At 68.8% G+C, this 55,087-nt stretch carries 48 protein-coding genes; 31 read left to right on the forward strand and 17 right to left on the reverse strand.

The genetic code is table 11. The features are described from left to right. Positions 1 to 312 precede the first annotated feature (312 nt). Complete coding sequence (locus HXX10_RS24420) at positions 313 to 1,068, forward strand: 16S rRNA (uracil(1498)-N(3))-methyltransferase (protein WP_296525880.1); 756 nt, start codon at positions 313 to 315, stop codon at positions 1,066 to 1,068. 7 nt (positions 1,069 to 1,075) lie between these two features. On the opposite strand, the gene HXX10_RS24425 is transcribed toward HXX10_RS24420, so the two are convergent. Continuing rightward, positions 1,076 to 1,366: a helix-turn-helix transcriptional regulator gene (locus HXX10_RS24425; protein ID WP_296525881.1), complete on the reverse strand. Its 291-nt coding sequence runs from the start codon at positions 1,364 to 1,366 to the stop codon at positions 1,076 to 1,078. Then, positions 1,366 to 1,638, reverse strand: a complete 273-nt coding sequence (locus HXX10_RS24430; RefSeq protein WP_367142023.1) for a type II toxin-antitoxin system RelE/ParE family toxin — start codon at positions 1,636 to 1,638, stop codon at positions 1,366 to 1,368. Before HXX10_RS24430 ends, HXX10_RS24425 begins: the two co-directional genes overlap by 1 nt. Positions 1,639 to 1,920: 282 nt before the next feature. On the opposite strand from HXX10_RS24430, the gene HXX10_RS24435 reads away from it, so the two are divergent. Beyond that, complete coding sequence (locus HXX10_RS24435; protein ID WP_296525882.1) at positions 1,921 to 2,361, forward strand: hypothetical protein; 441 nt, start codon at positions 1,921 to 1,923, stop codon at positions 2,359 to 2,361. A gap of 87 nt (positions 2,362 to 2,448) precedes the next feature. Here HXX10_RS24435 and HXX10_RS24440 read toward each other — a convergent pair whose 3' ends face one another. Continuing rightward, entirely contained in the window at positions 2,449 to 3,405 is a 957-nt protein-coding gene (locus tag HXX10_RS24440; RefSeq protein ID WP_296525883.1) for a uracil-DNA glycosylase, read from the reverse strand. A gap of 341 nt (positions 3,406 to 3,746) precedes the next feature. On the opposite strand from HXX10_RS24440, the gene HXX10_RS24445 reads away from it, so the two are divergent. The 3 genes from HXX10_RS24445 (at position 3,747) to HXX10_RS24455 (ending at position 8,660) form a co-directional block, all read left to right on the forward strand. Further along, entirely contained in the window at positions 3,747 to 5,411 is a 1,665-nt protein-coding gene (locus HXX10_RS24445; protein WP_296525927.1) for an electron transfer flavoprotein-ubiquinone oxidoreductase, read from the forward strand. Between the two features lie 339 nt (positions 5,412 to 5,750). Further along, positions 5,751 to 7,556: a tetratricopeptide repeat protein gene (locus HXX10_RS24450; RefSeq protein WP_296525884.1), complete on the forward strand. Its 1,806-nt coding sequence runs from the start codon at positions 5,751 to 5,753 to the stop codon at positions 7,554 to 7,556. Positions 7,557 to 7,769: 213 nt separating this feature from the next. Beyond that, the gene (locus HXX10_RS24455) at positions 7,770 to 8,660 is read left to right on the forward strand and encodes a 4-(cytidine 5'-diphospho)-2-C-methyl-D-erythritol kinase (protein WP_296525885.1); all 891 of its coding nucleotides are present in this window, start codon (positions 7,770 to 7,772) and stop codon (positions 8,658 to 8,660) included. A 15-nt stretch (positions 8,661 to 8,675) separates the two neighbouring features. On the opposite strand, the gene HXX10_RS24460 is transcribed toward HXX10_RS24455, so the two are convergent. Together HXX10_RS24460 and HXX10_RS24465 are read right to left on the reverse strand one after the other, a co-directional pair. Beyond that, positions 8,676 to 9,266 (reverse strand): Uma2 family endonuclease, encoded by a 591-nt coding sequence (locus HXX10_RS24460; protein ID WP_296525886.1) that lies wholly within the window; start codon positions 9,264 to 9,266, stop codon positions 8,676 to 8,678. A 172-nt stretch (positions 9,267 to 9,438) separates the two neighbouring features. After that, positions 9,439 to 10,449 carry a polyprenyl synthetase family protein gene (locus HXX10_RS24465; protein WP_296525887.1) on the reverse strand — a complete coding sequence of 337 codons (1,011 nt, stop codon included), beginning with the start codon at positions 10,447 to 10,449 and terminating at the stop codon, positions 9,439 to 9,441. Positions 10,450 to 10,582: 133 nt separating this feature from the next. Here HXX10_RS24465 and HXX10_RS24470 point away from each other — a divergent pair, with 133 nt between their 5' ends. From HXX10_RS24470 to HXX10_RS24495, 6 genes are all read left to right on the forward strand, one after another. Beyond that, on the forward strand, positions 10,583 to 11,566 hold the full coding sequence (locus tag HXX10_RS24470) for a glycosyltransferase family 2 protein (RefSeq protein WP_296525928.1): 984 nt from the start codon (positions 10,583 to 10,585) through the stop codon (positions 11,564 to 11,566). Next, the gene (locus HXX10_RS24475) at positions 11,563 to 11,793 is read left to right on the forward strand and encodes a DUF2007 domain-containing protein (RefSeq protein WP_296525888.1); all 231 of its coding nucleotides are present in this window, start codon (positions 11,563 to 11,565) and stop codon (positions 11,791 to 11,793) included. The genes HXX10_RS24470 and HXX10_RS24475 overlap by 4 nt, the downstream gene beginning before the upstream one ends. Further along, positions 11,783 to 12,610 carry a methyltransferase gene (locus tag HXX10_RS24480; RefSeq protein ID WP_296525889.1) on the forward strand — a complete coding sequence of 276 codons (828 nt, stop codon included), beginning with the start codon at positions 11,783 to 11,785 and terminating at the stop codon, positions 12,608 to 12,610. The genes HXX10_RS24475 and HXX10_RS24480 overlap by 11 nt, the downstream gene beginning before the upstream one ends. Positions 12,611 to 13,192: 582 nt before the next feature. Beyond that, complete coding sequence (locus HXX10_RS24485; protein ID WP_296525891.1) at positions 13,193 to 14,074, forward strand: S49 family peptidase; 882 nt, start codon at positions 13,193 to 13,195, stop codon at positions 14,072 to 14,074. A gap of 123 nt (positions 14,075 to 14,197) precedes the next feature. Next, positions 14,198 to 14,395 carry a hypothetical protein gene (locus tag HXX10_RS24490; RefSeq protein WP_296525892.1) on the forward strand — a complete coding sequence of 66 codons (198 nt, stop codon included), beginning with the start codon at positions 14,198 to 14,200 and terminating at the stop codon, positions 14,393 to 14,395. Positions 14,396 to 14,524: 129 nt separating this feature from the next. Then, positions 14,525 to 14,746 carry a hypothetical protein gene (locus HXX10_RS24495; protein ID WP_296525893.1) on the forward strand — a complete coding sequence of 74 codons (222 nt, stop codon included), beginning with the start codon at positions 14,525 to 14,527 and terminating at the stop codon, positions 14,744 to 14,746. Here HXX10_RS24495 and HXX10_RS24500 read toward each other — a convergent pair. Continuing rightward, positions 14,735 to 15,154, reverse strand: coding sequence for a hypothetical protein (locus HXX10_RS24500; protein WP_296525894.1), 420 nt, complete (start codon positions 15,152 to 15,154; stop codon positions 14,735 to 14,737). The genes HXX10_RS24495 and HXX10_RS24500 overlap by 12 nt on opposite strands. A 159-nt stretch (positions 15,155 to 15,313) precedes the next feature. Between HXX10_RS24500 and HXX10_RS24505 the strand changes: the two genes are divergently transcribed. The 13 genes from HXX10_RS24505 (at position 15,314) to HXX10_RS24565 (ending at position 31,779) form a co-directional block, all read left to right on the forward strand. Further along, the gene (locus tag HXX10_RS24505) at positions 15,314 to 16,264 is read left to right on the forward strand and encodes a glycine--tRNA ligase subunit alpha (RefSeq protein WP_296525895.1); all 951 of its coding nucleotides are present in this window, start codon (positions 15,314 to 15,316) and stop codon (positions 16,262 to 16,264) included. Between the two features lie 118 nt (positions 16,265 to 16,382). Further along, on the forward strand, positions 16,383 to 16,829 hold the full coding sequence (locus HXX10_RS24510) for an endonuclease domain-containing protein (protein WP_296525896.1): 447 nt from the start codon (positions 16,383 to 16,385) through the stop codon (positions 16,827 to 16,829). A 6-nt stretch (positions 16,830 to 16,835) separates the two neighbouring features. Next, positions 16,836 to 19,004 carry a glycine--tRNA ligase subunit beta gene (gene glyS / locus HXX10_RS24515; RefSeq protein WP_296525897.1) on the forward strand — a complete coding sequence of 723 codons (2,169 nt, stop codon included), beginning with the start codon at positions 16,836 to 16,838 and terminating at the stop codon, positions 19,002 to 19,004. A 173-nt stretch (positions 19,005 to 19,177) separates the two neighbouring features. After that, positions 19,178 to 22,195, forward strand: a complete 3,018-nt coding sequence (gene ppdK / locus HXX10_RS24520; protein ID WP_296525898.1) for a pyruvate, phosphate dikinase — start codon at positions 19,178 to 19,180, stop codon at positions 22,193 to 22,195. 106 nt (positions 22,196 to 22,301) lie between these two features. Then, positions 22,302 to 22,766, forward strand: a complete 465-nt coding sequence (locus tag HXX10_RS24525) for an endonuclease domain-containing protein (RefSeq protein ID WP_296525899.1) — start codon at positions 22,302 to 22,304, stop codon at positions 22,764 to 22,766. A gap of 48 nt (positions 22,767 to 22,814) precedes the next feature. Next, positions 22,815 to 23,507 carry a 2-phosphosulfolactate phosphatase gene (locus tag HXX10_RS24530; protein ID WP_296525900.1) on the forward strand — a complete coding sequence of 231 codons (693 nt, stop codon included), beginning with the start codon at positions 22,815 to 22,817 and terminating at the stop codon, positions 23,505 to 23,507. Positions 23,508 to 24,173: 666 nt separating this feature from the next. After that, a complete protein-coding gene (locus tag HXX10_RS24535; protein WP_296525901.1) occupies positions 24,174 to 26,180 on the forward strand; it encodes a TRAP transporter fused permease subunit in 2,007 nt (668 codons plus the stop codon). A 62-nt stretch (positions 26,181 to 26,242) separates the two neighbouring features. Continuing rightward, a complete protein-coding gene (locus tag HXX10_RS24540) occupies positions 26,243 to 27,211 on the forward strand; it encodes a TAXI family TRAP transporter solute-binding subunit (protein WP_296525902.1) in 969 nt (322 codons plus the stop codon). A gap of 86 nt (positions 27,212 to 27,297) precedes the next feature. Next, positions 27,298 to 28,266, forward strand: a complete 969-nt coding sequence (locus HXX10_RS24545; protein ID WP_296525903.1) for a tripartite tricarboxylate transporter substrate binding protein — start codon at positions 27,298 to 27,300, stop codon at positions 28,264 to 28,266. 6 nt (positions 28,267 to 28,272) lie between these two features. Next, positions 28,273 to 28,668 (forward strand): SDR family oxidoreductase, encoded by a 396-nt coding sequence (locus tag HXX10_RS24550; protein WP_296525904.1) that lies wholly within the window; start codon positions 28,273 to 28,275, stop codon positions 28,666 to 28,668. A gap of 17 nt (positions 28,669 to 28,685) precedes the next feature. Further along, on the forward strand, positions 28,686 to 29,588 hold the full coding sequence (locus tag HXX10_RS24555; protein WP_296525905.1) for an amidohydrolase family protein: 903 nt from the start codon (positions 28,686 to 28,688) through the stop codon (positions 29,586 to 29,588). Positions 29,589 to 29,673: 85 nt separating this feature from the next. After that, positions 29,674 to 31,326 (forward strand): carboxylesterase family protein, encoded by a 1,653-nt coding sequence (locus HXX10_RS24560; protein WP_296525906.1) that lies wholly within the window; start codon positions 29,674 to 29,676, stop codon positions 31,324 to 31,326. Between the two features lie 60 nt (positions 31,327 to 31,386). After that, entirely contained in the window at positions 31,387 to 31,779 is a 393-nt protein-coding gene (locus tag HXX10_RS24565; RefSeq protein ID WP_296525907.1) for a RidA family protein, read from the forward strand. Between the two features lie 213 nt (positions 31,780 to 31,992). Here the strand turns inward: HXX10_RS24565 and HXX10_RS24570 are convergent, their stop codons facing one another. The 4 genes from HXX10_RS24570 to ccrA all read right to left on the reverse strand — a co-directional run bounded on the left by HXX10_RS24570 (position 31,993) and on the right by ccrA (position 37,421). Further along, positions 31,993 to 34,722 (reverse strand): phosphoenolpyruvate carboxylase, encoded by a 2,730-nt coding sequence (locus HXX10_RS24570; protein ID WP_296525908.1) that lies wholly within the window; start codon positions 34,720 to 34,722, stop codon positions 31,993 to 31,995. Between the two features lie 136 nt (positions 34,723 to 34,858). Then, complete coding sequence (locus HXX10_RS24575; protein WP_296525909.1) at positions 34,859 to 35,296, reverse strand: hypothetical protein; 438 nt, start codon at positions 35,294 to 35,296, stop codon at positions 34,859 to 34,861. Continuing rightward, positions 35,274 to 35,891, reverse strand: coding sequence for a nucleotidyltransferase domain-containing protein (locus HXX10_RS24580; RefSeq protein WP_296525910.1), 618 nt, complete (start codon positions 35,889 to 35,891; stop codon positions 35,274 to 35,276). Before HXX10_RS24580 ends, HXX10_RS24575 begins: the two co-directional genes overlap by 23 nt. A 252-nt stretch (positions 35,892 to 36,143) precedes the next feature. Beyond that, positions 36,144 to 37,421 (reverse strand): crotonyl-CoA carboxylase/reductase, encoded by a 1,278-nt coding sequence (gene ccrA, locus HXX10_RS24585; protein ID WP_296525911.1) that lies wholly within the window; start codon positions 37,419 to 37,421, stop codon positions 36,144 to 36,146. 186 nt (positions 37,422 to 37,607) lie between these two features. Here ccrA and HXX10_RS24590 point away from each other — a divergent pair, with 186 nt between their 5' ends. The 3 genes from HXX10_RS24590 (at position 37,608) to HXX10_RS24600 (ending at position 41,380) form a co-directional block, all read left to right on the forward strand. Beyond that, the gene (locus HXX10_RS24590) at positions 37,608 to 38,846 is read left to right on the forward strand and encodes a glycosyltransferase family 87 protein (RefSeq protein WP_296525912.1); all 1,239 of its coding nucleotides are present in this window, start codon (positions 37,608 to 37,610) and stop codon (positions 38,844 to 38,846) included. Between the two features lie 159 nt (positions 38,847 to 39,005). After that, positions 39,006 to 39,254, forward strand: a complete 249-nt coding sequence (locus tag HXX10_RS24595) for a GlsB/YeaQ/YmgE family stress response membrane protein (RefSeq protein ID WP_296525913.1) — start codon at positions 39,006 to 39,008, stop codon at positions 39,252 to 39,254. Between the two features lie 161 nt (positions 39,255 to 39,415). Beyond that, positions 39,416 to 41,380, forward strand: coding sequence for a protein meaA (locus HXX10_RS24600; RefSeq protein ID WP_296525914.1), 1,965 nt, complete (start codon positions 39,416 to 39,418; stop codon positions 41,378 to 41,380). Positions 41,381 to 41,539: 159 nt separating this feature from the next. Here the strand turns inward: HXX10_RS24600 and HXX10_RS24605 are convergent, their stop codons facing one another. The 6 genes from HXX10_RS24605 to pstS (HXX10_RS24630) all read right to left on the reverse strand — a co-directional run bounded on the left by HXX10_RS24605 (position 41,540) and on the right by pstS (HXX10_RS24630) (position 47,195). Further along, complete coding sequence (locus HXX10_RS24605; RefSeq protein ID WP_296525915.1) at positions 41,540 to 42,241, reverse strand: hypothetical protein; 702 nt, start codon at positions 42,239 to 42,241, stop codon at positions 41,540 to 41,542. A 28-nt stretch (positions 42,242 to 42,269) separates the two neighbouring features. Further along, positions 42,270 to 43,328 carry a phosphate ABC transporter substrate-binding protein PstS gene (pstS, locus tag HXX10_RS24610; protein WP_296525916.1) on the reverse strand — a complete coding sequence of 353 codons (1,059 nt, stop codon included), beginning with the start codon at positions 43,326 to 43,328 and terminating at the stop codon, positions 42,270 to 42,272. A 19-nt stretch (positions 43,329 to 43,347) separates the two neighbouring features. After that, positions 43,348 to 44,196 carry a phosphate ABC transporter ATP-binding protein PstB gene (gene pstB / locus HXX10_RS24615; RefSeq protein WP_296525917.1) on the reverse strand — a complete coding sequence of 283 codons (849 nt, stop codon included), beginning with the start codon at positions 44,194 to 44,196 and terminating at the stop codon, positions 43,348 to 43,350. A gap of 10 nt (positions 44,197 to 44,206) precedes the next feature. Continuing rightward, positions 44,207 to 45,103 (reverse strand): phosphate ABC transporter permease PstA, encoded by an 897-nt coding sequence (gene pstA, locus HXX10_RS24620; protein ID WP_296525918.1) that lies wholly within the window; start codon positions 45,101 to 45,103, stop codon positions 44,207 to 44,209. Continuing rightward, positions 45,100 to 46,077 carry a phosphate ABC transporter permease subunit PstC gene (pstC, locus tag HXX10_RS24625; RefSeq protein ID WP_296525919.1) on the reverse strand — a complete coding sequence of 326 codons (978 nt, stop codon included), beginning with the start codon at positions 46,075 to 46,077 and terminating at the stop codon, positions 45,100 to 45,102. Before pstC ends, pstA begins: the two co-directional genes overlap by 4 nt. A 77-nt stretch (positions 46,078 to 46,154) precedes the next feature. Beyond that, entirely contained in the window at positions 46,155 to 47,195 is a 1,041-nt protein-coding gene (gene pstS / locus HXX10_RS24630) for a phosphate ABC transporter substrate-binding protein PstS (RefSeq protein ID WP_296525920.1), read from the reverse strand. A 341-nt stretch (positions 47,196 to 47,536) separates the two neighbouring features. Here pstS (HXX10_RS24630) and HXX10_RS24635 point away from each other — a divergent pair, with 341 nt between their 5' ends. Beyond that, the gene (locus HXX10_RS24635; RefSeq protein ID WP_296525921.1) at positions 47,537 to 48,796 is read left to right on the forward strand and encodes a glycosyltransferase family 87 protein; all 1,260 of its coding nucleotides are present in this window, start codon (positions 47,537 to 47,539) and stop codon (positions 48,794 to 48,796) included. Here the strand turns inward: HXX10_RS24635 and HXX10_RS24640 are convergent. Next, the gene (locus HXX10_RS24640; RefSeq protein WP_296525922.1) at positions 48,727 to 49,902 is read right to left on the reverse strand and encodes an ATP-binding protein; all 1,176 of its coding nucleotides are present in this window, start codon (positions 49,900 to 49,902) and stop codon (positions 48,727 to 48,729) included. The two genes, HXX10_RS24635 and HXX10_RS24640, sit on opposite strands and share 70 nt — an antisense overlap. A gap of 275 nt (positions 49,903 to 50,177) precedes the next feature. Between HXX10_RS24640 and HXX10_RS24645 the strand changes: the two genes are divergently transcribed. The 3 genes from HXX10_RS24645 to HXX10_RS24655 form a co-directional block, all read left to right on the forward strand. Next, positions 50,178 to 50,849: a Crp/Fnr family transcriptional regulator gene (locus tag HXX10_RS24645; RefSeq protein WP_296525923.1), complete on the forward strand. Its 672-nt coding sequence runs from the start codon at positions 50,178 to 50,180 to the stop codon at positions 50,847 to 50,849. 133 nt (positions 50,850 to 50,982) lie between these two features. Next, positions 50,983 to 51,939: an efflux RND transporter periplasmic adaptor subunit gene (locus HXX10_RS24650; protein WP_296525924.1), complete on the forward strand. Its 957-nt coding sequence runs from the start codon at positions 50,983 to 50,985 to the stop codon at positions 51,937 to 51,939. Position 51,940: 1 nt separating this feature from the next. Beyond that, positions 51,941 to 55,087 (forward strand): efflux RND transporter permease subunit (locus tag HXX10_RS24655; RefSeq protein ID WP_296525925.1); only part of this gene is annotated, 3,147 nt, incomplete at its 3' end.

Consider the following 55,087-nt stretch of genomic DNA (forward strand, 5'->3'; position numbering starts at 1 on the left):
CTGCGGCTGGTCGCCCGGCCACGCCGAGCCGCCGCCGCTCGCGGCGGGCGGGCTCGCGGGCCACGGCGACGTCTGGGCCATGGCCGCGGTGGACAGCAGGCCGGCTGCGAGGCCGACGGCCACCAGGGCCGCGCAGCGCGGCGCTCGGTGTCCGGGTCGCGTCGTCCGCATGCCGTTTCCCCCTGTCGCGGTTTTGGTTCCGAACTACAAAAGACTTTGAACTTGGCGAGAAGGGGGCGATTCGCGGCCCTTTCTCCCGTCCCGTCAAGCCGCGGCCGCCATCGCCCGCGGCCATTCGCCCCGGAGGAGCGCATGGCGCGCTACGATTTCCGCAGCCCCCGCCTGTTCGTCGAGGCGCCGCTGGCGGCAGGCGCCCGCGTCGCCCTGACGGCGCCGCATCTGCATTATCTCAGGGACGTGCTTCGCCTCAAGCCCGGCGATCCGGTGCTGGTCTTCAACGGCGCCGACGGCGAGTGGCGCGCCGCGCTCGCCGAGGAGGGCCGCCGCAGCGCCTCGCTCCTGGTCGAGGACCAGATCCGGCCGCAGACGGCCGCGCGCGACCTCCATTACCTGTTCGCCCCGCTGAAACGGGCCCGGCTCGACTATCTGGTGCAGAAGGCGGTCGAGATGGGGGCTTCGCGGCTGCAGCCGGTGGTCACCCGCCACACCCAGGCCGAGCGCGTCAACACGTCGCGGCTGCGCGCCAATGCCATCGAGGCGGCCGAGCAGTGCGGCATTCTTGCGCTGCCCGAGGTCGCCGAGCCGCTGCCGCTCTTTCGCGCGTTGTCGGCGCTGGAACCCGGCCGTTGCCTGGTCTTCTGCGACGAGGACGCCCCGGTCGCCGATCCGTTGGCCGCGCTCGCCGCCGTCCGCGGGGCCGACGGGACGGCGCCGCCGCTCGCCGTGCTGATCGGCCCGGAGGGCGGATTTTCGGAGGATGAGCGGGCGATGCTGCTGGAGCGCGACGGGGTGATCCGGCTGGCACTCGGCCCGAGAATCCTGCGCGCCGACACGGCCGCGGTCGCCGCCCTGGCGCTGGTCCAGGCCGTGCTGGGTGACTGGGGGTGAGGCGCGGTTAGACCAGTTCCACCCTCAGCGTGCGGCCGACCGCCGTGGCGGCGCGGCGCAGGGTGTCGAGCGTCACCGACGGGACGGTCGGATTGAGCAGGCGATCGAGCTGGCGGCGGCTCGTTTTCATCCGCGAGGCCATCTCGGTCTTGGTGAGTCCCTGCTCCTTCATGGCCGCCGCAAGCTGGTCGGCGATCATTTCCTTGAGGGCGTGATCCTCGCAGCTCTCCAACAGGCCTTGGCCGGCCAGGAACTCGTCGAACGTCTCGCTGCTGATCCCGGCTTTTCGCTGCGTCATCACGTGATCTCTCGTCTTCTTTTCAGTGCCAGCTCGATTTCTCGCTGTGGAATCTGCTCCGTCTTCTTGATGAAGCCGTGCAGGAGAATCATCTGGTCGTCGTGCATGCTGAAGATCACCCGCGCGATTCGATTGCGTTCGAGCGTGCTCCGGACGTCCCACAAGCCGGACCCGAGGGGCGCGCAATAGGGCCGGCCCAGCGGCCAGCCGAACTCAACCTTCTGGATGTCCTTGCCGACCGTGTGCCGGTCGGCCGTGGACAGCTCCAGAATCCTGTCCCGTACCGGACTTCGCCCCCGTCGCGCCCACGTAGAACCGCGCCGGCAGCTTCTTTGACCGACTGATCATCCCGTTTCGAATAAATGTGCCATTTCTGACACGTCGGTGCAAGTGTCGCGGGAGTGCCTCCGTCCCCCTGTGCAGCCGGGCCACACCTTCCCGCCTTCGTGCGGGCAGGGGCGGCGCGGCTCTTGACCCCTGCGGGAGGTCGCTGCACGGTCCGGCCTGGGGAAGGCAGGGGGCTGGCCATGTGCGCCACACGGAAATCTGTCCGGATGCTGGCGACGGCTGCGGCCGCGGCGCTGATCTGTGGCGTCGCGGCCGAAAGCCGGGCGGCAAACCCGCTCGAGCTCAATTTCTGGCTGTCGGGTCCGCGCTACGAGGCCGTCGTGCCGCTGTGCGACGAGACCGCGCCGCTGTTGAAGATCCAGGATCGTTTCGGCGAGAAGGAATCGCGGTTCTGGAACTCGGCCCTGAAGATCGTCGGCTTTGACAAGCTGCACGAGGTGGCGTTCATGCCGTGGGCCTCGGGCACCATTCCGCGCCGCTTCTGCAGCGGTCGCGTGCTCACCAATGACGGCCAGTACCGGACGATCCACTACTCGATCGCCGAGGACACCGGCATGATCGGCTCGACCTTCGGGGTCGAGTGGTGCGTGGTCGGGCTCGACCGCAACTGGGCCTACAATCCGGCCTGCCGGATGGCGCGGCCCTGAGGCCTGCGGCGTCGCCGGCGGTCTCGCCGGCCTGTCTCGCTCGTCAGTGAATTTCAGACAACCGGGTGGGCCGGGGCTCGCGCCGGATCAGCGCGTGCGCTCGGCCAGCGCCGCCTTCACGGCCAGAAAATCCCGCCAGGCGAGGCGCTTGGCCAGCGGCTGGCGGAGCAGATAGGCCGGATGCAGGGTGGCGATGGCGCGGATCTCGCGCTTGCCGGTGTGGATCGTGAACCACCGGCCGCGGGTCCGCATGATGCCCTCCTTGGTGCCGATCAGGGTCTGGGCGGCGGGAGCGCCGAGGCAGACCAGAATGTCGGGATCGGCGAGCTCGATCTGGCGCAGCACGAAGGGCAGGCAGGTCTGGGTTTCCAGCGGCGTCGGGGTACGGTTGCCGGGCGGCCGCCACGGCACGACGTTGGCGATGTAGGCGCCGTTGTCGCCGGGGGCGTGCCGGTCGAGGCCGATCGCCGCCATCATGCGGTCGAGCAGCTTTCCCGAGCGGCCGACGAAGGGCAGGCCCTCGATGTCCTCGTCGCGGCCCGGCGCCTCGCCGACGAACATCACGGGCGCGCCGGGCGTGCCGTCGGCGAAGCACAGCCTGGTCGCCGTCGCCTTCAGGGCACAGCCCTCGAACCGCGCCAGGATGGCGGCGAGCTCGTCGAGCGTCGCGGCGCTGCGGGCGGCCTCGCGGGCCGCCATCACGGCCTCCTCGGGCGCGGCAGGCGCACCGGCAGGCGAGCCTGCGGGCGCACCGGGGCCGTGGGCCGTGCTCATGCCCGGGAGATTGCCGCCACGGTCGAGAGCCGGCCGCACCGCCGGCGTGCGCAGCGTGGGCGGGGCCGCCTCGCGCGCCGGTGCGGGGGCTCGAGCCTGGGCGAAAACCTGCTCCGGCACCTCCTCGGGCCGCAGCCGGTCGACCGGCTCCTCGGCCAGAAGCGCGTCGACGCCCGCCTCCAGATAGAAGGCGAGCAAATCTCGCGCGGCGGCGCGTCCGGTCGCGGTCGCGAGGCCGGCGGGATCGGAGCCTGGGGGATCGGCACTCATGGCGCGTCCTGAATACAGCAATTCGCACCCGGCTGCGCGCACCTCTGTGCGGTCCGTCCCGCGCCGCTGCGCCGGCCGGTCCGGAATGGCGGTTCGATCTTGCGGAAGATCAACGAGACGGGCTTTTCGCGGCGCTTCGTTGGTGGGATACCGAGAGCCGACGTGGCGCGACAGCGTTGCCGGCGCGCGATCGTCCGTGTCGGGCGGGCGGGGGCGCGGCGGCCGTGCGGCCGTGTCGCGTCACAGCTTCCAATTGTCGCAGGGTGCGTTCGCGCGCGTTCTGCCTTTGTGGGCCGCAGCCGCGAACGGCGCGGCCCGTGCCGATCGAACCGGGGGACGAGATGGACGGAGAGCTGCCTGATCGCGAGGCGATGGATTTCGACGTGGTGATCGTCGGCGGCGGGCCCGCCGGTCTGTGCGCGGCGATCCGTCTCAAGCAGCTCGCGCCGGATGCGTCGATCGTGGTGGTCGAGAAGGGCGCCGAGGTCGGCGCCCACATCCTGTCCGGCGCCTGCATCGATCCGATCGCGCTCGACCGGCTGCTGCCGGAGTGGCGCAGCGAGGACACGCCGATCAAGACCCCGGTGACCGAGGACCGGTTCTACATGCTGTTCGGCCAGCGCGCCGTCAGGTTGCCGAGCCGGCTGATGCCGCCGCTGCTGAGCAATCACGGCGCCTTCATCGTCTCGCTCGGCGACGTCTGCAAATGGCTGGCGACCAAGGCGGAGGCGCTCGGCGTCGAGATCTACCCGGGCTTCGCCGCATCCGAGGTGCTGTTCGGCGAGGCCGGCGAGGTGCTGGGCGTCGCCACCGGCGACATGGGCGTCGGCAAGGACGGCGCGCCGAAAGATTCGTTCACGCGCGGCATGGAGCTGCGGGCCAAGTACACGTTGTTCGCCGAGGGCGCGCGCGGCCATCTCGGCAAGCGCCTGATCGCCCGCTACGGCCTCGATCAGAACCGCGAGCCGCCGAAATTCGGACTCGGCATCAAGGAGCTATGGCAGGTCGCGCCGGACAAGCATCAGCCCGGGCTGGTGCAGCACTCGTTCGGCTGGCCGCTCGACAACAAGACCGGCGGCGGCTCGTTCCTGTATCACTACGGCGACAACCTCGTCGCGGTCGGCTTCGTGCTGCATCTCAACTACGAGAATCCGTACCTCTCGCCGTTCGAGGAGTTCCAGCGCTTCAAGACGCATCCGCTGGTGCGCGACACCTTCGCGGGGGGCAAGCGCATCGGCTACGGCGCCCGCGCGATCGCCGAGGGCGGCTGGCAGTCGGTGCCCAAGGTGGCATTCCCGGGCGGCGCGCTGATCGGCGACGACGCCGGCTTCCTCAACGTGCCGCGCATCAAGGGCACCCACAATGCGATGCTGTCCGGCATGCTGGCGGCCGAGCATGTCGCCACCGCGCTCGCGGCCGGCCGCGCCCATGACGAGCTGACCGAGTACGAGGCCGGCTGGCGCGGCTCCGACATCGGCAAGGATCTGTGGAGGGTGCGCAACGCCAAGCCGCTGTGGTCGCAGTTCGGCACCGCCATCGGCATCGGGCTCGGCGGCCTCGACATGTGGACCAACACGCTCGGCTTCTCGCTGTTCGGCACGCGCCGCCACGGCAAGTCGGACGCCGCCAGCCTGAAGCCGGCGGCGAGCTGCCGGCCGATCGCCTATCCCCGGCCCGACGGCGTGCTCACCTTCGACCGGCTGTCCTCGGTCTATCTCTCCAACACCAATCACGAGGAGGACCAGCCGGTGCATCTGCAGCTCGTCGATCCCGGCCTGCAGAAAGCGTCCGAGCACGACGTCTTCGCCGGCCCGTCGGGGCGCTACTGCCCGGCCGGCGTCTACGAATGGGTGCGGGACGACGACGGCCCGCAGTCGCGGGTGCGCTTCGTGATCAACGCGCAGAACTGCGTGCACTGCAAGACCTGCGACATCAAGGACCCCAACGGCAACATCACCTGGACGGCGCCGGAGGGCGGCGGCGGCCCGGTCTATCCGAGCATGTGAGTCGGCCGGCGCCGGCGCGTGGCGGACGGTCGGCGGGGTCCAGACATGACCCGGATGCCGCCGTCACGGCGGCGCCACCGGGGCGCCGCCAAACAGCCGTGATCGCACGGTCTTTCCAGTCCGGACAGGCTGCCGCGGTGCCGCGTCCCTTGCGAGGGGCCGGCAAAACGGTCATTGTCGGCCCGCTGCCCGATGGTTCGAACGCCCGCATGGTTCGAACCCACGTGCGGCCGGCGCAGTGCCGGTTGCAAGGCGGCCGGTCTCGAGACGATCGGTTGCGGGGCGCCGGCATGCCCCCGCGATGAGACGGGATCCCGTCCATAAGGAGATGATCCAGCCGTGAGACGTGCGTCGTCATTCCGAGCCGTGGCTTTCGCCGCCGCAGCCGTCCTCGTCACGGGCTTGCTCGTCACGAGCCTGCCGAGCGCGGTCGCAGCGCAGTCCTCCACGGCCGTCGCGGCGCGCGAGCCGATGCGCGAGCCGCCGCGTAACGGCCTCGCCGGCGACTATCTGGCGGCGCGTGCCGCCAGCGTCGGGCGCGATTCCTCGTCGGCCTCGGCCTATTACCGTGCCGCCCTGAAGGCGGACCCGAAGAATCCCGAGCTGCTCGAATACGCCTTCTATGCGGTGCTCGCCGACGGCGACATCGACGAGGCCGTCAAGCTCGGCGAGCGGCTGCTGCAGACCGACCGCAACGCCCGCAATCCGAACGTGCGGCTGGTGCTCGGCGTGCGCACCCTCAAGCAGAAGCAGTACGCCCAGGCCCGGACCCAGTTCGGCCAGGCGGTGCGCGGACCGGTGAGCGACCTGATCGCCACTCTGCTCGGCGCCTGGGCCTATCAGGGGTCCGGCGACACCAAGGGTGCGGTCGACATGATCGACCGCCTGACCGGTCCCGACTGGTACGGCATCTTCAAGGACCTCCATGCCGGGCTGGTCTACGACCTCGCCGGCAACAAGAAAGAGGCCGGCAAGCGTTTCGAGCGCGCCTACAAGCTCGACTCCTCGGCGCTGCGCGTCGTGCAGGCCTGGGGCGGCTGGCTGTCGCGCAACGGCCAGCGCGACGAGGCCCTGAAGGTCTTCCAGACATTCGACGCCGCGCTGCCGCGTCATCCGCTGATCCGTGGCGCGATCGCCTCGCTCGAGAAGGGCGAGGCGCTGCCGCGCCTGGTCGACAATCCGCAGGTTGGTGCTGCCGAGGCGCTGTACGGCCTCGGCGCCGCTCTGGCGCGCCGCGAGGAGGAACTGAGCCTCGCCAATCGCGGCCTCGCCTATCTGCAGCTCGCGCTCTACCTCGAGCCCAATCACGCGCTGGCGCTCTTGTCGCTCGCCGATCTCTACGAGGCGATGAAGAAGCCCGAGCTCGCCATCAGCGTCTATTCGCGGGTGCCGCAGGACTCGCCGCTGCGGCGCAATGCCGACATCCAGATGTCGCTCAATCTCGACTCGCTCGACCGCACCGACGAGGCGCGCGCCCAGCTCGGCAAGCTGATCGCGGCGCACGGCGACGACATCGAGGCGATCCTGGCGCTCGGCAACATTCTGCGCGACCGCAAGAAGTACGAGGACTGCGCCGACGCCTACGGCAAGGCGATCGACCTCGTGAAGAATCCGACGCGCCCGAACTGGATGATCTACTACTTCCGCGGCATCTGCTACGAGCGCTCGAAGCAGTGGGTCAAGGCCGAGGCGGATCTGAAAAAGGCGCTCGAGCTCTATCCCGACCAGCCGCATGTGCTGAACTATCTCGGCTATTCGTGGATCGACCAGCACGTCAATCTCGACGACGGCATGCGGCTGATCCGCAAGGCCGTCGACCAGCGCCCCGACGACGGCTACATCGTCGACTCGCTCGGCTGGGCCTATTACCGCATCGGCAATTACGACGAGGCGATCAAGAATCTCGAGCGCGCCGTCGAGCTCAAGCCGATGGACCCGACCATCAACGACCATCTGGGCGACGCCTATTGGCGGATCGGCCGCCAGCTCGAGGCGAAGTTCCAGTGGACGCATGCGCGCGACCTCAAGCCCGAGCCGGACGATCTCGCCAAGATCGAGCAGAAGCTGAAGGCCGGGCTCGAGGAGCCGGCCACCGCGGCCGACGCCGAGAAGCCGAAGCCCGCCGCCGGCAACGACGGCGGCTGAGCGCGGGGTTGCTCGCGTCCTCGCGGAAAGCGCTACGGGTTGCACACGTCGCGCTGCACGCATGAAAATCGTCATGCGCGGGCTTGACCCGCGCATCCATCAAGCTTCGTAAACGCTTTGTGCACCGGTGATGGATCGCCGGGTCAAGCCCGGCGATGACGCCGGTGAGTGAGGTCCGGCTCCGCTTTGACACCGGCGCCTCTCGGGCATTCCATGACCACCACCATTGCATCCGACCTGCTGGAAGAAACCGCGCCCGCCAAGGTCAATCTGACGCTGCGCATCCTCGGCCGGCGCTCCGACGGCTATCACGAGCTCGAAAGCCTGGTGACCTTCACGTCGCTCGGCGACCGCCTGACCCTGCGGAAGGGCGCGTCGCTCGGCCTCGACGTGTCGGGACCGACCGCGCCGCAGGCCGGGCCGGTCGCCGACAATCTGGTGCTCAAGGCGGCGCGGCTGCTCGGCGAGCACGTGCCGGGGCTGACCTTCGGTGCCTTCGATCTGATCAAGCGTCTGCCGGCCGGCGGCGGGCTCGGCGGCGGCTCATCCGACGCAGCGGCGGCGCTGCGCCTGCTGGCGCGCCTGAACGACCTTCCGCTCGACGACCCCAGGCTCGACGAGGCGGCGCTGAAGACCGGCGCCGACGTGCCGGTGTGCCTCGATCCAAGGCCGCGGATCATGCGCGGCGTCGGCGAGCTTTTGTCGGCGACCGTGATGCTGCCGGCGCTGTTCGCCGTGCTGGTCGGGCCGGGCTTTCCGCTCGCCACCAAGGACGTGTTTTCCACCCTCGGCCTTGCAGCCGGCGAGCGCCGTGGCGAGCCGATTTCGGACGGCGACCTGCCGACGGATGCCGACGGCCTCTACGAATACCTCGCCGAAAACGGCAACGATCTCGAAGCACCGGCGATCCGGCTGGCGCCGGCGGTCGGCGAACTGATCGCGACGCTTCGCCGGCTGCGCGGCTGCCGGCTCGCCCGCATGTCCGGTTCGGGCTCGACCTGCTTCGCGCTGTTCGACGATCCGCGCCTCGCCGCCGATGCGGCGCTGGCGCTCGGCACCGGTCATCCCGGCTGGTGGGTGCAGGCGACCGCGCTGGCGCGGTGAGGCTCCGTCTCGGCGTCAGTGCAGCTCGAGGTCCGCCAGCGTGACGGCGAGGGCGGGGATTTTGTCCGGCACCAGAGGCTCGTTGCCGGCGACATCGCGGATCGAGCCGTATCCGCCCGGCCCCGGCTCGCGGTGGACCCGAGTGACGAGCTTCACCGCGTCGATCACCCACAATTCGGCGATGCCGAAGCCTGCATAGAGGCCGACCTTGCGGCCGAGATCGTAGCGCAGGCTCGAATCGGCGAGCTCGACCACCAGCAGCGCCGTCTGTGCGGCGAGTCCGGACCACCCCTCGGCCTTCGGGTAGAAGACGAAGTCCGGTTCCAGGAAGGTGTCGACGCTGAGCCGGAACGTCGTTTCAGGGGTGAAAAGCACGTCCTCCGGCAGTCGCTTTGCGCAGTACAGATTCAGGGCCGACTTCAGCATCTCGTGGCGACCGCCCTTCGCCTGCATCGGAACGATCTCACCGCCGATCAGCTCGATCCGATCGTCCTCGTGGAAGAGGCCGAGCTCGGTCATCCGATCGATCTCGTCGACCGTGAAGCGCCATCGCGGCAGGCCTTCGGCCGCCGTGGTGGTGCGCGTCACCGGGGGGTGAACCGTCATGGCGACAGCGTAGCCAAAATCGCGACGGCCGTCACCGCCGTCCGGCGGCACGAATGTCCACGGCCCCGCGTCGCCGCCGGGCTCGACCCGGCGACCCATCATCGTCCGCGACAAAGGCCTTGCGAGCGGGATGGATGCGCGGGTCTTCGCCCGCGCGTGACGTCTCGATGCCTCAATGCGTGCGGGCGACCGCGAACTCGACGGCTTCCTCCAGCGCCTGCTTGACCGAGCAGTCGGGGAACAGCGCCAGCGCGTCGCGGGCGATGGCGCCGTAGTGGCGGGCCCGCGTCACGGTGTCGTCGAGGGCGCGGTGCTTCGCCATCAGGCCGATCGCATGCTCGAGATCCGTGTCGGTGACCTCGCCGGTCTCCAGCGTCCGGCGCCAGAACTCGCGCTCGCTGTCGGAGCCGCGGCGGAACGCCAGCACGACGGGCAGCGTGATCTTGCCTTCGCGAAAATCGTCGCCGACATTCTTGCCGAGCTTGGCGGCCTTGCCGCCATAGTCGAGCGCGTCGTCGACGAGCTGGAAGGCGATGCCGAGATTCATGCCGAACGAGCGGCACGCCGACTGCTCGGCCTTGGACAATTCGGCGATCACCGGCCCGACCTCGCAGGCCGCGGCGAACAGCTCGGCCGTCTTGGCCCGCACCACGGCCAGATACTCGTCCTCGGTGGTGGCGGTGTTCTTGGCGGTGGCGAGCTGGCGCACCTCGCCCTCGGCGATCACGGCGGCGGCGTTGGAGAGGATCTCCAGCGACCGCAGCGAGCCGACCTCGACCATCAGCTTGAACGCCTGGCCGAGCAGGAAGTCGCCGACCAGGACGCTCGCCTCGTTGCCCCACAGCATGCGGGCTGCGAGCTTGCCGCGCCGCATGTCGCTCTCGTCGACGACGTCGTCGTGCAGGAGCGTCGCCGTGTGCATGAACTCGACCGAGGCGGCGAGCTTGACGTGCCCGTCGCCGGAATAGCCCGACAATTGTGCCATGGCGAGGGTCAGCATCGGCCGCAGCCGCTTGCCGCCCGAGGTGATGAGATGGTTGGCGACTTCCGGGATCATGGTGACCTCGGAGCCCGTGCAGGACAGGATGGCGGCGTTGACGCGCGCCATGTCTGCGGTCACGTGGCTCACCAGTCGATCGACGGAAGCACCGGAATGCGATTCGAAAGGAATAACGACGGCCAAAGCCGATTCTCCGAAATCAAGGACCCGCGACAATAGAAATGCTACGTTGCCCGGGCAAGTGCGCTGATTGCCACTGCCGTGGCGCCCCCGGACGCCCGCAGGAGGATGAATTGTGACGCGTCTCGCCGATCGAATGGACCTGCGGCATGCGAGCGCCGGCCCCGGCCCGCGGATCGCCGTGCTGGTTCCTTGCTACAATGAAGATGCGTCGATCGCAAAGGTCATCGCCGACTTTCGCGTGGCGCTGCCCGGCGCCGCCATCTGTGTCTACGACAATAATTCGACGGACCGGACCGCCGAGGTCGCCCGCGCCGCCGGGGCGATCGTGCGCACCGCGCCGAAGCAGGGCAAGGGCCACGTCGTACGCCGCATGTTCAGCGACGTCGACGCGGATGTCTATGTCCTCGTCGATGGGGATTCTACCTATGATGCGCCGAGCGCCCGCGACATGATCGCCCGGTTGCTCGACGAGCGCCTCGACATGGTCGTGGCGGCCCGGATGGAGGAGGGCACCGGCGCCTACCGGCGCGGCCACCGCCTCGGCAACCGCGTCCTCACCGGTGTCGTCCAGCGGATGTTCGGCGCGCCCTTCGCGGACATGCTGTCCGGCTACCGGGTGTTTTCCCGGCGCTTCGTGAAGTCCTTCCCGGTGCTGTCCGGCGGCTTCGAGATCGAGACCGAGCTGACCGTGCATGCGCTCGAGCTCGACATGCCGGTGGCGGAGATTCAGACCCCGTATTATGCGCGGCCCGAGGGGTCGGAGTCGAAGCTCAACACCTGGCGGGACGGCTTCCGCATCCTGTGGACCATCGCCAAGCTGTACCGTGCCGAGCGGCCGCTGGTATTCTTCTCCGGTGTCGGATTGTTTCTGGCGGTGCTGTCCGTCGGTCTCTCGGTACCCGTGATCCTGACCTGGCTGGAGCAAGGTCTGGTGCCGCGCCTGCCCACCGCGCTTCTGTCCACCGGCGTGATGATTCTCGCGGTGCTGTCGCTCGCCTGCGGCCTGATCCTCGACACGGTCACGCGCGGCCGGCGCGAGGTGAAGCTGCTCGCCTATCTGGCGCAGCCGTCGCCGGGCGAGATGCAGCGGTCCGTTGCGATGGAGGGCCGTTCGTGAGGGAGATCGTGCGCGCCAACGACCCGGTCCTGGTGTCGGCCGTCGTCGCGCTGCTCGACGCCGCCGGCATCGAGCACCTGGTGCTCGACCAGAACATGAGCGTGCTGGAGGGCTCGATCGGCATCCTGCCGCGCCGCATCCTGGTGGCCGAGCCGCGGGTCAAGGAGGCCCGGCGCCTGTTGCAGGATGCCGGGCTCGGGAACGAGCTGCGCTCCGATGCGCCCTGACGCCGGCACGACGCCGGCTGACCCGTCGGTCTCCGCGAAGGACGTCGCCCGTGCCGCCGAGGCCTGGACCGACGACGCGGTCCTGGGCGGTCGCCTGCACCTGCTCCAGCCGAAGCGCGGACACCGGTTCGGCCACGACGCCGTGCTGCTGGCCGCTTCGACGCCCGGCCGCGCGGGCGAGCACGCCGTCGAGCTCGGCGCCGGGGTCGGTGCCGCCGGGCTGGCGCTCGCCGTGCGCCTCCCCGGCCTGCGGGTGACACTCGTCGAGATCGATGCGGCGCTCGCCGATGCGGCGCGCGAGAACGCCGTTCGCAACCGCCTGGGCGACCGGGTCGCGGCGGTGCGGCTCGATGTCGCGTCGCCGCCCAAGGTCTTCGCGGAGGCGGGACTGCCCGCCGGCTGCGCCGATCGCGTGCTGATGAACCCGCCCTTCAACGATCCCCGGCGGCTGTCCGCCTCGCCGGATCCGGAGCGCCGCCGGGCCCATGTGGCCGACGACGCCCTGCTGGAGCGCTGGATCGCCGCCGCAGCGCGGCTGCTGCGGTCCGGGGGGACTCTTTCGGTGATCTACCCGGCCGATCGGCTCGCCGAACTCTTGGGGTTGCTGGGCGGCGCCTTCGGGGCCGCCGCGGTGCTGCCCGTGCACGGCAAGCCGGAGGCCGCGGCGATCCGGGTTCTGGTGCGGGCCGGGAAGGGCGCGCGGGCGCCGCTGGCGCTGTGGCCGGGGCTGGTGCTCAACGATCGGGCAGGACAACCGACGGTCGAGGCCGAATTTGTGTTGCGGGGCGGGGCCGCCCTGCCGCTCGCGGCGCCATGAGGCGCCCCGTCATGCTTCGAAAACAGACAAAGGCGACGCCGTGGCTCACGCCTTCTCGGGCGTCCACGGCTCGGCCGAGCGGGCGAGCCGGCGGTCCGCGACATGGTAGAGGGCCGCGATCAGGCCAAAAAGCGTCGCGATGATCAGGACCTTGATCTCCATATCGTCACCTCGTCTGGCCGGGAGCTCCGGCTCTGGCCGGAACGTCCGACGGTCGCATGCCATCGCCCAGGCGGGCGGGTGCGGCACACCTCGGAATTAATGCAAGACGTGCGCCTTTGGGCGGGATCTCGCGAAGGTTTGATCAACCATGTCGGCGCCCGCACACTCGACACCGAAAGAGTAAACGATCCGTAACTCGCGACCGCGCGGCGTCGCCCCTATGATCCGCCCCCGCCCGAGTCGGCTTCGCTCGATTTGCCGCAGAGTGGTGGAAACCCTTGCGGGCCGGCCGGCTTGTCGTCTCGGTGCCGAGCTGCGCGTCGGGGGCGATGTGCGTGGCGACAGACTGCAACGGAGGTTCGACGGCAGCATGACGGAATCAGCATGACGGAACCGGTGAATAGCGGGGCGCGCGGGCCCGTGGCTGATCTCCTGGCCCAAGCGCGGCGGCTGATCGGCCCGGTATTGCCGCGCCGCTGGCGCGAGGATGCGGCGCTGGTGCCGGTGGTGCGGCTCACCGGCGTGATCGGCGTGTCGACCCCGCTGCGCCCGGGCGTCACGCTGTCCGGCCTCGCCCGCTCGCTCGACCGCGCCTTTTCCATGCGCGGCGCCAAGGCGGTGGCGCTGTCCATCAACTCGCCGGGCGGCTCGGCCGCGCAGTCGCATCTGATCTTCCGACGCATCCGCCAGCTCGCCGAGGAGAAGAACCTGCCCGTGATCGCCGCCGTCGAGGATGTCGGCGCCTCGGGCGGCTACATGATCGCCTGCGCGGCCGACGAGATCGTCGCCGATCCGGCCTCCATCGTCGGCTCGATCGGGGTGATCGGCGCCACCTTCGGATTCGACGAGGCGATCAAGCGGCTCGGCATCGCCCGGCGCATCTACACGGCGGGCGAGCACAAGTCGTCGCTCGATCCGTTCCTCCCCGAGGACCCGGACGATGTCGCGCGCATAAAAGCGATCCAGCAGGAGATCCACGCCCTGTTCATCGATCTGGTGCGCAGCCGCCGCGGCGCCCGCCTGGCCGGCCCGGAAAAAACCCTGTTCTCCGGGGAGTATTGGACGGCGTCGACGGCGCTGGGCCACGGTCTGGTCGACCGGCTCGGCGATCTGCGGTCGTATCTGCGCGAGCGTTTCGGCAAGGACGTGACGATGCCGGTGGTGTCGGCGGAGCGCGGCTTTCTGGCGCGCCGGCTGATGGGGGCCACCGGTGATCCCGGCTTCGGCCTCCCGCGTAGTCTGGCCGAGGATGCGATCTCGGCCGTCGAGGCGCGCGCCATCTGGGGCCGCTACGGACTGTGACGCAGGTTCCGGCCCGGCCGGGAACCGAACGCACTTTTGAACCGGCGCCGGTGTGCCGGACTCGAACTCAGCGGCTCACCCGCGCCGCCCTCACCCCCGCGGGCCGTGAAGAGGAGAACCGGCATGCCGTTCGTGTTCCCGCCCATGATCGCCGCCACCATCGCTGCGCTCGGCGTGGCGGCGCTCGGCCGCGTGATGCTGAAGGAATGGCGCCGCATCAACGACGAGCTGGAGCAGATGCGCCCCGCCGAGGCGATCGACCCCTCGCGCCTGCCCAAGCTGCGCCGCGACCCGCGCACCGGCGTGTATCGGCCGGAGTAGAGGGATGGGGCCGAAACCCAACGGAACGGGGCGGGCGTGTGGGCCGTGCCGGTGGCGACGGCCCAAACGCGACCCATATGTCTGTCGTACCGCCCGGATCGGGGCCGCGCGTGTGCGTGGAGACGAGCCATGACTGCACGTGACCTGCTGAAACGACTTCTCCTTCTTCTCGCCTGCTCTGCATTCGCGGTTGCATTCGCCGCGGTCGCCGGCGGGCTCATGGGGCTGCTGGACGCCAGAGGCGTCTCACTCGTCACGCTCGCCGCAGCCGGCGTGGCGCTCCTGTCCGCGGCCGGCTACTTCGCATTCGCGGAGCAGGACATCAGGCGCCGGTTCAGTTCAGCGGTCTGACGCCTGATAGTTTTGGCGGGGCGCTTCACTCGGAGGTGGGGGCATGGGCACGCTTACGAGGGGGGGAGGCTCGGGTGCGTTTACAGGTGGGCGCGGCGGTATATTGGCCGAAGAGAGTCGCGCATCGAGCCGCGAGAGTACCCGATGCGCCTGCGCGATTTCTATGCGAAGATCCTCTAGGCTTTTCTCGATCTTGCCGAGGCGGTCGCTGGACGCCGCCACGGTCGCTTTGATCCCCGCGATCTCGGTTTTGAGATCCCCGATCTGGACATACAGGGCGGCCGCACCGGCCAGCAGCGTCCCGAGAAGGGCGAAGATGCCCCAGACCATTTTCTGCACCAGGCCGAGTCGGGCATCGAGCCCTCCGACGAGGATCGCAGTTTCGCGAATGGTCTTAGGTTCGGTCATAAAAACATATTAGGTGTATTCGCTCGAGCGTACAACCGAGTCCCTCGCCTTGACCCCCTGAATCCCTGCCTTTAGGGTCCGCGGCCTGCGGCCGGGGCGCGACAATGATGCGTCGACGATGCGGCCGATCCTGGTCGATGACCGTCGATGCGAGCCACCATGCCAAAATCCGACCTGCCGCCGCACATGCGGCCCGAACGCTCGTTCCAGGGGCTGATCCTGGCCCTGCAGCGCTACTGGGCCGACCAGGGCTGCGTCATCCTGCAGCCCTATGACATGGAGGTCGGCGCCGGGACGTTCCATCCGGCCACGACGCTGCGGGCGCTCGGGCCAAAGCCGTGGCACGCCGCCTATGTGCAGCCCTCGCGCCGGCCCAAGGACGGCCGCTACGGCGAGAACCCCAACCGGCTGCAGCACTACTACCAGTTCCAGGTGATCCTGAAGCCGTCCCCCGAAAACCTGCAGCAGCTCTATCTCGACAGCCTCGCCGCCATCGGCATCGACACGGCGCTGCACGACGTGCGCTTCGTCGAGGACGACTGGGAGAGCCCGACGCTCGGCGCCTGGGGGCTCGGCTGGGAGTGCTGGTGCGACGGCATGGAGGTGTCGCAGTTCACCTACTTCCAGCAGGTCGCCGGCTTCGAATGCGCGCCGGTGTCGGGCGAATTGACCTACGGGCTCGAGCGGCTGGCCATGTATGTGCAGGGCGTCGAGAACGTCTACGACCTGAACTTCAACGGCCGCGAGGGCGCCGAGCGTGTCTCCTACGGCGACGTCTTCCTGCAGGCCGAGCAGGAGTACTCGCGGCACAATTTCGAGCACGCCGACACCACCATGCTGTTCGAGCAGTTCCGCATGGCCGAGGGCGCCTGCAAGACGTATCTCGACGCCGGCTGGCGCCGGGACCCGAAGGACGCCAAGGCATCGCGCCATCTGATGGCGCTGCCGGCCTACGACCAGTGCATCAAGGCGAGCCACGTGTTCAACCTGCTCGATGCCCGCGGCGTCATCTCGGTCACCGAGCGGCAGAGCTATATCCTGCGGGTCCGCGAGCTGGCCAAGGCCTGCGGCGAGGCCTGGCTGGCCACCGCGGCCGGCGGCGCCGGGTAGGGCACGGGCCGACGTGCTCCGCTCGGCGGTTGCGACGATCGAGGACGCACGGCATTTCAGCTCCCCTCCTCCCACTCGCGAAGCGAGTGGCGGGGAGGGGTCGGGGGTGGGGGGCTCTTTGGCGGCCGAGGCAAATCCGACGCGCATCGACGCTCGCACCGGTCTCGCCCGCGCCCTCCGCCGCGCCACGACCGAAGCCGAGAAGAGGCTGTGGTGGCATCTGAAACGGCTGCCGACCGGATCGTCGCATTGGCGCCGGCAAGCCCCCATCGGCCCGTACTTCGCCGACTTCGCCTGCCACGAGCGACGCGTGGTGATCGAAGTCGATGGCGGGCAGCACGGCGAGGCCGCGTCGGCCACGGCCGATGCCCTTCGAACCGACTATCTCGCAACCCGAGGCTACCGCGTTCTTCGATTCTGGAATAACGACATCCTGAACAACATCGAGGGTGTGCTGACCGTGATTGCCCAGGCGCTGGGCGACGATCGTATGCCCCCCACCCCTGACCCCTCCCCGCCACGCGCTGTGCGCGCGGGGGGAGGGGAACGGCGCCGCCGAGTTTGACCTCCCATGCCCGACCTTCTCTTCGAGCTCTTTTCCGAGGAAATCCCGGCCCGCATGCAGGCGCGGGCGGCCGAGGACCTGAAAAAGCTGGTCACCGACAAGCTGGTCGATGCCGGCCTGGTCTACGACGGCGCCACCGCCTTCGCGACGCCGCGGCGGCTGGCGCTGGCCGTCCAGGGCATCCCGGCCCGCCAGCCCGATCTGCGCGAGGAGAAGAAGGGCCCGCGGGTCGGCGCCCCCGACAAGGCCATCGAAGGCTTTCTCAAGGGTGCGGGGCTCACCGACATCGCCCAGGCGACCGTCCAGAAGGACCCCAAGAAGGGCGACTTCTACGTGGCGCTGGTGGAAAAGGCCGGCCGGCCGGCCATCGACGTGCTGGCCGAGATTCTTCCCCTGGTCGTGCGCACCTTTCCGTGGCCGAAGTCGATGCGCTGGGGGTCCGGGCGGCTCACCTGGGTGCGGCCGCTGCATTCGATCGTCGCCACCTTCGGGCCGGAGACCGAGGATCCCGACATCGTGCCGTTCGCGGTCGACCACGTCGCCGCCGGCGATGTTTCGCGCGGCCACCGTTTTTTGGCGCCGGCGACATTCCGGGTGAAGCACTACGACGACTACGTGCAGAAGCTGCTCGACGCCAAGGTGGTGCTCGATCCGGCGCGGCGGCGCGACATCGTCCTGCACGAGGCCCGCCAACTCGCCTTCGCGCAAGGGTTCGAGCTCGTCGAGGACCAGGGCCTGCTGGACGAGGTTGCCGGCCTGGTCGAATGGCCCGTCGTGCTGATGGGCTCGTTCGACCCGGCGTTCCTGAAAATTCCGGGCGAGGTGATCCGCTCGACCATCCGGGCCAACCAGAAATGTTTTGTCGTTCGCGACCCGAAGACCGGAACGCTGGCGCCGAAATTCGTGCTGGTCTCCAACACGGAAGCGGTCGACGGCGGCAACGCGATCGTCGCCGGCAACGAGCGGGTGATTCGGGCGCGACTGTCGGATGCGAAATTCTTCTACGAGACCGATCTGAAGACGAAGCTCGAGGACCGGCTGAAGAAGTTCGATCAGATCGTCTTCCACGAGAAGCTCGGCACGCAGGCCGAGCGCATCGTCCGCATCGGGCGGCTCGCGGCGGAGCTGGCGCCGCTGGTCGGGGCGAATGTCGACAGTGTGAAGCGCGCCGCGCTGCTGGCGAAAGCTGATCTGCTCACCGAGGTGGTGGGCGAGTTCCCCGAGCTGCAGGGCCTGATGGGCAAGTACTACGCCCTCGCCCAGGGGGAAGATGCGAGCGTCGCCGCGGCTTGCGAGGAGCACTACAAGCCGCAGGGCCCGGCCGACCGGGTGCCGACCGATCCGGTGTCGATCGCGGTGGCGCTCGCCGACAAGCTCGACACCCTGGTGGGTTTCTGGGCGATCGACGAGAAGCCGACGGGATCGAAGGACCCGTATGCGCTCCGTCGTGCGGCGCTCGGGGTGATCCGGATCGTGCTGGAGAACGGGCTGCGGCTCCGACTGGCGGACATCGCAGAATTTGCAGGCGCCCATGCCCCAGCCCGGCACGTCACAATCGTGCCGAAGCTGATTTCTGAGGTTTCTGAGGCTGATATACAGTCTGGAAAAATCGGAACCACGATCGACCACACGCCCGCTCGGCTCGCCGACCTCCTCGCCTTCTTCGCCGACCGGCTGAAGGTGCAGCTCCGCGAGCAGGGCGCGCGCCACGATCTGGTCGATGCGGTTCTCGCGCTGAAAGGCGAAGGCCAGGACGATCTGTTGCAGATCGTCCGCCGCGTCGAGGCCTTGGCAAAATTCCTGGAGACCGAGGACGGCAAGAATCTTTTGGCCGGGGTCAAGCGGGCGACCAACATTCTGCGCATCGAGGAGAAGCGCGACGGCACCCGCTACACCGGGGCGGTCGATGCCGGGCTGTTCCGGGAGGCCGAGGAGTGGCAGCTCAGCCACGCCATCGAGAAGGCCCAGGGCGAGGCGGAAGCCGCGGTGGCGCGAGAGGATTTTGCCGGCGCGATGAGCGCGATCGCGACGCTGCGGCCGCATGTCGACGCCTATTTCGAGAAAGTGACCGTGAACGCCGACGACAAGGCGGTGCGAGCCAATCGTCTGCGGCTGCTCGACGGCATCCGCGCCGCGACGCTGGCGGTGGCGGATTTTTCCCGCATCGAGGGCTAGCAAAATCCGCGCGGGCGGTGGAAACTGCGCTCCTTAAAAAATCCGGACGGTTTCAGTCTCGGATGATCAAGGTCTGTTTAGGACCAGAGGGATCGACCCCCGCTGCGGCGTGTACCGTAATTGCGCGCGCCGCCCGAGGAGTCTTCAGCGTTTCGCGCACATCGGAGCAATCAATGGCCAAGTCGAGCAAAGCACAGCGCCGCCCGTCCGTAGCGACCGCCAAGGGAGGGCGGGCCGTCAGCGTGAAGGCGGGCGCCGCCAAGAAGGCGGCGACCAAGGCGGCGACCAAGACCGCGAAGAAGGCGGTCGCCAAGGTCGCGGCTGCCCGCCGTCCCGCCGCCGCCAAGACGCTGCGCAAGCCCGTTCCGAAGCCCGCCGCCAAGGCCGCTCGTCCGGCCAAGCCCGCTGCCCGCACCACCAAGCCGGCCACCAAGGCCGTCAAGCCGGCGGCGCGCGTCGCCAAGCCGAGCGCCGCCAAGCCGCCCGCGAAGGCGCCGACTCCGGTCGCCGTGAAGGGCAAGTGGGTCTACACGTTCGGCGACGGCAAGGCCGAAGGCCGCACGGGCATGAAGAACCTGCTCGGCGGCAAGGGCGCCAATCTCGCCGAGATGGCGAGCCTCGGCCTGCCGGTGCCGCCCGGCTTCACCATCACGACCGAGGTGTGCACCTACTACTACCAGAACAAGCAGACCTATCCGAAGGAGCTCAAGGCGCAGATCCGCGCCGCGCTCGACCACGTCGCCAAGATCGTCGGCAAGAATTTCGGCGACAAGACCGATCCGCTGCTCGTCTCGGTGCGCTCCGGTGCGCGCGCCTCGATGCCCGGCATGATGGACACGGTGCTCAATCTCGGCCTCAACGACGAGACCGTCGAGGCGCTGGCCAAGCAGTCCAACGATCGTCGCTTCGCCTTCGATTCCTATCGCCGCTTCATCACCATGTACTCCAACGTGGTGCTCGACGTCGGCTATCACCACTTCGAGGAGATCCTCGACGAGCACAAGGAAGAGCACGGCTACAAGCTCGACACCGACCTCAAGGCGGAGGATTGGGAGAAGCTGGTCGGCCGCTACAAGCTGCGGGTCGAGCGCGAGACCGGGCATGCGTTCCCGCAGGACCCGGAAGAGCAGCTCTGGGGCGCCGTCGGCGCCGTGTTCGGGAGCTGGATGAACCAGCGCGCCATCACGTATCGCCGGCTCAACAACGTCCCGGAGAGCTGGGGCACCGCCGTCAACGTCCAGGCCATGGTGTTCGGCAATCTCGGCGAGACCTCGGCGACCGGCGTCGCCTTCTCGCGCAATCCGTCGAACGGCGACCGCCGGCTCTACGGCGAGTTCCTGATCAACGCCCAGGGCGAGGACGTGGTCGCCGGCATCCGCACCCCGCAGGAGATCACCGAGGCGGCGCGGATCGAGTCGGGCTCCGACCGGCCGTCGATGGAACGGGCCATGCCGGTGTCGTTCAAGGAGCTGTCGACGTACTACGCCAAGCTCGAGAAGCACTACCGTGACATGCAGGACATGGAGTTCACGGTCGAGCGCGGCAAGCTGTGGATGCTGCAGACCCGCAACGGCAAGCGCACCGCCAAGGCGGCGCTGAAGATCGCGGTCGATCTCGCCAACGAGGGGCTGATCTCCCGCAACGAGGCGGTGCTGCGCATCGAGCCGGCCTCGCTCGACCAGCTCCTCCACCCGACCATCGATCCCAAGGCCGAGCGCAAGGTGATCGCCACCGGCCTGCCGGCCTCGCCGGGCGCCGCCTCGGGCGAGATCGTCTTCAACTCGGACGAGGCCGAGCTGCTCAAGACCCAGAACCGCCAGGTCATCCTGGTGCGGGTCGAGACCAGCCCGGAGGACATCCACGGCATGCACGCCTCCGAGGGCATCCTGACGACCCGCGGCGGCATGACCTCGCACGCCGCCGTGGTGGCGCGCGGCATGGGCAAGCCCTGCGTCGCCGGCGCCGGCTCGATCCGGGTCGACTACGTGGCCGGCACCATGACGGCGGGTGGCCACGTCTTCAAGAAGGGCGACGTGATCACCATCGACGGGGCCAACGGCCAGGTGCTGGCCGGCCGCGTGCCGATGCAGGAGCCGACCCTGTCGGACGACTTCGCCACCCTGATGGGGTGGGCCGACAAGGTCCGCAAGCTCAAGGTGCGCACCAATGCCGACACCCCGAACGACTCCCGCGTCGCCGTGAAGTTCGGCGCCGAGGGCATCGGCCTGTGCCGCACCGAGCACATGTTCTTCGAGGGCGAGCGTATTCGGTCGGTGCGCGAGATGATCCTGGCGGACGACGAGGCGAGCCGCCGCAAGGCGCTCGCCAAGCTGCTGCCGATGCAGCGCGACGACTTCGCCCAGATCTTCGAGATCATGAAGGGCAAGCCGGTGACCATCCGGCTGCTCGATCCGCCGCTGCACGAGTTCCTGCCGCACACCGAGCAGGAGATCGCCGAGGTGGCGCAGGCCATGGCGGCCGATCCGCGCAAGCTCGCCGATCGCGCCAAGGAGCTCGCCGAGTTCAACCCGATGCTCGGCTTCCGCGGCTGCCGCCTGGCGGTCGTCTATCCGGAGATCGCCGAGATGCAGGCGCGGGCGATCTTCGAGGCGGCCGTCCTGGCGGCCAAGAAGACCGGCGAGGCGGTGGTGCCCGAGGTGATGGTGCCGCTGATCGCCACCAAGGCCGAGCTCGACCTGGTCAAGGCCCGCATCGACGCCATGGCGAAGGCCGTGATGGAGGAGAGCAAGACCAAGTTCAAGTATTCGGTCGGCACCATGATCGAGCTGCCGCGGGCGGCGCTGCGCGCCGGCGAGATCGCCGAGACGGCCGAGTTCTTCTCGTTCGGCACCAACGATCTCACCCAGACGACCTTCGGCATCAGCCGCGACGACGCCGCGAGCTTCCTCGGCGCCTACACGGCCAAGAACATCCTGCCCGGCGACCCCTTCGTGTCGATCGACACCGAGGGCGTCGGCGAGCTGATGAAGATCGCCACCGAGCGCGGCCGCAAGACCCGGCCGAACCTCAAGACCGGCATCTGCGGCGAACACGGCGGCGATCCGGCCTCGGTGATGTTCTGCGCCAAGATCGGGCTCGACTACGTGTCGTGCTCGCCGTTCCGGGTGCCGATCGCCCGCCTCGCCGCCGCCCAGGCGGCGCTCGGCGGCGGCAGCTCCGGCACGGTGTGACCGACCGCACGCGCGCCGGGCCTTCTTCCGGCGCACGGCCTCTCGGCTCCCCTCCCCCCGCGAGCGCAGCTCGTGGCGGGGAGGGGTCGGGGGTGGGGGGAACGGCGTGGCCGAGTCCGAATCCCGTTCGGTCGACACCCGGGTGCCCCCCGCGCGCGCAATGCGCCGCGCCATGACCGATGCGGAGCGAAAGCTCTGGTGGCATCTTCGGCGTGTCCCGCCCGGTTCGTCGCACTGGCGCCGGCAGGCGGCCATCGGTCCTTTTTTCGCAGACTTCGCCTGTCATGCGGCGCGCCTCGTCATCGAGATCGACGGTGGACAGCACGCAGCGGCTGACAACCTTGCGCGCGACGACGCACGCACCGCCTATCTCGAGACGAAGGGCTATCGCGTTCTTCGCTTTTGGAACAACGAGGTTCTCGGCAATATCGAGGGCGTGCTGGAGACAATCGCAACCGTCGTCGAATGCGGTAGCGCAGTGCCCCCCACCCCTGACCCCTCCCCGCCACGAGCTGCGCTCGCGGGGGGAGGGGGACCGAAGCGCCGAGCTCCGTCACGATGCGGCTTCTGAGCGGCTCGTCCTGATGCTCGAGCGCTGGCGAAAGAAAGGCGAAGCGTCTTGAACATCGTCATCGAAAGCCTGCTGGAAGGCGCGCGGCGCGCGGCCGGGACCGTGGTGGTGATCGACGTGTTCCGCGCCTTCACGACGGCGGCCGTCGTGCTCTCCCGCGGTGCCGAGAAGATCGTCATGGTGGACAGCGTCGACGAGGCTTTCGCGCTGCGCGACGCCGGCGTCGGCAGCGTCTGCATGGGCGAGGTCGAGGGCGTCAAGGTGCCTGGCTTCGAGCTCGGCAACTCGCCGTTCGAGGCCGGAGAGCTCGACCTCGAGGGGCGCACCGTGATCCAGCGCACCAGCTCCGGCACGCAAGGCGTCGTCGCGGCCCTCGGGCAATCCGAGCGCCTCTACGCGGGCGCGCTCGTCACCGCGCCGGCGACCACCCGGGCCGTGCTGGCCGCTCGGCCCGAGCGTGTCACCCTGGTCGCCATGGGCCGCAACTCCGTCGTGCGCGCCGACGAGGACGACGTCTGCGCCATCCACCTGCGCAACCTGCTGGAAGGCCGGCCCGGCAACGCCGCGGCGGCGTGCGACCTGATCCTGGCCGGCGGCCAGATCGCCGACTTCCGCGATCCCGAGGTCACCTACATGCATCCCGGCGACCTCGACATCTGCCTCGACGTCGGCCGCTTCGACTTCGCCATCCGGGTTCTTCGCGAGGACGGCCGGCCGGTGGCCAGGATGGAAACGGCGTAGCAGGGCAGGCGCCGGAGAGCGCATCGCGACGGGCGCTGCGGCTCCCCTCCCCCCGCGCAGCGGTGGGGAGGGGTCGGGGGTGGGGGGAACAGCGCATCCGCATTCGCAAGGGTGGCTGGTGTGTCTTGCGCCGAAGCCCCCCACCCCTGACCCCTCCCCGCCACTCGCTGCGCGAGCGGGGGGAGGGGAACCGCGGCGCCGTGCTCGATCTCCAACTGGTCCGGCCGTTTCAATCATCAGGTTCTTGCTGCCGTCCTTTTGTGTTTCCTCCCGCACCGCCCACCGTCTCCTCCCGTCATCCGTTCGTCCCACTGGACTTTCGCCGCGCGGCCTGGGAGGGTTTGCGCATAAAGCGGGCCGCCACGAGCCCGCGACCAACGACAGGCCGTCGCCGCCGGCGGCCCAGGGCAGGAAACGAGCATGGCCGACGAGCGTACCGGCGCGGGCCCCGCGTCGCGATCGAGTTCCGAGCACCCGACCGCATCAGACGACACGGCGACGGCCCCGCCGGGCTCCGCGAGCCAGCCGGCATCGTCGCCAGGAACGCCCCTGCCGGGATCGTCTCAGTATGGCGCCGCCGCGAGAAACGATCCGTTCCGGCCGCTCGAGCCGCCGCCCGGCTACGTTCCGGGCTCCTCCGGCCGTCCGGCGCCGGTCGATTCGGCGATGCCTGACGTTCGGCTCACCTCGCAGGGCGCCATCTCGGACGAGGCCTTGCGAAAAGCCGAGGCCTATATCGAGCAGGAGGAGGGCGCGGCCAACCGCCTGTCCGGCCGCGCCGGCATGATCGTCACGGCGATCGCCGTCGTTTCCACCCTGTTCCATCTCTATTCCGCCTACGCGATCGTGCCGACCCAGCCGCTGCGCTACATCCATGTCGGCTTCGTGCTGGTGCTGTGCTTCCTGCTGTTTCCCTTGGCGACGCGCTTCCGCAACGCCATCCGCTGGTGGGACGTCGTCGCGGCGATCGCCTGCGTCGGCATTCTCGGCTACGCGCTCGCCGGCGGCGAGGAGTTCACCGACCGCGCCGCCGTACCGGACCGCTGGGACGTGGTGCTCGGCGTCGTCTTCATCGTGCTGCTGCTCGAGGCGACGCGACGCACCACCGGCTGGATCATGCCCGTGGTGGCGATCCTGTTCATCGTCTATGCGCTGGTCGGGCCGCATCTGCCGCCGCCCTGGACGCATCGCGGCTACACGGTCAGCCGGCTGGTGGGGCATCTGTTCATCACCCTGGAGGGCATCTTCGGCGTCGCCGTCGACGTCTCCTCCACGCTGATCATCATGTTCACGATCTACGGCGCCTTCCTGCAGCACTCGGGCGCCGGCAAGTTCTTCATCGACTTCTCGCTCGCCGTGATGGGCGGCAAGCCCAACAGCGCCGGCCGCACCGTGGTGCTGTCGTCGTTTCTGCTCGGCGGTCCGTCGGGCTCCGGCGTCGCCACCACGGTGACGATCGGCGCCGTCGCCTATCCGATGATGGCGCGGGCCGGCTTCGAGAAGAACGCCGCCGGCGGCCTGCTGGCGGCCGGCGGCCTGGGCGCCATCCTGTCGCCACCCGTGCTCGGCGCCGCCGCCTTCCTGATCGCCGAGTTCCTGAAGATCAGCTATCTGGACGTGATCTGGATGGCGATCATTCCGACCTGCCTCTACTACCTGTCGCTCCTGTTCATGGTGGAGCTCGACGCCAAGCGGTTCGGCGCCAAGAACGTGCCCTACGACACGTCGCTGACCATCCCGCAGATGCTGAAGCGCTACGGCTTCCACTTCGTCTCGCTGTTCGCCGTCATCGGCTTCATGGTGGCGGGCTATTCGCCGATGCTGTCGGTGTTCTGGTCGACGCTGCTGGCCTTCGGTCTCTCCTTCCTGCGGCCCGAGACGGCGCTGTGGCCCAGGAAGCTGGTGCGGGCGCTCTCCGACGGCACCATCGGGGTCTTGAACGCCGCCACCACTTGCGCCTCGGCCGGCATCATCGTCGGCGTCGTCACGCTCACCGGGCTGGGGCTGAAGTTCTCCTCGATCGTACTCGCCTATGCGGGCAACAGCCTGCTGCTCACCGCCATCTACACGGCCCTGATCGTCTGGATCGTCGGGCTGGCCGTGCCGGTGACGGCGTCCTACATCATCTGCGCCGTCATCGCCGCGCCGGCGCTCACCAAGCTCGGCGTGCCGGAATTCGCCGCGCACATGTTCATCTTCTACTACGCGGTGCTGTCCGAGGTGTCGCCGCCGACCGCGCTGTCGCCCTTCGCGGCGGCCGCCATCACCGGAGGCGATCCCTACAAGACGACGCTGCAGGCGTGGAAATACACGCTGCCGGCCTTTCTGGTGCCGTTCGTCTTCATCCTCGATCCGATGGGAGTCGGCCTGCTGATGGTTGCGCCGAAAAACGGCGGCCTGATCGACATCGTGCTGATCACGCTGAAGACCGCGGCCGGGCTCGGCGCGCTGGCGGTCGCGGCGCAGAACTGGGGCTTTCGCCGCTGCACGCCGGGCGAGCGGGTGCTGTGGACGCTGGCCGGCCTGCTGCTGGTGTTCCCGAGCCTGTTGGAGCCCGCGACCGAATGGCTGCTGAACGTCGACGTGCCGCAGCCGGCCTGGTTTGGCCTCGCGCTCGTCGCTCTGCTAGGCTTCTGGCAGATCAGGACGCGGGGCGAACCCCAGTCGGCGTGACGGGGCCGAACGGCCCCACGATTCAGAAAACCAAACCTGATCGTTCAAGGGAGAACGTCCAGATGCGCTTCAAGGTCCCCCGACTCCTCGTCGGCGCCGCCGCGACGGCTCTCGTGTTGGCCGGCGCTGCCGTGGCCCAGCAGAAGGCCATCGCGATCGGCACCGGCGGCACCGGCGGCGTCTACTATCCGATGGGCGGCGCGCTCGCGGCCGTGCTGTCGAAGAACCTGCCCGGCGTGCAGGCCACGGCCGAGGTGACGGGCGGCTCGGTCGACAATCTCAAGCTGATCGGCTCCGGCCAGAGCGAGGTCGGCTTCTCGATGGCCGACGCCGCGCTCGACGCCTTCAAGGGCGAGGACAAGTTCAAGGGCAACAAGGTCGAGGTGCGCACCCTGCTGGTGCTCTACCCGAACCGCATGCACGTGGTCACGATCGACGGCACCGGCATCGAGAAGATGGCCGATCTCAAGGGCAAGCGGGTGTCGACCGGCTCGCCCGGCGGCGCCACCGAGGTGATGGCGTTCCGCGTCATCGAGGCGGCCGGGCTCGACAAGGACAAGGACATGCGGCGCGAGCGGCTCGGCGTCGCCGAGTCGGTCAACGCCATCAAGGACCGCAAGATCGACGCCTTCTTCTGGGTCGGCGGGCTGCCGACCGCCGCCGTGACGGATCTGGGCGCGACGCCGGGTGTAAAAATCAAGATGGTCGACCACGACGAGGTGGTCGCCAAGATGAACGCCAAGTACGGCCCGCTCTACGCCACCGACACCATCAAGGCTGGCACCTATCCGGGCCAGGGCAAGGACAACCACATCAGCGTGGTGTGGAACGTCCTGGTGGCGAGCGACAAGATGCCGGACCTGATGGCCTACGACATCGTCAAGACGATCTTCGACCAGAAGGCCGACCTCGTCGCCGTCCACAAGGAGGCCGAGAGCATCGACTTCAAGTACCAGCTCAAGGGCAACTCCTCGATCCCGTGGCATCCGGGCGCGCTGAAATACTTCGCCGACAAGGGCGTGCAGATGTGATTCCGTCGTTCCGGGCTCGCGGGCTTTCAGCCCGCGCCCCGGAACGACGGCGTTTCTCGCTTCCGACCTCTCCCCCGGAGTCGCCCATGCCGCTTCTTCGCGCCCTCGTCGGCCTCACGCTGCTCCTCGCCCCCGCCCTGGCGGGCGCCCAGGAGTTCCCGTCCCGGCCCATCAGGCTGGTCGTGCCGTTCCCGCCCGGCGGGCCGAACGACATCATCGCCCGCACGGTCGGGCAGCGGATGTCGGAGCTGCTCGGCCAGCCGGTGCTGATCGACAATCGCGGCGGCGCCGGCGGCGTGCTCGGCACCGACGCGGTCGCCAAGGCCGAGCCGGACGGCTACACGATCGGTGTCACCAGCGCCGGCGCGCTCGCCATCTCGTCGAGCCTGCAGGAGAAGATTCCCTACGATCCGCTGAAGGACTTCAAGCCGATCACCCTGGTCGCCAAGGTGCCGGAGATCCTCGCGGTGGCGCCGACCCTGCCGGTCTCGACCATGGCCGAGCTGGTGGCGCTGGCCAAGGCCAAGCCGGGCGACATCAGCTTCGCCTCCTCGGGGCCGGGCAGCATGCCGCATCTGGCCGGTGAGCTGCTCAAGATCACGGCCGGGATCGACATCGTCCATATCCCGTACCGGGGCGCCGCGCCCGCCGTCACCGACATCCTGGCGTCACAGGTCCACATCGTGTTCCTCGATATCCCGGTGCTGCTGCCGCACATCCAGGCCGGCAAGCTCAAGGCGATCGCGGTCGGCAGCCGCGAGCGGGCGCCGAGCCTGAAGGACGTGCCGACCACGGCGGAGGCCGGCTTCCCGCAGGTCGAGGCGGAGAACTGGTACGGCATGGTGGCGCCGGCCGCGACCCCGCCGGCCGTGATCGCCAAGCTCCACAAGGCCGCCGTCGACGCGATGAAGAGCCCCGACGTGAAGGACAAGCTCGCGGCCCAGGGCGCCATCCTGGTCGGCGACACGCCGGAAGAGTTCGCCGCATATATCCGCAGCGAGATCGACAAGTGGCGCAAGGTGGTGGTCGCCGCCGGGGTGAAGCCGGGCCAGTGAGGGGGCATGGCAAAACGTCCGGACGGCAGGGTCGCCATCGTGGCCGCGGCGGCCTGTGCTGGATCGGCGGCCGCGCAGATCGCCTATGCGGCCTGCATGGCCGGCGTTATCCAGTTCTCAAACGTGGTCGCCGTGCAGTATGCTGGCCATGGTATCCGGGTGAACACCGTGGTTCCGGGTCAGATGCACACGCCCATGGTGGAAGCGCGGGTCGCCGGCCAGCGTGCCGGCGGTGACGTCGAGGCGCTGCTGCGCTCGCACGTCGCCCGCATCCCACCCGGTTTCATGGGCGACGGCCGCGACACGGCGGCTGCCGCCTGGTTTCTCGCGTCCGACGAGGCGCGCTTCGTGACCGGCACCGAGATCGTCGTCGATGGCGGCATGACGGCACGCTGCGATTGAGTCTGGATAGGACCACCATGACGCAAGTCGACCGGCAGCCGGGCCAAGAGCCCACGTGTCCTCCGCCCGATCCGCATCCGAAGAAGCCGGCCTATGTGCCGCCGCCCGGCGCCTGCGACGCGCATTTCCATATCTTCGGGCCGGGCGATGTCTTTCCCTATGCGCCGAAGCGGCCGTTCACGCCGCCCGACGCCCCCAAGGCGAGGCTGCTGGCGCTGCACCACTTCCTCGGCTTCGAGCGCGGCGTGTTCGTGCAGTCGTCCTGCCACGGCACCGACCACGCGGCGCTGCTCGACCTGCTCGCCACCACGGACGGACGCTATCGCGGCGTCGCACTGCTGACGCCCGGCACGGCGCCCGAGGAGGTCGCGCGGCTGCACGCCGCCGGCGTGCGCGGCGTGCGCTTCAACTTTCTCCAGCATCTCGGCGGCCGTCCGTCGCTCGACGACATGCGCACCGTGATCGAGCTGGTGCGGCCCCATGGCTGGCACGTCGCCATCCACGTCACCGGCAAGGAGCTGCTCGATTCGCTCGACCTCATCACGTCGATCCGCGCCAAGGTGGTGATCGACCACATCGGCCGCGTCGACGTTGCCGAGGGCACGGCCGGCTTCGCCTTCGGGGCGCTCAAGCGCCTGCTCGACCGCGGCACCATCTGGGTCAAGCTCTCCGGCGTCGACCGCATCTCGCGCGCCGGGCCACCCTTCGCCGACGCCGTGGCGCTCGCCCGCGCGCTGGTGCGCCACGCGCCCGAGCGGGTGGTGTGGGGGACCGACTGGCCGCATCCCAACATCTCGCGCTTCATGCCGAACGACGGCGAGCTCGTCGATCTCATTCCGCAGATCGCCGAGGATGCCCGCACCCAGCGCCTGATGCTGGTCGACAACCCGACCGAGCTGTTCGAGTTCGACAAGCGCTGAGGCGCCGGCGCGGCGCGTCCATCGTTTGTTCGTCTTTTGCCGATAGCTGTTCCGACGGGCGTCTCGCCCGGTTCGGAACAGACACATGACAGATACACTCCGCGCTCCCAGGAGCATGGTGGGCCTCGGCCTCGCGCTCGCCGTGTGCCTTGCCGCGCTCGACCCGACCGTCGCCGCACCGCGTCACGCACCGCGTTCGGATGCCGCCGTCGTCGTCACCGAGACGGGGGCGGTGCGGGGCATGGTCGGGAACGGCTTGCGCGAATTCAAGGGCATCCCTTACGCCGAGCCGCCGGTGGGCGCGCTGCGCTTCGCCATGCCGAAGCCGGCGAAGCCCTGGCGCGGCGTTCGCGATGCGATCCACTACGGCAATGCCTGCCCGCAGGTCTCACGCTACGGACTCACCGCGGCGAGCGACATCGAGGACTGCCTGACCCTCAACGTCACGGTGCCGGTCACCGGCCCTGGCCGCGCGAGCGGACCGCGTGGCAAAAAACCCGTGATCGTCTGGATCCACGGCGGCGCCTTCGTCGGCGGCTCGAGCGCGCTCTATCCGCTTTCCGCCATCGCCAGGTCCGGCGACGTGGTGGTCGTCTCGCTCAACTACCGGCTCGGCGTGTTCGGCTTCATGGCGCATCCGGACTTCGCCGCCGCCCACAACGGCGACTACGGGCTGGAGGACCAGCGTCTGGCGATGCGCTGGGTGAAGCGCAACATCGCCGCCTTCGGCGGCGACCCCGACAACATCACGCTGGCCGGCGAGTCGGCAGGCGCGTCGAGCGTGTGCATGCATCTGATCGCGCCGCGCCAGACCAGAGGTCTGTTCCGTCGCGCCATCGTGCAGAGCGGCGGATGCGCCCATCCGCTTCACTCCGTAACGGAGGGGGGCGAGATCGGCGTGAAGGTCGCCGCCAAGGTCGGCTGCGGCGACAAGGCGACGGCGCTCGCCTGTCTGCGCAAGGCGAAGGTGACGGATCTGCTGGCCGCGGCCGCGGAGGTCGGCGCGGCCGACCTGATGACCTATTCGCCGGTCTGGGGCACCGAGACGGTGCCGCTCCAGAGCTTCGAGGCGCTGCGCACCGGGCGCTTCGTGCGGGTGCCGGTTCTCAACGGCGGCGACAGCGAGGAGCTGCGGCTCTACGTCGCCTACGACGTCATGGCGGGAGCCAGGATCACGGCGGAGAGCTATCCGGACGACCTGAAGGCCGTCTACGGGGACAAGTCGCCGACGGTGCTGAAGGCGTATCCGGTGACGGCCTATTCTTCGGCGCCGACGGCGCTCGGCAGCGTGATGTCGGACTTCTCCCCGAAGATCGGGCTGAACAACTGCATCTATCTCGAGGCCGGCAAGCTGATGCGCAGGCACGTTCCGGTCTACGAATACGTGTTCGGCGACCCGGCGGCCCCGCCCGTGACGACCGATCCGGGTTTCGAGATGGGTGCCGTGCACTCGTCCGAGCTGCTCTATCAGTTTCCCCATTTCGACAACACGACCAAGGTCGCGGGACCCGCCCTCGCGCCGCCCTCGCAAAAGCTCGCCGACCAGATGATGGCCTACTGGACGAGCTTCGCTCGCACCGGCATACCGGTCGCGGCCGGCGCGGCGGCTTGGCCGCGCTACGCCTCGGAGACGTCGGTGATGAACCTCGTCCCCGGCGAGGTCCGGACGTTCGATGCTTCCGTCGCGCACAGATGCGGGTTCTGGAAGCCGCTCTATCCGACCTTTCTCACCCAGTAGGCGACGCCGCGTCGGCGCCGCTGCCTGCCGCAAGTGTCCTTCGCATCACGAGAGTGCACCATGGAACGTCAACGAGTCGCGGTCCCCGGCCAGTGGGGCGAGATCATCGGCTATTCCCGTGCGGTGCGGGCCGGTGCCTTCGTGTTCGTGTCGGGAACCACCGCCAGCGGCCCCGACGGTGCGCTGCATCCGGGCGATGCCGGCGCCCAGGCCGAGGAGATCCTCGTGCGCATCGGTGCGGCGCTCGCCGAGGTCGGGGCCAGCCTGGACGACGTGGTCGAGACCCGCATCTATGTCGCCGACATCAAGACCTGGGAAGCGGTCGGCCGCGCCCACGGCAAGGCGTTCGCCAAGGCGCGCCCGGCGACCGTGCTGCTGCAGGTCGCCAGCCTGATCTCGCCCGACCTGCTGGTCGAGATTTCGGCGACCGCGGTCGTCGGCGACAAGACCTGATCCGGGACACGCGTGCGGCGCCCGGATCACTCCCCAAAGCGTCATGCGCGGGCTTTGACCCGCGCATCCATCATGTTTCGCAAAAAACGCTTATCCGCAGGACGATGGATCGCCGGGTCGAGCCCGGCGATGACGACGGTGGGGGAATGTCGCTGGAGGTCGAGTCCGGCGCGCTGTGCCGTCACGGGATGAACTGATCAACCGGATTTCGCCTCACCCCGTCGTCTTCTGGCCCATGGCGATGGCGTTGACGGTGAGCAGCAGGGCGTCGAGCTTGGCCTCGTCGGGGGCGGCCCGGTAGGCGCGCAGCACGTCGACCTGCTCGTGATGCAGCCAGGTGAGGCCGCGGGCCCGCATCTCGATGGTGCGCAGGAAGCGCGGGCGCCGCGTCTCGACGGGGTCCGGGAACAGCGCCGCGACGGCCTCGCAGGTCCGGTGGTATTCGGCCAGGATCGTCGCCAGCATGTCGTCGCGCAGCCGCTCGTCCTCGCACAGCGAGGCGTAGAGCGTCATCACGGTCGGGCTCGCCATCAACAGGCTCGCCTCGACATTGTGCAGCACGTAGTCGAGGAAGCGCCAGTGCGGCAGCACGGCGCGGATCGCCTCGAAGCCTTCGGGGCGCTCGCGGCGCAGCCACGCGACGGCGCTGCCGACGCCGTACCAGCCGGGCAGGTGGAAGCGCGCCTGGCTCCACGAGAACACCCACGGGATGGCGCGCAGATCGCCGAGTGTCGCGCGGCCGGTGCGGCGGCTCGGGCGCGAGCCGATGCGGGCCTGCTCGATGGCGTCGATCGGGGTCGCGGCGCGGAAGAAGTCGATGAAGCCGTCGGCCTCGACGAGCTGCCGATAGGCCGTGTAGCTCTGCGCCACCACCTCCTCCCACAGCGCGCGCAACGGATGCGGCGGATGCGGGCCGGCCTCGTGCAGGAGCGAGGTGCGGACCACGCCGGCGAGCAGCCGCTCGAGATGGAACGTGGCAGTGACGCGGTTGGCGTATTGCTGCGAGATCACCTCGCCCTGCTCGGTGACGCGCAGACGCCCGGTGAGGCTGCCGGCCGGCAGCGCATCGAGGAACGCATGCGTCGGCCCGGCGCCGCGCCCGATGGTGCCGCCGCGGCCGTGGAAGAACTCGACCCGCACGCCGCGCTCGCGCCCGATCCCGGCGAGCTTCTCCTCGGCGAGATGCAGGGCCCAGTGGCTGGCCAGAATGCCGCCGTCCTTGTTGCTGTCGCTGTAGCCCAGCATGACGATGCACTCGGGCACGGCCTTTCCGTCGCGCGCGCGAAGATGCTCGAGCGTGTTGCGGGTGATCGGATGAGACAGGAAGGAGTCGAAGATGGCGTCGCAATGCGCCAGGTCACCAATAGTCTCGAACAGCGGCACCACCGGGATCAGGCAGGCCGGGCCGAGCGGCGTGTCGATCAGCAGGCCGGCCTCGCGGGCGAGCAGATAGGGCGTCAGGAGGTCGGAGACGCTGCGCGTCATGCTGATCACCAGCGGTCCGAGCCCGTCCGGCCCGTGCCGGTCGAGATGCGCGCGCAAGGCCCGCAGCAGCGAGACGGTCGCCTCGGCCTCGCCCGTGAGGACCGTGTGATCGCCGGTGAACGGGCGTGGCGTCGCCAGCTCGCGTTCGAGGAAGGCGAGCTTCTCGGCTTCGCTCCAGTCGGGATAGTCGGTGCGCCGGTTGCCGGCGGCGGCGAGCAGCCCGGACACGGCGCGGTCGTGGAAGCCCGAGTTCTGGCGCACGTCGAGGCGGGCGAAGTGGAAGCCGAACACGCGCGCCTGCGCCGCGATGGGACGCACGTCGGTCGCCGCGATCTCCTCGGCGCCGGTCTCGGTCAGCGCCGTCTCGATCGCCTCCAGGTCGGCGACCAGCTCGGCCGCGGAGGCATAGGCGCCCGGGCTGTCGGGGCCGCCGTCGCGCGTATGGGCGAGCCGCATCAGCAGCAGGCTCACCATCTGCCGCCACGGCTCGCCGCGATTGCGGGAGAGCACCGCGCGGCTCTCCTCGCCGAGCAGCGCCACGGTCTCGTCGAGCCGGCGCCGCAGCACGGCCGGCACGTCGTCGCCGGCCGCCGCGAGGCTGATCCGCACGGCGAGCTGCGCCAGCCGCGCCTGCAGGAGGCGCAACGCGCCCTCGCGCAGGCGGCCGAGCATCTGCACGGTGACGTCGGTCGTCACGAACGGATGGCCGTCGCGGTCGCCGCCGACCCAGGTGGCGATGCCGAACCGCGGCAGCCGCGGCGGCGCGCTGCCGAAGGTGTCGCGCCAGGCCTGCTGGAAGCGCAGGTCGAGGAGCTCGACGACATCGGGGAACACCGTCTCCATGTAGTGCAGGACGGTGCGGATCTCGCTCTCGACGTCGGGGCGTTCGAGCAGGATCTCGCCGGTCCGCCACAGCCGCTGCAGCGCCGCCTTGAGGCGCCGCGTGTAGATGCCGAGCTCGATGTCGGTGAAGGATCGGGTCTCGCGCTCGAGCAGCAGCAGATAGAGGGCGCGGTGATGCTCCAGCACGGTGGCGCGCTTGGCCTCGGTCGGGTGCGCGGTCAGCACCGGCTCGAGCGAGGCGGTCGCGACCGTGCGGCGGACCTCGTCCTCGCCATGGCCGCGGCCGAGAAGGTCTTCGAGATCGTGCCGCCACAGCCCGGGCTCGCGTTCGTGCCGGCGGCCCTCGGCGCGCCGGCGCATCTGGTTGGCCGTGTTCTCCTCGACGATGTTGAGGAGCTGGAAGGCAATGGAGAGCGCCTGGCAGCGCGCCAGCGCGCCGTTGTTTTCGCGCGGCTCCTGGAGAATGCCGTCGGCCGAGAAGCAGGCGCGGACGAAGTCGGCGACGCCGGCGACCGGGCGGTGCTCCTCGACAACCTGGCAGAACACGTCCAAGAGTCCGGCGAAGTCGGCGGACCACTTGGCGAAGTCGTCGTGGAGCGGAGCGGGAGCGTTCATGGGGGAGCGTCCGTGGCGAAGCGCCTGCGGCAGCGGCCGCGTCGCCTCGGGCGACACGGGCTGCGGCCCGGGGGGTGAAGCGGCGTCCTAGCAGCCAGACTCACATGCAGGCAATGTGCCACCGCCTGATCGGCTTTTAGCGGCCGGCCTCGTTTGTAAGCCGCGGGAGCTGCGCCACGGTGTGCTCCAGCAGCGTCGCGCAGCGGATCAGGTCGGCGAGAAGCTGCGTGTCGACATGGGAATAACCCTCGTACTCGACGAGGTTGCGGTCGTTGTGGGCCTTGGCGAGGACGCGCCAGACAGCCGCCTCCAAGCCGAGCGTGTGCGGCAACGCTTGAAAGACGGCGTAGCGTTTGTCCGATCGGTAGCCTTTGTGGCGCAGCGCCGCCGGGGCAAAGCCGTGCGCGGCATTGTAGGCGAGATCGAAACGGCTCTCGAAGACGAGGCTGTCGTTGCGCGCATCGACGAGCCGCTTCTTCGCGGAGCTGACGAGGCCGTCGAACTCCGCCGGTGTTCCCGACTCGGCTTTCAGCGTCCCGAGCTTGACGAGATTATCGAGCTCCTGATTGCTCATGATCGAGGTCGCTTTCAGATCCGACGACGAAAATTTTCGGCTGGTCCAGAATCTTCTCGATGAAGGGACTCTTGTCTGCGCGCTTAACCTGCCAGTCCGCCACGGTGAGAAAGCTGGGGTTCACGGGGCGGCTCAAAACCTGTTCGGCGCTCTGCAGCGCGGGATAAAGGTCCGTGTAGGACAGGTCCTCGCCCACCACCATCAGGTCTATGTCGCTGCGGGCCGTGTCCGTGCCCTTGGCGACGGAGCCGTAAACGAAGGCGAACCTGATTTTTCCGGCGAAGGGCTCCAGCGCCGACTTGAGCGGGTCCGCGAGTCCCACCGTCTTGAGAACGAGGCTGTGCAACTCATGGAAGATGGGGGAGGCGCGATTGGCCCGGTAGTGCTTCTGGTTGCCGATGCGCTCGACCGTCACGAGGCCGCTGCGGTGGAGGCGCGACAGTTCCCGATCCACCGCGCCGGTTCCCGAGCGGACGGTCTTGACGATCTCGGAGCCGTAGAAGCTGCGCTCCGGATGCCCGAACAAAAGCCCCAGCACGCGTTGCTGCACCTTGGAGAACAAGGCGTTCGAAAGGCTGAGGGGGGTCATGTCCATTGACTTTCCCAATTTGGGATTGATATCACCCAAATTGGGATATTTCAATGGGCTCCCTGCTGTCGACACGGCAGGTCGACGGAGTGGTCGCTTCGGACATCGAGCTTGCTCGATGTCCGCTCGTCGCGATGGGCACGTCGTCTGCGGCCGACGTACTGGAGCCGCATGGTTCGAGGCTCGCTTCGCTCGCTCCTCACCATGAGGTCTGGCGTGACCGTTCCCGGCAGGCGACCTGCTCGCCCGCCTCTCGCCTTACTGCCCCACCGCCTCCAGCACGTCCTCGAAGGTCTTGAGGCCGCGCGACGGGGCGTTGACCATCACGGCCATGTTGCCGGGCTTGTGCTGGTTCTGCCACATCATGTGATGGGCGAGCGGGATCTCCGCCCACGGAAAAACCTCGCTCATGCACGGGTCGATGCGGTGGTCGAGGACGAACTTGTTCGCGGCCGAGGCCTGCTTCAAGTGGGCGAAGTGCGAGCCCTGGATGCGCTTCTGGCGCATCCACACATAGCGGGCGTCGAACGTGATGTTGAAGCCCGAGGTGCCGGCGCAGAACACCACCATGCCGCCGCGCTTCACCACCAGGCAGGAGACCGGGAAGGTCGCCTCGCCGGGGTGCTCGAACACGATGTCGACGTCCTTCTTGCCGGTGAGGTCCCAGATCGCCTTGCCGAATTTTCGCGCTTCCTTGGTCCAGGTCTCGTATTCTGGCGTGTTGACCTGGGGCATCTGGCCCCAGCACTTGAAGTCCTTGCGGTTGATCACGCCCTTGGCGCCGAGGTCGAGCACGTATTGGCGCTTGGTCTCGTCCGAGATGACGCCGATGGCGTTGGCGCCGGCGGCCGCGCAGATTTGTACGCCGAACACGCCGAGCCCGCCCGAGGCGCCCCACACCAGGACGTTGTCGCTCGGCTTGAGGATGTGCGGCGCGTGGCCGAACAGCATGCGGTAGGCGGTGGCCAGCGTCAGCGTGTAGCAGGCCGATTCCTCCCAGGTGAGGTGGACTGGTTTCTGCAGGAGCTGGCGCGACTGCACGCGGCAGAACTGGGCGAAGGAGCCGTCCGGCGTCTCGTAGCCCCAGATCTTCTGCGAGGGCGACAGCATCGGGTCGCCGCCGTTACACTCCTCGTCCTCGCCGTCGTCCTGATTGCAGTGGACGATGACCTCGTCGCCGACCTTCCAGCGGTGCACCTTGCTGCCGACCGCCCAGACGATGCCGGAGGCGTCTGATCCTGCAATGTGATACGGGTTCTTGTGGCCGTCGAGCGGCGAGATCGGCTGGCCGAGCGCCGCCCAGACGCCGTTGTAGTTGATGCCGCCGGCCATCACGTGGACCAGCACGTCCTCGTCGCCGAGCTCCCAGGTCGGCACCACCTCGATCTGCATGGCCTCCTGGGGCGGGCCGTGGCGCTCCTTGCGGATCGCCCAGGCATACATCTTGGCCGGGACATGGCCGAGCGGCGGGATTTCGCCGATCTCGTACAGGTCCTTGGGCTCGGTCGACGAGCTGAGCTTTGTCACGGCCGACATGGGACGTCCTCCGCCGGAAAAATTATTGTCCGCCCGTAATTCAGGCGAGTGTGCATCACCGAATATCGCGTCGCAATAACTACCATGGTCACAAGGCCGTTCGGAGCCCTTAAGGCTTCGTCAATTCGGAGGGGGGAAAGCTCGCGCCGGGGTGCCGCGAGCCCCCGGTCACCACTGGATTCGACCATGGCCGCGCCGGCCCCGTCTGCCTGTTCCGCGACCGGCCCTGGGCCCGGGGCCGCCGCCGGCCCGCCCGGGATCGACGCGGTGCGGCTCGCCTGCTTCGCCCTCCTGGTCGCCAACCTCAGCTACATGGTGATCGTCCTGATGTCGGGAGACTGGATCGTCGATGCCGCGGGACGCCCGGTTCACACCGACTTCGTGATGGTCTACGCCGCCGGCAAGCTGGCGCTCGCCGGCGATCCGGCCGCCGCCTGGGACTGGACCGCGCACCGCGCCGCCGAGGACGCGGCTCTGGGCCGCGCCGTGCCGGCCTATTACGGCTGGCACTATCCGCCGCCCTTCCTGATGGTCGCGGCGGCGCTGGCGACGCTGCCCTATTGGGCGGCCTTCGTGACCTGGATGGCCGTGACCCTGCCGCTCTATGCCGCAGCGGTGCGCGGCATCGTCGGCGATCGCCTCGGCTGGCTCGTCGCCGGCGGCTTCCCGGTGGTCGTGCCCAACCTGGTGCCGGGCCAGAACGGCTTCCTCACGGCCTCGCTGATCGGCGGCACGCTCCTGTTCCTCGAGCGCCACCCGGTCGCGGCGGGCGTCTGCCTCGGGCTCCTGACCTACAAGCCGCAATACGGCGTGCTGTTTCCGCTCGTGCTCGCGGTCGCCGGCCGGTGGACCGTGATGATCGCGGCGGCCGGGACGGCGCTCGCCCTCGGCGCCGTGACCTGGCTGGTGTTCGGCAGCGCCCCGTGGGCCGCCTTCCTGCACTGGCTGCCGCTGACCTCGGACGCGCTGCTGTCCGGGACGAATGCCGAATTCTACAAGTTCCAGAGCCTGTTCGCGCTGGTGCGCGTGGCCGGCGGCGGCGCCGGCCTCGCCTGGACGCTGCAGCTTCTCCTCGCCGGCGCGACCGCCCTCGGCCTCGGCCTGATGTGGCGCAGCCGTCGCGTCTCTTTCGACATGAAGGCGGCGGCGCTGGCCGCCGGCGTGCTGCTCGCCACGCCCTACGTTTATTTGTACGACCTCGCGATCCTGGCGGTCGCGCTCGCCTTCCTGCTGCGCGGCGCGCTGTCGACAGGCTTTCTACTCGGCGAGCGGGCCGGCCTCGCCGCGATCGCGCTCGCCTTCGTGGTGCTGCCGGTCGCCGGCGTGCCGGTCGGCACCGCGACGACCCTGCTGGCCCTGTTCCTGATCGTCCGCCGGGCGCTGGTCCTCGCGTCCGAGCCCGCCCCGGTGGCGTCTGCGGCCTGACCCTTCGGCCTGATCCTCCAGCTCGATCCTGGCGGTCCGCCGAAATGCCGCAGAATTTCTCCGCAGGACCGGGCTGACAGTGCCACAACGCCGGGTTATGCTTCCTCTCGCAGTGCAATAAGACTGACGCGGAGGCTCTCCTCCGGACCAGGACGAACGATGGGCTTGTCCTTGCTGGTGTGGCTGATCGTCGGGGCGCTCGCCGGCTGGCTGGCCGGCAAGCTGGTCCACGGCGTCGGCTTCGGTCTCGTCGGGAACATCGCGGTGGGCATCGTCGGCGCCGCCATTGCCGGCTGGCTGCTTCCGCGGCTCGGCATTGTCTGGGGCGGCGGATTTTTAAGCGCCGTGTTCCACGCCGTCATCGGCGCCGTCATTCTGCTGGTCCTGGTCGGCCTGATCCGTCGCTAGAGCATGATCCCGAAACCTGGGAACCGGTTTTCGGGCCAGATCACGCTCGACGCGAAAAGATAAGGCGTGCGCAGGCGATACGCATCCGCGGATCCCGCGAGGATCCGCGCGGTGCGACGACATTTCGACAGTAAAAAACTCTTTTGCAGGGAACGTCCTCGATGCGCGACAAGCCGTGGATCATCCGGACCTATGCGGGCCACTCGACCGCTCGGGAGTCGAACGCCCTCTATCGCAAGAACCTCGCCAAGGGGCAGACCGGCCTGTCGGTCGCCTTCGACCTGCCGACCCAGACGGGCTACGACTCCGACCATGCGCTCGCCCGCGGCGAGGTCGGCAAGGTGGGCGTGGCGGTCTCGCATATCGGCGACATGCGGACCCTGTTCGGCGGCATTCCGCTCGACGCGATGAACACCTCGCTGACCATCAATGCGACGGCGGCCTGGCTCTTGGCCCTCTACGTGGCGGTGGCGGACGAGCAAGGGGTGCCGCGCTCGAAGCTCGCGGGCACCACCCAGAACGACATCATCAAGGAGTATCTGTCGCGCGGCACCTATGTGTTCCCGCCGGCGCCGTCGATGCGGCTGATCAGGGACGTGATCCTGTTCACGACCCGCGAGATGCCGAAGTGGAACCCGATGAACGTCTGCTCCTACCACCTGCAGGAGGCGGGCGCGACGCCCGTCCAGGAGCTCGCTTTCGCGCTCGCCACCGGGGTCGCCGTGCTCGACGCCGTCAAGGCGGCCGGCGAGATCGACGATTTCGGCGAGGTGGTCGGGCACATCTCGTTCTTCGTCAACGCCGGCATGCGGTTCATCACCGAGATCTGCAAGATGCGGGCGTTCTGCGAGCTGTGGGACGAGATCACCCGCGATCGCTACGGCGTCACCGACCCGAAGCAGCGGCTGTTCCGTTACGGCGTGCAGGTCAACTCGCTCGGCCTCACCGAGCAGCAGCCCGAGAACAACGTCTACCGCATCTTCCTGCAGATGCTGGCCGTGACGCTGTCGAAGTCGGCACGCGCCCGCGCCGTGCAGCTTCCGGCCTGGAACGAGGCGCTCGGCCTGCCGACGCCGTGGGACCAGCAGTGGTCGCTGCGCGCCCAGCAGATTCTTGCTTATGAGAGCGATCTCCTGGAGTACGGCGACATTTTTGCCGGCTCCACCGAGGTGGCGAAGAAGGTCGAGGAGCTGAAAGCCGAAGCGCGTGACGAGCTGCGCCGCATTCTCGAGATGGGCGGCGCCGTGGCGGCGGTCGACACCGGCTATCTGAAGGGCCAGCTCGTCGAGAGCAACTCGCGCCGGCTGGAGCAGATCGAGGCGGGCGAGCAGGTGGTGGTCGGCGTCAACAAGTTCGTCGAGACCGAACGGTCGCCGCTGCCGACCGGCGAAGGCTCGATCATCACCATCCCGCCCGAGATCGAGGCCGAGCAGGTCGCCAACCTGAAACTTTGGCGCGAAGCCCGCGATTCTGCCGCCGTCGCCGAGGCGCTGGCCGAGCTGCGCCGCGCGGCGCGCGAGGGCAAGAACATCATGCCGGCGTCGATCGCCTGCGCCAAGGCGGGCGTCACCACGGGCGAATGGGGATTTGTCCTGCGCGAGGGCTTTGGCGAGTACCGGGCACCGACCGGCGTCTCGCACGCGGCCCGTAACGATGCCAGGAACATCGACGATCTGCGCGCCGAGGTCGACCGCGTGTCGCGAAAGCTCGGGCGGCGCATCAAGTTCCTGGTCGGCAAGCCGGGCCTCGACGGCCACTCCAACGGCGCCGAGCAGGTGGCGGTGCGGGCCCGCGACGCCGGCATGGACGTGGTCTACGAGGGCATCCGCTTCACGCCGGCCGATATCGCGACGGCAGCGCGCGAGAAGGACGTGCACGTGGTCGGCCTGTCGATCCTGTCGGGCTCGCACATGCCGCTGGTCGCCGAGGTTCTTGCAAAGCTGCGCGAGGCCGGCGCGGCGCATGTGCCCGTGGTGGTCGGCGGCATCATCCCGCCCGACGACGCCAAGGCGCTGTTGGCGTCCGGCGTCGCCGCCGTCTACACGCCCAAGGACTTCGAGCTCAACCGCATCATGACCGACGTGGTGCGGATCGTGGAGGAAGCCGCCTCCGACAAGGCGGCGTGATACCGAATCCGGGCGATTCCTCGTCATCGTCCTCCCCCTGCAAAGGAGGGGGCATGGTCGCGGATCGGGCACCCCGGGCGCGGGGGACGCAGGCTCGATAGCGCCGGCCGAGCGTGGATGTCGTGCCAGGGCGGAGACCCGGCGATCGGCCGGACGCGCTCACGTCCGGCGCAGGAACCGCGGGTCCGCCTGAGCCTGGAGGAAGGCGGCGAAGCGCCGCTTGAGCCACGGCATTTGCCAGCGCAAGGCCATGCCGGCCTTTCGTTTCATCGTGAACATGGTCGAGAAATCGAGGGCGGTCTTGGCATTCTCGATCGTCAGCACGAAAGGCGGATGGCCGGCGCGGACCAGAATGTAGCTCATCACCAGGGCGCCGGTCCGGTGATTGCCCTCGATGAACAGCTCCGGTTCGCTCAGGATGCGGATATAGACGCCGGCGGCGCGCATCCAGGCCGACTCGGCGGCATGCAGGGCGTGCCACTCGATGATGTCGCGGATGCCGCCTTCCGCATTGTCGTAGAAATGGCGTTCGGTCGCGGCGAGATGCTGCCTGGCCTCCGACCGCACCCGTTCGTCCGGCCCGCACAGAACGAGCGCGTTGAGCTCGAGAAACGTGCGGAGCTGTCCGAGCGAGAAGAGGTCGATCCCGCGTCCGATCAGGTCGTCGACCAAGGCGTAACCGCTCACCATGGCGTCGACGGTGACACGCTCCAGCGGATCACGTGGGCTGCCGAGAGCCGAATTGACCCGCGGAAACTGCTCCGCGAGGTCGCGGAGCGACGCTTCGATCGCGCCGAGGTCGAGCGCCGTCCCGCCGCGCCCCGGCCGCGGGGGCGGAGCGGACCCTGCCTCGATCGACATCTGGCTCGGGATCTGGCGTTGCACCTGGTCAATACGCGATGGCTTGAAGCGCCTCGCGACCGAGAGCGATCACGTCGGCCGAGAGCGGAATATAGCCCAGCTCGGCGCCGTATTGTTGGCCTTCCGACAGCCCCCAGGCGACAAGATCGTGGACGGCCTGGCCCCTCGCGGGATCGGGATGCCGCCGGAAGAGAAACAGCCAGCTATAGGAGACGATGGGATAGGCACCGGCGGCCGTCGGGTCGACCACCGAGCGGTCCAGCTCGCTCACCTGCACCACCCGGGCCGACAGCGCGAGTTGCGCCGCGGCTTCGCTCGGGGTGACGAAAGCGCCGGACTTGTTCTCCAGCGCCGCCATCGGCAGGCCGAGGCGCTTGGCGAAGCCGAACTCGACATAGCCGATGGCGCCCTCGCTGACCTTGATGCGCGCCGCCACGCCCTCGTTGCCGGCGGCGAGCATGGTCTTTCCCGGCCATCCGACGAGCTTGCCGACGCCAAGGCCTTGCGTGCCCCACGACGGGTGGGCGGCCGCGAGGTGGCGCGTGAACGCTGCCGTCGTGCCGCTGGAATCCAGCCGGGCCACCACGGCGATGTCGCGTGCCGGAAGGCGAATGCCCGGATTGGCCGCGACGATGCGGGGATCGTTCCAGCGCTGGATGGTTCCGGCGAAAATGCCGACATAGACGTCGCGCGGCAACTTGATCTCGCCCGTCACGCCGGGGATGTTGTAGGCGAGCACGATCATTCCGGCCGTGGCGGGCACGGTCGCCGCACCGCGGCCGACCTTCGCCGCGTCGGCGGCGTTCAAGACCTCGTCGCTGGCGGCGAAATCGACGGACTCGGCGAGAAGCCGCTTCACCCCTTCGCCCGATCCGACGGCCTCGTAGGCGATCGACACCTTGGGGTGGGAAGCCTGATAGATCGAGATCCACTTCTTGTAGAGCGGAGCCGGGAAGGTGGCGCCGGCGCCGCGCAGCGATACCGGGGCGGCCGGTCCGGCGCCCTGCGCCCAGCTCGCCGCGACAGGAAAACCGATCGACAACGCGACCGCCGCGATCATCCATCGCGCAGCATGCCCGACGCTCATAGCTTCCGCTCCGGTGATGTCAGCTGAACTTGCCGCCGATGTAGTCTTTGGTCAGCTCTTCCCGTGGAGCCTGGAAGATCTGGTCGGTCGGTCCCATCTCCACCAGGTAGCCGGTCCGCCCGCCGTTCGAGATGTCGACCCCGAAGAAGGCGGTGATGTCGGCGACGCGGGTCGCCTGCTGCATGTTGTGGGTCACCAGCGCGATCGTGTAGTCCTGCTTGAGCTCGAGCATGAGCTCCTCGATCCGTCGCGTTGCGATCGGATCGAGGGCCGAGCACGGCTCGTCCATCAGGAGAACCGTCGGCTCGGTCGCCACCGCGCGGGCGATGCAGAGGCGCTGCTGCTGGCCGCCCGACAGGGACAGTCCGCTCGCCTTGAGCTTGTCCTTCACCTCGTCCCACAAAGCCGCCCGGCGCAGCGCGTGCTCGACGCGTCCATCGATGTCGCCCTTGAAGCGGTTGAGCCGCAGGCCGAAGGCGACGTTGTCGTAGATGCTCATCGCGAACGGGTTCGGCTGCTGGAACACCATCCCGATGTAGCGGCGCACGACGACGGGATCGACGGTCTTGGCGTAGATGTCCTGGCCGAGAAAATGGACGTCGCCCTCGAGGCTGAATCCCTCGATGAGGTCGTTCATCCGGTTGAGGCTACGAAGAACCGTGCTCTTGCCGCAGCCGGAGGGTCCGATGAACCCGGTGATGCCGCCCTTGCGGATCTGCACCCGGCTGTTGCGAACGGCCAGAAACGACCCGTACATGATCTTTCTGACGTTGCAGTCGATCGCAATGTCGGGATCGACCGAGCTGGCGGCGGCTCGAATGTCCGCGATCGGGGCACGCTCGACGGCGACGGCTTGAGCAGCGGTCATGGATAACCTCCTAGTACTTCGGTCGACCGAACAGGCGGCTCAACAAATTGAACACGAGAACGATGAGAACGAGCACCAAAGACGCCGCCCAGGCGAGCTGGATCTGGTTCTCGAACGGCATGCTGGAGAAGTTGTAGATCAGGATCGACAGCGAGGCTGTCGGCTCGCTCAGCCGGCTCAGCCAGTAGTTGCTGAACAGCGCCGTGAAAAGCAGCGGGGCGGATTCGCCGGCGACGCGCGCGACGCCGAGCATGACGCCGGTGAGAATTCCGGGCAGCGCGGTCGGCAGGGCGATCTTCCAGATCATCTGGGTTCGCGTGCAGCCCATCCCGAGCGCCGCGTCCTTCATCTTTCGAGGCACCATCTTCAGGGCCTCCTCGGCGGTGAGGACCACGGTCGGCAGCATCAGGATCGAGAGCGCCACACCGCCCGCCATCGCCGAGTAGGTCCCCATCGCGAGCACCAGCACCGCATAGACGAAGACGCCGGCGAGGATGGACGGGAAGCCGGTGAGCACCTTCGCCAGGAACCGTGCCGAGCGGCCGAGCCCGTTGGTCGGTCCGAGCTCGGAGAGATAGACGGCCGCCAGCACGCCGACCGGGATGCTGAACGCGGCGGCGATCGCCACCATGACCAGCGTTCCGACGATGGCGTTGCCGAATCCTCCGCCGAGCTCGAAGCCCGCCGGGGGGAGATCGGTGAACAGCTCGAGCGACAGCCGCGATCCGCCCTCCGTGATCAGCATGTAGAGAACGGAGACGAGCGGGATGCTGGCGAGCAGGGCGACAGTCCAGGCGCCGACCGTGAGCAGCACATTGCTCACGGCCCGTCCGTCGGACCACGAATGGGTGAGCTCCGGCGCGTCGGCCGACGCGATCTGGCTCTCGGAGGGAACGCTGAAGGTCATGCTTTGCCCGAGATTCTGCGCTGGGTGATGGTGAGCAGGCCGATGCCGGCCACGTTCACGACGAGAGTGATGAAGAGCAGCACGAGCGCCGCATACATCAGGGCTTCCACCTCGACCGGTCCGGCTTCGGGGAAATGCGAGGCGAGCAGCGCCGCAAGCGTCTCGGCCGGAGCGAACAGCGACAAGGTGACCTGATTGGAGTTGCCGATCAGCATGGCGAGCGCCATCGTCTCGCCGAGGGCGCGCCCGAAGCCGAGCACCATGGCGCTGAAGATGCCGCCGGCGGCGGTCGGCACCATCACCTTGAGAATGACCTCCCAGCGCGTCGCCCCCATTCCGAACGCTGCCTCCTTGGTCCGGTAGGGGACCGAGTTGAGGGCGTCCTGCGAGATCGCGGCGACGGTCGGAAGCACCATGATGGCCAGCACGATGGCGGCCGGGAGCAGGCCGGGACCGCTGAGCGAGGTGCCGAAGAACGGAATGAACCCGAGTTGCTCGTGCAGCCAGTTGGCCGCCGGCCGGATGGCCGGGATGACCACGAAAATTCCCCACAGGCCGAACACGACGCTGGGGATCGCGGCCAGCATGTCGATGACGAGGCGGAACACGAAGGCGACGCGCGTAGGCAGGAAGCCCTGGGTGAGGAAGATGGCGACCGTCACGCCGAAGAACCCGCCGATCAGCAGGGCGAGAAACGAGCTGTAGAGGGTTCCCCAGATGCCGGGAAGGATCCCGAACCGCTTCTCCTGGACGTTCCAGGTCGACGTGGTGAGAAAGTCGAGATGGTAGTCCCGTATGGCGGGCAGAGCCTGCCCGCCGATCTTCCACGCGATGTAGCCGACCAGGACGAGCAGGAGACCGGCCGCCAGCAGGGCGAGCAGACGAAACAACCGGTCGACGATGTGCTCGACACCGGATGGCGCTTGGCTAACCGCGTCGGCGGAGGCGGCGAGAGCGAAGGGTTGATTTGACATCGAGCTGTCCGAGGTCGGCCGAAGGCGTCGTCGTGGCGATGGGGCGTGGCGATGGATCGTGGACGGTCGTCAGCCGGTCACTTGATCTCGGCGGCCGCCGCCTTGATGCGGTCGATGACGGGCGGCGGCAGCGGGATGTAGCCCATGCTGTCGGCGATGGCCTGGCCCTTGGTCACGCTGTAGTCGACGAGCTGGCGCAGCACCGCCGCCTTCTTGGCGTCCTGCTTCTTGTAGAACAGCAGCCAGGTGAAGGTGGCGATCGGGTAGGCCTCGGCGCCTTCCGGATCCTCGATCCAGCCGCGCAGATCGGGCCCGAGCGTGGCGGCCGCGAGCGTCGCGGCGCCCGACTTGGCGCTCGGCTCGACATACTGGCCGGACTTGTTCTGCAGCGCCGCCGTGGTGGTCTTGGTCAGCTTGGCGTAGCCATACTCGATATAGCCGATCGCTCCAGGCGTCTGCTTGACGGTCGCGGTGACGCCGTCGTTCTTGGGCGCGCCGACGATCTTGTCGCTCTTCGGCCACTCCACCGTGGTGCCGGATCCGACCTGCTTGGCGAACTCGGGGCTGATGGCGGAGAGATGCTTGGTGAACACGAAGGTCGTGCCGCTCGAGTCGGAGCGGCGGACCACCGTGATCGGCAGGTCCGGCAGCTTCAGGTCCGGGTTGGCGGCGGCGATGCGGGGATCGTTCCAGCGCGTCACCTTGCCGAGGAAGATGTCCGGATAGACGTCGCGGGGCAGCTTCAGGCCGGTCGGATTGCCCGGGAGATTGTAGGCGATCACGATCTCACCGGCCGTGATCGGAATGAGCACGGCACCGCCGTCGACCTTGGCGAGCTCCGCATCCGTCATGGCCGCGTCGCTGGCCGCGAAATCGACCGTGCGATTGATGAAATCCTGGATGCCGGCGCCGCTGCCCTTGGCCTGGTAGTCGACGATGACGCCGGGGGTCTCCTTGGAGAACTGCTTGAACCACGCCGAATAGATCGGGAACGGAAAGCTCGCCCCCGATCCGATCAGCCGATCCTGTGCCATCGCCGCGTCTTGCCCGGTCGATGCGACAAGTGCGAGCATCGACACGACGGCGGCCACGAGCGGCGCCCGAAAAATGCGCGTCATCACCGATATGTCCTTTGTCATTGAAGAGCATTTTGAACGGGGCGCGGGGTGTTGCGAGACCAGCAGCACGCCCCTCTCGAGCTCAGTGCGACATGGCTCCACATTCCATCCGGCGGCCAAGTCGTCCGCACGCATACCGCCCATTGACTACGCCGCCGATCAGCACAGACCCAGGGGGTTAACTTCTGCGAAAGACATGACAGTCGCGTGACAGGCTTTCGGCGCGCTCGCGATCATGTGAGGTGTGGTAGCGGCTCGGCTTCACTTTTAAGCCTTCGGAAAGCGCCGCCCGGCTAGGCTCCAGGCCACGACCGTACCGCCGGCCGAGGGATCCCGAACACATGAGCGCGTCCGACGCCGTCCGGGTCGGAACTGCCGAAACGGTGGCGCCGCGCCGGCTGGTCGCCACCGTCGCCCTGGCGCTGGCGCTCGGCTATGCGGTGCTGCTCGCCGGCAGCGTGCTGCAGGGCCTTTGGCTGGTCGACCCCGACGGCCGGCCGATCGTCAACGACTTCGCCGCCCTGTGGTCGGCCGGGCGGCTGGCGCTCGACGGCACGCCGGCACTGGCCTGGGACGCCGCCGCCGCCAAGGACGTGGTGGTCGCCGCCACCGGCCGGCCGTTCCCCGACCACTATCCGATGTTCTATCCGCCGACCTTCCTGCTGCTGGCCGCCCCCTTCGCGCTGCTCCCGCTGGTGCCGGCCATGCTGGCCTTCATCGCCGTGACGGCACCCCTCTACGTCCTGACCATCCGGGCGATCGTCGGCGGGTGGGCCGGCGTGCTGGTGGCGCTGGGCTTTCCGGCGGCGCTGTGGAACGTCACGGCGACCCAGAACGGCTTTCTCACCACGGCGCTGCTCGGCGGCGCCCTGGCGGCGCTGCCGCGCCGGCCGATCCTGGCCGGCTGCCTGTTCGGCCTGCTGACCTACAAGCCGCAGTTCGGCCTGCTGATCCCGCTGGTGCTGGTGATCGGCGGCCACTGGCGCACGTTCGGGGCCGCGGCCGTGGCGGCGGCGGCGCTCGCCGCCGCCTCGTGGATCGCCTTCGGCACGGCGCCCTGGCTCGCCTTCGTCGAGGCCATGCCGGCCGCCCGGGAAACCTTCCTGGTGCTCGGGCTGGGCAACTGGTGGAAGCTGCAGAGCGTGTTCGGGCTGGCACGGGCGCTCGGCGGCAGCGAGGCGCTCGCCTGGACGATCCATGCGGGCGTCGGTCTCGCCGTCGCCGTCGGCGTCTGCCTGCTGTGGCGCAGCCGCGCGCCCTATGGCCTGAAGGCGGCGGCGCTCGCGACGGCGGCGTTGCTCATCACCCCTTACGTCTACATCTACGACATGACGCTGCTGGCCGTGCCGGTGGCCTTCCTGCTGCGGCTCGGCCTCGACGACGGCTTTCTGGCCGACGAGCCGGCCGGCTTCGCCGTCGTGGTGGCCTTCCTGCTCGCCTATCCGTTCTGTCCGGTGCAGTTCGGGCTCGCCGCCGCCCTGATGGTCGCCCTGATGATCGCCCGCCGGGCCATCGTGCAGGGGGATTGGACTCAGCTCCGCCGCGGCACCGCGCGCAGCGCCCGAGCGAGCATCCGCGGGCTGATCGGCTTCTGCAGATAGCCCGTCATCCCGGCGGCGCGGGCCTGCGCCTCGTGGGTCTTGGTCGCCTGGCCGGACAGGCCGATCACCGGCACGGTGCCGGCCTCGCCCGGCAGGGCGCGCAGCCGGCGGGTCGCCTCGAAGCCGTCGAAGCCGTTGAGCACCACGTCCATCAGCACGAGGTCGTAGGCGGCGCGGCCGAGCGCCTCGATGGCCGCCTCGCCGCTGTCGACGAAGTCGGTCGTGTGGCCGAGCTCGCCCAGCACGGTGCGCATGATGATGCGGCCATAGGAGTTGTCCTCGACGCACAGGATGCGCAAGGCCGCCGCGGGCGGCGCATCGCCCGTCTCGACGTCTGGCACGCCGCCCGCGGCGGAGCCGTCCTCGGTCGCCGCCGTGGAAGCCGGCGCCGCCGCGAGCGTCACCACCAGGCGGAACGTGCTGCCCTGGCCGGGCGTGCTCGTCACCGTCACGTCGCCGCCCATGGCGCGAGCGAGGCGCTTGACATAGGCGAGGCCGAGCCCCGAGCCGCCGAACCTCTCGGCCACCCGGTCGCTGCCCTGCGAGAACGGCCGGAACAGGCGCCGGATTTCCGACTTGGTGAGGCCGATCCCGCTGTCCACGACGGCGAAGCTCACCTGATGCGTCTCGCCGGCCGGCTCGAGGTCGACGGCGAGGCGAACGCTGCCCGCGGAGGTGAACTTCACGGCATTGTCGAGCAGGTTCTCGATCGCGGCCCGCAGTCGAACCTGGTCGCCGGTGACGATGGCGGGCAGGTCGGAGGCAACCGTCGCCGTAAAGCCGATGCCCTTGGCCTCGGCGCGGGCGGCGGCCGAGACGGCGGCATCCTCGGCGAGGCGCCTGAGGTCGAACGGCTCGCGCCGCAGCACCAGGCCGCGCTCGCCGGCCCGGGCCCCGTCGACGATCAGCGAGGTGAGGGCGGTCAGGTGCTCGGCCGAGCTTTTCAGCGCCTCGACCCAGCCGCGCTCGCGGGCCCCGAGCGGCGTCATCGCCAACAGCTCGCTGATCGCGAGAATCCCGGTCAGCGGCGTGCGGATATCGTGGGCCAGCGCCGCCAGCAACCGCTCGAAGCTGCGGCCTGCGGCGATGTGCCGGGACGCCGACACGGAGGCGCCTCGCGGCCGGGCTGCGGACCGGCCGGTACGCTTGCGTTTCGATCGACCGGAACCGGTTTTGACCACGCGTTCGTGAACTCCGTTGCGGAGTGATTGCACCAACGAAACGTCGCCGCCCGCATCGGGCGCCGGCGCCTGTCGCCGGGGCGAGCGACCGCGGCCATCCGGCCGGGGTCGTCTTTGCCCGTCTTCTTATTCGGTCTATGCTCCGGATGAAACCGTCATATTGGCATTGCGGGACGATCCCGGCCGGCGCGAGGACCAGAATGGGCAAGCCGCTCGAGTTCGCCACCCTGCTCGGCATGAATCCGCTGTTTTCCGGCCTCGATCCGGACGCGATCGCGGCCATTGCGCGGCTGTGCCAGCTTCGCAAGCTGCCGGCCGGCCAGACCCTGTTCCAGAAGGGCGATCCCGGCGACGCGCTCTATGGTGTGCGGCGCGGCCAGATCCGCATCGAGACCGGCACCGCGACCGGCGAGCGCATGACCATCGAGGTGTTCGGTCCCGGCGATCTGTTCGGCGAGATCGCCGTGCTGGACGGCCGCTCGCGCACCGCGGATGCGGTCGCCCAGGAGGACAGCGAGCTGTTCGTGCTGCCGCGGGCCGAGTTTCTGGCCATGCTGGAACGCGAACCCCGGCTGGCGATCCGCATCATCGAGCTTCTGTGCGGCCGCCTGCGCTCGACCAACGAACGCACCGAGGAGATGATGTTCCAGCCGCTGCCGGTGCGGCTCGCCCGCCGGCTGGAGGCGCTCGCCGCCGATTTCGGTTCTGATCTGCAGATCACCCAGGACGAGCTCGCCGGCCTGGTCGGGGTCACCCGCGAAAGCGTCAACCGTCAGCTCCAGGAGTGGCGGGCGAGCGGCATCGTCACGCTCGGCCGCGGCCGCATCCAGGTCGACGTCGCCCGGCTTGCCGGCGAAACCCGGAAGGCATAACATTGACAAAAATTGCATCCCCATTTTGGTTTTGTATTTCACGCGTGTCTTTTCGGCCGGCCATGTTGGTCCTCCCCTTGCCGCGCCAGCTCGCCGCGGCGTCCGATATCGCGATGGAATGGGCTTCACCCGCATGAAACCTCTTGTGATCACGAGGTGGGCGGTCGCGGCGGCATCGCTGTGCGCGGCGGCCTGCACGACGCTCGTCACGACGGTCCTCACGATCTCGCCGCTCGTCTCGCCGACGGCGGCCCAGGCCGCCGACAAGGCGTCGCCCGCGGCGGCGCCGGGCGTCGTCGTCATCGTCACCAAGGCCGAGACGGCCTGCTTCTCGAGCGCCGTCCGGGTCAACGGGCTGCTGATGGCGCGCTCCGAGGCGATGGTGATCCCCGAGGTCGACACCGGCTTCAAGGTGAACCAGGTGCTGGCCCGCGAGGGCGACCGCGTCAGCGCCGGCCAGTCGCTCGCCCGCCTGACCCGCGCCGACGGCGTCGCCGTCACGGTGCGGGCGCCCGTCAACGGCGTGGTGATCAAGAGCAACGCGACGCTCGGTGCGCTCGCCTCGGCGAAGTCGCCCGATCCTCTGTTCCGCATCGCCGTCGACGGCGAGATCGAGCTGATGGCCGAGGTTCCGAGCATCTATCTGCCGAAGCTCTCGGCCGGCCAGACCGCCCGGGTGGAGCTCGAGGAGGGTCGCGAGATTCCCGGCCGCGTGCGGCTGGTGCCCTCCGAGATCAACCCGGTGAGCCAGCTCGGCCAGGTCCGCGTCTCGATCGAGAACGACCCGTCGCTGCGGGTCGGTACCTTCGCGCGCGCCGTCATCGACGCGGCGCGAAGCTGCGGCGTCTCGGTGCCGCGCTCCGCCGTGCATTTCCGCACCGAGGGCGCCACCGTGCAGGTGGTGCGCAACAAGACCGTCGAGACCCGCACCGTGCAGGTCGGCCTCGTCTCGGAGAGCGGCGCGGAAATCCGCGACGGCATCAAGGAAGGCGAGGTCGTGATCGCCAATGCCGGCGGCTCGCTGCGCAACGGCGAGAAGGTCCGCCCGATGGCTCGCGACGAGACCACTGGACAGCTCGAGGAGCGGTGACGTGAACATCTCCGCATGGTCGATCCGGAAGCCACTGCCCTCCATCGTCTTCTCGATCATCATCGTCATGCTCGGGTGGTACAGCTTCATCAAGCTGCCGATCACCCGGCTGCCGAGCGTCGACGTGCCGATCGTCTCGGTGGTGGTCGCCCAGTTCGGCGCCTCCCCGGCCGAGCTCGAGGCGCAGGTCACCAAGACGATCGAGGACGCCTGCGCCGCGATCGTCGGCATCAACCACATCGATTCCAACATCAGTGACGGCCTCTCCGTCACCACCATCACGTTCAGCCTGGACGCCGATCCCGACCGCGCCCTCAACGACGTCAAGGACGCCATCACCAGGGTGCGCTCCAGCCTGCCGAGCAGCATCACCGAGCCGCTGGTCCAGCGCCAGGAGGTGATTCCGTTCCCGATCATGACCTACGCGGCGCTCGCCCCCGGGCGGACGCCCGAGCAGCTCTCCTGGTTTGTCGACGACGTGGTGAAGCGGAACCTGCAGGGCCTCAAGGGGGTCGCCAAGTTCGAGCGCATCGGTGGCGCCGACCGCGAGATCCTGGTGTCGCTCGATCCCGACCGCCTGCAGGCCGTGGGCCTCACGGCCGCCGGCATCAGCGAGCAGCTCCTCAAGAACAACGCCGACGTCGCCGGCGGACGCGCCGAGATCGGCGGCCGCGATCAGGCGATCCGCACCATCGCCGGGGCGACCACCATCGAGGCGCTGGCGGGCACCACCTTCAGCCTGCTCGCAGGCGGCGAGGTCCGGCTCGACGATCTCGGCGTCGTCACCGACACGGTGGTCGATCCGCGCACCTTCGCCCGACTGAACGGCGACCCGGTGGTCGCCTTCGCGGTGTATCGTGCCAAGGGCGCCAGCGACGTGCGCGTCTCCGACGCGGTGGCGACCGAGATCGGCAAGATCAAGGAGGCCTTTCCCGACGTCGACGTCAAGCTGATCGACAGTTCGGTCGACTTCACCCGCGCCAACTACGAGAACGCGATGCAGACCCTGATCGAGGGCGCATTGCTCACCATCGTGGTGGTGTTCCTGTTCCTGCGCGACTGGCGCGCCACCACCATCGCCGCCATCGCGCTGCCGCTGTCCGTCTTCCCGGCCTTCTGGGTGATGGACATGCTCGGCTTCTCGCTCAACCTGGTGACGCTGCTCGCCATCACGCTGAGCACGGGCATCCTGGTCGACGATGCGATCGTCGAGATCGAGAACATCGAACGCCACATCCAGATGGGCAAGTCGCCCTACGAGGCGTCGATCGAGGCGGCCGACGAGATCGGCCTCGCCGTCATCGCCATCAGCTTCGCCATCGTGGCGATGTTCCTGCCGGCCAGCTTCATGCCGGGCATCGCCGGGCAGTTCTTCAAGCAGTTCGGCATCACGGTGTCGGTGCAGGTGCTGTTCTCGCTGGTGGTGGCGCGTCTCGTCACGCCGATGCTGGCGGCCTATTTCCTGCGGCCGAAGGCGCACAACGAGAAGCCGCCCGGGCCGGTGATGCGGCTCTACACGAGCGTGCTCGAATCGTCCGTGCGCATGCGCTACGTCACGGTGCTGATCGGGCTCGCCATCTTCGGCGCGTCGATCTGGGGCCTGACCCTGCTGCCCTCGGGCTTCCTGCCGCAGCAGGACGTGGCGCGCTCGATGCTCGCCATCGAGCTGCCGCCCGGCACCCAGCTTTCCGAGACCCAGACCGTCACCGGGCGCATCGTCGACATCCTCAAGCAGCGCCCCGAGGTCCGCAGCGTCTTCGTCGACGGCGGCCGCATTCCGCCCAAGGTCACCGAGGTCAACACCGCGGCGCTGATCATCAACTACGTTCCGCGGAAGGAACGCAAGGTCACCCAGTCGCAGCTCGAGCGCGAGATCAGCCGCGATCTCGCCGACGTGCCTGACGTGCGCTACTGGTTCCTCGACGAGAACGGCCAGCGCGTCATCTCGCGGATCGTCACCGGGCTGGACGGCGCCACCGTCGCCAACGTGGCGGCCGAGCTCGCCAACCAGATGCGTCGCCTCACCTCGATCTCCAACGTGGTGTCGACGGCGGCCCTCGACCGTCCCGAGCTGCGCATCATCCCGCGCAAGGCACTGGCGACCAGGCTCTACGTCAACACCGAGACGCTCGCCGCCACGGTCCGGGTCGCCACTATCGGCGACGTCGGCCCCAGGCTCGCCAAGTTCAATGTCGGCGACCGCCTCGTTCCGATCCGGGTCGTGATCGAGGATACCGGCCGGGCCGACCGGCAGGTGCTGGAGCAGCTCCGGGTGCCGACGCTGCGCGGCACCACGGTGCCGCTCCTGGCCATCGCCGACATCCAGCTCGCCCAGGGGCCGGCCGTGATCTCGCGGCACGACCGCGAGCGGCAGGTCCGGATCGAGGCCGATCTGGTCGGCCACACGCCGCAGAGCAAGGCCGAGAAGGAGATCGACGGCCTGCCGGTGATCCAGCATCTGCCCAAGGGCGTGCGGCTGCAGCCCTCCGCCGATTCCGAGGCCAAGAAGGAGCTGCTCGACGGGTTCCCGCCCGTGATGGCGAAGGGCATGGTGACGGTCTATGCCGTGCTGGTGCTGCTGTTCCATTCGTTCCTGCAGCCCATCACCATCCTGTTCTCGCTGCCGCTGTCGATCGGCGGCGCCGTCATCGCGCTCCTCCTCACCGGCAATCAGCTCGACCTTCCGGTGTCGATCGGCCTGTTGATGCTGATGGGCATCGTCACCAAGAACGCCATCATGCTGGTCGACTTCGCCATCGAGTCGATGGCCAAGGGGATGGACCGCACCGCCGCCATCATCGACGCCGGGCAAAAACGCTCGCGACCGATCATCATGACGACGCTCGCCATGGTGGCCGGCATGGTGCCGGCGGCGCTGGCGCTCGGCGCCGGCGGCGAGTTCCGCTCGCCGATGGCGATCGCGGTGATCGGCGGCCTGGTCGTCTCGACCATGCTGTCGCTGTTGTTCGTGCCGGCGGTGTTCACCGTGATGGACGATGTCGGGCGCGGCTTCGATTGGATATTCGGCCGCTTCGTCACCGGGCACGCGACCCATGGCGGGCACGACGGCGGCCACGACGGTGGCCCGTCCGAGCCGCCGCACGGCGGCGACCACGCGCCGCCGCCGAAGGCCGACAAGGCCCCCGAG

The sequence above is a fragment of the Rhodoplanes sp. genome (assembly GCF_013377085.1).
Taxonomy (GTDB): Bacteria; Pseudomonadota; Alphaproteobacteria; order Rhizobiales; family Xanthobacteraceae; genus Rhodoplanes.

What these genes read in the sequence shown, in the direction of transcription:
- HXX10_RS24435 (WP_296525882.1), top strand. Translation starts at nt 1,921, where the DNA reads ATGCTGGCGACGGCTGCGGCCGCGGCGCTGATCTGTGGCGTCGCGGCC.
- HXX10_RS24565 (WP_296525907.1), top strand. Translation starts at nt 31,387, where the DNA reads ATGGAACGTCAACGAGTCGCGGTCCCCGGCCAGTGGGGCGAGATCATC.
- HXX10_RS24600 (WP_296525914.1), top strand. Translation starts at nt 39,416, where the DNA reads ATGCGCGACAAGCCGTGGATCATCCGGACCTATGCGGGCCACTCGACC.
- HXX10_RS24650 (WP_296525924.1), top strand. Translation starts at nt 50,983, where the DNA reads ATGAAACCTCTTGTGATCACGAGGTGGGCGGTCGCGGCGGCATCGCTG.
- pstS (WP_296525916.1), bottom strand. Translation starts at nt 43,328, where the DNA reads ATGAGCGTCGGGCATGCTGCGCGATGGATGATCGCGGCGGTCGCGTTG.
- HXX10_RS24590 (WP_296525912.1), top strand. Translation starts at nt 37,608, where the DNA reads ATGGCCGCGCCGGCCCCGTCTGCCTGTTCCGCGACCGGCCCTGGGCCC.
- HXX10_RS24535 (WP_296525901.1), top strand. Translation starts at nt 24,174, where the DNA reads ATGCCTGACGTTCGGCTCACCTCGCAGGGCGCCATCTCGGACGAGGCC.
- HXX10_RS24645 (WP_296525923.1), top strand. Translation starts at nt 50,178, where the DNA reads ATGGGCAAGCCGCTCGAGTTCGCCACCCTGCTCGGCATGAATCCGCTG.
- pstA (WP_296525918.1), bottom strand. Translation starts at nt 45,103, where the DNA reads ATGACCTTCAGCGTTCCCTCCGAGAGCCAGATCGCGTCGGCCGACGCG.
- glyS (WP_296525897.1), top strand. Translation starts at nt 16,836, where the DNA reads ATGCCCGACCTTCTCTTCGAGCTCTTTTCCGAGGAAATCCCGGCCCGC.
- HXX10_RS24495 (WP_296525893.1), top strand. Translation starts at nt 14,525, where the DNA reads ATGACTGCACGTGACCTGCTGAAACGACTTCTCCTTCTTCTCGCCTGC.
- HXX10_RS24555 (WP_296525905.1), top strand. Translation starts at nt 28,686, where the DNA reads ATGACGCAAGTCGACCGGCAGCCGGGCCAAGAGCCCACGTGTCCTCCG.
- HXX10_RS24500 (WP_296525894.1), bottom strand. Translation starts at nt 15,154, where the DNA reads ATGACCGAACCTAAGACCATTCGCGAAACTGCGATCCTCGTCGGAGGG.
- HXX10_RS24580 (WP_296525910.1), bottom strand. Translation starts at nt 35,891, where the DNA reads ATGGACATGACCCCCCTCAGCCTTTCGAACGCCTTGTTCTCCAAGGTG.
- HXX10_RS24460 (WP_296525886.1), bottom strand. Translation starts at nt 9,266, where the DNA reads ATGACGGTTCACCCCCCGGTGACGCGCACCACCACGGCGGCCGAAGGC.
- pstC (WP_296525919.1), bottom strand. Translation starts at nt 46,077, where the DNA reads ATGTCAAATCAACCCTTCGCTCTCGCCGCCTCCGCCGACGCGGTTAGC.
- HXX10_RS24470 (WP_296525928.1), top strand. Translation starts at nt 10,583, where the DNA reads ATGGACCTGCGGCATGCGAGCGCCGGCCCCGGCCCGCGGATCGCCGTG.
- HXX10_RS24635 (WP_296525921.1), top strand. Translation starts at nt 47,537, where the DNA reads ATGAGCGCGTCCGACGCCGTCCGGGTCGGAACTGCCGAAACGGTGGCG.
- HXX10_RS24420 (WP_296525880.1), top strand. Translation starts at nt 313, where the DNA reads ATGGCGCGCTACGATTTCCGCAGCCCCCGCCTGTTCGTCGAGGCGCCG.
- HXX10_RS24490 (WP_296525892.1), top strand. Translation starts at nt 14,198, where the DNA reads ATGCCGTTCGTGTTCCCGCCCATGATCGCCGCCACCATCGCTGCGCTC.
- HXX10_RS24480 (WP_296525889.1), top strand. Translation starts at nt 11,783, where the DNA reads ATGCGCCCTGACGCCGGCACGACGCCGGCTGACCCGTCGGTCTCCGCG.
- HXX10_RS24440 (WP_296525883.1), bottom strand. Translation starts at nt 3,405, where the DNA reads ATGAGTGCCGATCCCCCAGGCTCCGATCCCGCCGGCCTCGCGACCGCG.
- HXX10_RS24455 (WP_296525885.1), top strand. Translation starts at nt 7,770, where the DNA reads ATGACCACCACCATTGCATCCGACCTGCTGGAAGAAACCGCGCCCGCC.
- HXX10_RS24545 (WP_296525903.1), top strand. Translation starts at nt 27,298, where the DNA reads ATGCCGCTTCTTCGCGCCCTCGTCGGCCTCACGCTGCTCCTCGCCCCC.
- HXX10_RS24505 (WP_296525895.1), top strand. Translation starts at nt 15,314, where the DNA reads ATGCCAAAATCCGACCTGCCGCCGCACATGCGGCCCGAACGCTCGTTC.
- pstS (WP_296525920.1), bottom strand. Translation starts at nt 47,195, where the DNA reads ATGACGCGCATTTTTCGGGCGCCGCTCGTGGCCGCCGTCGTGTCGATG.
- HXX10_RS24540 (WP_296525902.1), top strand. Translation starts at nt 26,243, where the DNA reads ATGCGCTTCAAGGTCCCCCGACTCCTCGTCGGCGCCGCCGCGACGGCT.
- HXX10_RS24550 (WP_296525904.1), top strand. Translation starts at nt 28,273, where the DNA reads ATGGCAAAACGTCCGGACGGCAGGGTCGCCATCGTGGCCGCGGCGGCC.
- pstB (WP_296525917.1), bottom strand. Translation starts at nt 44,196, where the DNA reads ATGACCGCTGCTCAAGCCGTCGCCGTCGAGCGTGCCCCGATCGCGGAC.
- HXX10_RS24425 (WP_296525881.1), bottom strand. Translation starts at nt 1,366, where the DNA reads ATGACGCAGCGAAAAGCCGGGATCAGCAGCGAGACGTTCGACGAGTTC.
- HXX10_RS24605 (WP_296525915.1), bottom strand. Translation starts at nt 42,241, where the DNA reads ATGTCGATCGAGGCAGGGTCCGCTCCGCCCCCGCGGCCGGGGCGCGGC.
- HXX10_RS24445 (WP_296525927.1), top strand. Translation starts at nt 3,747, where the DNA reads ATGGACGGAGAGCTGCCTGATCGCGAGGCGATGGATTTCGACGTGGTG.
- ppdK (WP_296525898.1), top strand. Translation starts at nt 19,178, where the DNA reads ATGGCCAAGTCGAGCAAAGCACAGCGCCGCCCGTCCGTAGCGACCGCC.
- ccrA (WP_296525911.1), bottom strand. Translation starts at nt 37,421, where the DNA reads ATGTCGGCCGTGACAAAGCTCAGCTCGTCGACCGAGCCCAAGGACCTG.
- HXX10_RS24570 (WP_296525908.1), bottom strand. Translation starts at nt 34,722, where the DNA reads ATGAACGCTCCCGCTCCGCTCCACGACGACTTCGCCAAGTGGTCCGCC.
- HXX10_RS24575 (WP_296525909.1), bottom strand. Translation starts at nt 35,296, where the DNA reads ATGAGCAATCAGGAGCTCGATAATCTCGTCAAGCTCGGGACGCTGAAA.
- HXX10_RS24595 (WP_296525913.1), top strand. Translation starts at nt 39,006, where the DNA reads ATGGGCTTGTCCTTGCTGGTGTGGCTGATCGTCGGGGCGCTCGCCGGC.
- HXX10_RS24560 (WP_296525906.1), top strand. Translation starts at nt 29,674, where the DNA reads ATGACAGATACACTCCGCGCTCCCAGGAGCATGGTGGGCCTCGGCCTC.